Here is a 56933-nt window from a genome sequence, read left to right as displayed (position 1 = left end):
TCTCGGTCTTGACCTCGTCCTTGGTCCCGATCACATCCTTGACATTGCGTACGATCATCGACGGTTACCTCCAAACTTCAATACACGGGCGCCTTCGCCCTGTTCGGCCAGCACTTCGGCCACGCTGCGCTCGATGACGTCCAGGCCGCGCGTGAGCAGCTCGTCCTCGATGGTCAGGGCCGGCAGCAGCTTGAGCACCTCGTCCTGGGCGCCCGAGGTTTCGATCACCAGGCCATGCGAGAAGGCCTTCTGGGCGATCTTGTTGGCCAGCGAGGGATCGGCCTGGGTCACCAGGCCCTGGATCAGGCCGCGGCCGCGCGCGCCCAGGCCCGCGGCCGGATAGCTGTGCACCAGGTTTTCCAGCCAGTCGCGCACCAGGCGCTCCTTGCGCTGGATCTCGGTGGAGAAGGCATCGCTGGTCCAGTAGTGGTCCAGGGCGGCCGTGGCGGTCACGAAGGCCAGGTTGTTGCCCCGGAAGGTGCCGCTGTGGGCGCCGGGCTTCCAGATGTCCAGCTCGGGCTTCATCAGCACCAGCGACATGGGCAGGCCAAAGCCCGAGAGCGACTTGGACAGCGTGACGATGTCCGGGCGGATGCCGGCCGACTCGAAGCTGAAGAAGCTGCCGGTTCGCCCGCAGCCGACCTGGATGTCGTCCACGATGAGCAGCATGTCGTGCCGCTGGCACAGCTTTTCCAGCTCCTTGAGCCAGCGCAGGGTGGCCACGTTGACGCCGCCCTCGCCCTGCACGGTTTCCACGATCACCGCAGCCGGCTTGTCCATGCCGCTGCTGGGGTCATCGAGCATGCGCTCCAGATAGGCGATGGTGTCCACGTCGGGACCGAAATAGCCGTCATAGGGCATGAAGGTGGTGTTGCCCAGCGCCACGCCGGCCGCGTCGCGGAACTTGGCGTTGGCCGTGGCCGCCAGCGAACCGCCGCTCACGCCGTGAAAGCCGTGCGTGAACGAAACGACGTTCGGGCGGCCCTTGACCTGGCGCGCGATCTTGAGTGCGGCCTCGACGGCGTTGGTGCCGGTCGGCCCGGTGAACTGCAGCGTGTATTGCCACTTGCGCGGCTTGAGCAGCACCCGGTCCACGGTTTCCAGAAACTGCTTCTTGGCGCTGGTGGCCATGTCCAGGCCATGCACCACGCCGTCGGCGTGCAGGTACTCGACCAGTTTTTCCTTGAACAGCGGGTTATTGTGGCCGTAGTTCAGCGTGCCCGCGCCGCTGAAGAAGTCGATGTATTCGGAGCGGTTCTCGTCGATCAGCAAGGAGCCTTTCGCCTGGTTGAAGATCACCGGAAACGACCGGATGTATCCTCGGACTTCGGACTCCATGCGGTCAAAGATTTTCAGGTCCATATCTTTCTCCCTCTCTCTGTTTGTGGAACTGGCGTTCCGTGGGCCCGGCGTGGAAGGGGCCGCATCCGCGCGGGCAGCGTGCGGCGGCCGGACCCGGTTCGTGGTCAGGTCCGCGCCGCGCCGCCCGGTGGGCCGGCCTTGAACGGACCTATCCGTAAAAGCATTTCGTCCTCGTGCGCCGGCCCTTCGCCGAACAGGCTGGCCGGAAACAAGGGGGATTCTTCGATGCCCGCCTGGCGCTGGCGGGCCAGCGCGGCGAACATGCCGCGCGAGGCCTGGTTGTCCGGGCCGACGGTGGTTTCCACGAAACGCACCGCCGCGCAGGCGGGCCGGCCCAGGATCTCGGCCAGCATGCGCTGGCCCAGGCCATGCCCCCTTGCCCTTTCATGCACCGCCACCTGCCAGACGAACAGCACGTCCGGGCGGCCTGGCGGCACGTAGGCGGAAATGAAGCCGTCGATGCGCCCCTCGCGCTCGGCCACCACGCCGGTCTGCGCGAAATGCTCGCATTGCAGCAGGTAGGCATAGACCGAGTTCAGGTCCAGCGGGGGGCAGGCAGCGATCAGCGCGTGGATGGCCGCGCCGTCCGTCCTGCGCGGCTGGCGCAGGCCATACGGCGCGCCGAGCGCATTTGCCTGCGCGTCGCCCTCGGCTTGCACGCTCATACCACCAGCCCCGATTCAGGCGGCGTGCCGTGCGTGGGCACGTCCAGGATGGGTGAATGCAGGTCGCCCAGCGGCTCGCCGGCGGGCTGGCCGCCCGCTTCCATCAGGTCGACGATGCGTTCGAGCGAAAGCGTGATGGTGGCCTGCTCGAGCTCGGGCAGCGCATTGAGCGCGTCGGCCAGCTTCTTTTGCAGCGGCGAAGGCGCTTCGCTGGCCAGCACGGCGCCAGCCTCGGTGGCGCTGACGAAGACGATGCGGCGGTCTTCGCGGCCGCGCTCGCGGCGGATCAGGCCCTTGTCTTCCAGACGGTCGAGGATGCCCACGACGGTGCTGGGACTGACGTGCATCTCGCGGCTGATGGCGGTGGCCGTCAGCGGCGCCTGGGCGGCCAGGATGGTGCGCAGGCAGATCAGCTGCGGCGCGGTGATGTGGCTGCAGGCCGCCAGCTGGCGCGAATGCAGCGCGATCGAGCGCGTGATGCGGCGCAGGGCGCGCAGGATGCGCAGGTCGTACTGCTGGGGCGAGGATTGTGTCGTAACAGTATTATTCATAACAAAACGAATTCAATGCAATTGATTCGTGCACGAATGATTTGAGTGCCATGGTACGGGCGGCATAGCGGGATGTCAACCTTGTACCCGGGCATAAAGCGCCTATCCTGCCGTTATTTGGCGGCAAAATCGCCGATTTCCCTCGGAAGGAAAGCAATTGTTTTTTTGTGGGAATCTTTCTGCGGCGCCGTCTCCCGCGGCCACGATGCCCGGCACCGTCCTGCCGGTCGCGCTAAGCTAATGCGGCCCAGGCCACCCGCCCACCCGAAGGAGGCTCCGTCCATGCCTTGCCCGCGCCGTCCTCTTCCCCGTTCCGTTCCGGGCCGGATGCTGGCCGGCTGGGCGCTGGGCCTGTGCCTGGCCTGGCCGGCCGGCGCCTGGGCGCATTTCCTGAGCATCGGCACGGGCGACGCCGCCGGGGTCTACTACGCGGCCGGCGAGGCGATCTGCCGCCAGGTCAACCGCGAACGCGTGCAGCACGGGGTGCGCTGCACGGCCCAAGCCAGCGGCGGCTCGGTATACAACGCGCGCGCCTTGGGCGCCGGGGACCTGGACCTGGGCATGGTGCAGTCGGACGTGGGCCACCACGCCTACCGGGGCAGCGCCCCTTACCAGGATGCCCCTTTGCGCAAGCTGCGCACGGTGCTGTCCCTGCATGCGGAACCCTTGACGCTGGTGGCCCGTGCCGATGCGGGCATCAATGCGCTGGACGACCTGCGCGGCAAGCGTGTGAACGCGGGCAACCCGGGTTCGGGCTCGCGCGCCACGCTGCAGGCCCTGCTGCAGGCCAAGGACTGGACGCTGCGCACCTTTTCGCAGACCACGGCGCTGCGGCCCGACGAACACGGCGCGGCCCTGTGCGAAGGCCGCATCGACGGCCTGTTCTACGCCGTCGGCCACCCTTCGCGCAGCGTGGCCGACGCCATCGCGCAATGCGGCGCCCGGCTGCTCGATATCGACGGCCCGGCCGTGGAGCGCCTGCTGGCGCGCCACCCGTACTATGCGCGCGCGCAAATCCCGGGCGGCCTGTATGCGGGCAACCCCCGGGACACCCGCTCTTTCGGGACGACCGCGACCTTGATGAGCGCCAGCGACGTGCCCGACGAGCTGGTCTACCTGGTGGTCAAGGCGATCTTCGAGAACCTGGACGCCATCAGGCGCGCGCATCCGGCGCTGGCCGCCCTGCGGCCCGAGCAGATGGCAGGCCAGGCGCTGCCCGCGCCCCTGCATCCGGGCGCGGAAAAATACTATCGCGAGCAGGGCTGGCTGCCGCGGCCCGGGCAAGGCGCAGCCGCGCCTGCCGGGCCGACCGGGCCGGCCGGAGGCTGACAAGGCCTTCGGCTGGGCCGAGCCGGCGGCCCGCGCTAGGCCGGCAGCACGGGCGAGAGCACGGGCTGCTTGGGCTTGGCCTCGAGCTGGCGGCCCTTGCGCGCCCGCTTGCCCTCGTAGGCGGACAGCGCCGCCCCGGCCAGCACTTCTTCGGTTTCGCGGTTGCGATATACGCCGCGCACCCGCAGCCCCTGCGGGCCGACGGGCACCACCTGGGCCAGGCTGTCCGCCGCGTCCACGCCCATGAGTATGGTGCCGCGTCCGCCGCCGGTCAGCTGCTTGACCTCGTCCAGGCCAAAGACCAGGAACTTGCCCTTGGCTGTCAACAGGGCCAGCTGCCCGGCCCCTTCGAACCAGGGCACGGGCCGCAGCAATGCGTCATTCGCGTCCAGGGTGATGAATTGCTTGCCGCCGCGCTGGCGCGTGCTCATGTCGGCCAGCCGGGTGGCAAAGCCATAGCCGCGGCGGGTGGCCAGCAGCCAGCGGCTATCGGGCGCGGCCGCGATCATGTGCAGGATGCGCGAGCCGCTTTCCAGCTCGATCATGCTGGTGACCGGAGCGCCGTCGCCGCGCGCCGACGGCAGCCCGGCGACCGCGATCGAGTACACCCGCCCGTTATCGGCAATGGCGATCAGCGTGTCGGTGGTGCGGCATTCGAAGGCGCCGTACAGCGCGTCGCCCGACTTGAAATTGAACTGGCTGGCATCGTGGCCGTGGCCCTGGCGCGCCCGCAGCCAGCCCTTTTGCGAGACGATGACCGTGACCGGCTCGTCCACCACCTTGGTCTCCATCACGGCCCGCTCGGCCGGCTCGATCAGGGTGCGGCGCTCATCGCCGTATTGCTTGGCGTCGGCTTCGATTTCCTTGATCATCAGCCGCTTGAGCGCCGCCGGATCGTCCAGCAGGCCCTGCAGGTGCTGCTGCTCCTGGCGCTTGTCGGCCAGCTCCTGCTCGATCTTGAAGCCTTCGAGCCGGGCCAGCTGGCGCAGCCGCATCTCCAGGATGTCCTCGGCCTGCCGCTCGGTCAGCGAGAAGCGCTGCATCAGCGCCGCGCGCGGCTCGTCCGATTCGCGGATGGTCTGGATCACCTCGTCCACGTTCAGGTAGACCACCATGCGCCCTTCCAGCACATGGATGCGGTCAGCGACCTTGCCCAGGCGGTGGCGGGTGCGGCGCACCAGGGTTTCGGTGCGAAACGCCAGCCATTCGGTCAGGATCTCGCGCAGGCCCTTCTGCCTGGGCCGGCCATCGGTGCCGATGCACACCAGGTTGACCGGCACGCTGTTTTCCATGCTGGTCTGCGCCAGCAGCGCGGTGACGAACTCGTCGCGATCCACGCGCGAGGTCTTGGGCTCGAACACCAGCCGCACCGCGTCGTCCTTGCCCGACTCGTCGCGCACGGCATCGAGCAGCCCCAGCATGACGGCCTTGGCCTGCTGCTGCTCGGGCGTGAGCGCCTTCTTGCCGGCCTTGACCTTGGGATTGGTGATTTCTTCGATCTCTTCGAGCACCTTCTGGCCCGAGGTGCCGGGCGGCAGTTCGTAGACCACCAGCTGCCATTGCCCGCGCGCCAGCTCCTCGAAGCGCCAGCGCGCCCGCGCCTTGAGCGAGCCGCGCCCGCCCCGGTAGAGCTGGGCGATGTCGGCCGCCGGCGTGATGATCTGGCCGCCGCCGGCAAAGTCCGGCCCCGGGATCCGCTGGGCCAGTTCGTCGTCGGACAGCTTGGGATTGCGCAGCAGCGCCACGCAGGCCTGGGCGAGCTCGCGCAGATTGTGCGAAGGGATCTCGGTGGCCATGCCCACGGCGATGCCCGAGGCGCCGTTGAGCAGCATGACGGGCAGGCGCGCCGGCAGCATGGCCGGCTCCTGCTGGCTGCCGTCGTAGTTGGGCCCGAAATCGACCGTGCCCTCGTCCAGCTCGTCCAGCAGCAGGCGCGCGAAGGGCGTCAGCCGCGCTTCGGTATAGCGCATGGCCGCCGCGTTGTCGCCATCGCGCGAGCCGAAATTGCCATGCCCGTCGATCAGGGGATAGCGCAGCGTGAAATCCTGCGCCATGCGCACCAGCGCGTCATAGGCGGCCTGGTCGCCGTGCGGATGGTATTTGCCCAGCACGTCGCCGACCACGCGGGCCGACTTGACCGGCTTGCTGCCGGCCGACAGGCCCATGGACTGCATGGCGTAGAGGATGCGGCGCTGCACCGGCTTCTGCCCATCGCCCACGTCCGGCAGCGCGCGTCCGCGCACCACCGAGACGGCGTAGTCCAGGTAGGCCTGCTCGGCGTAGCGGGCCAGGGTGATCGCGGCTTCCTGGCCTTCGGCGTCGAAAAGTCCTGCTTGGTTATCGTTACTCATCTACTTTTTCCATGTTGCTTTGCCGCCGCCTTGCCGGCCGGCCTATATATCCAGTTCGGCGAGGTTGCCCTTTTCCTCGAGCCAGGCGCGGCGCTGGGCCGATTCGCCCTTGCCCATCAGCATCTCGAACATGCGGGTGGTGTCCTGCCTGTCCATCTCGCCATAGCCTACCGGCAGCAGGCGCCGGGTGTCCGGGTTCATGGTGGTTTCCCACAGCTGCGTGGGGCTCATCTCGCCCAGGCCCTTGAAGCGGCTGATGCTCCAGGCGCCTTCGCGCACGCCTTCCTTGCGCAGCTTGTCCTCGACGGCCTCCAGCTCCCCGTCGTCCAGGCAATAGAGCTTGCGCGGCGGCTTCTTGCCCTGGGCCGGCACGTCCACCCGGTACAGCGGCGGGCGCGCCACGTAGACGTGGCCTTGCTCGACCAGCCGCGGAAAGTGCTTGTAGAACAGGGTCAGCAGCAGCACCTGGATATGCGAGCCGTCCACGTCGGCGTCAGACAGGATGCACACGCGCCCGTAGCGCAGGCCCGAGAGGTCCACGCTGTCCTCGGGGCCGTGCGGGTCCACGCCGATGGCCACGGCGATGTCGTGGATCTCGTTGTTGGCGAACAGGCGGTCGCGATCGACCTCCCAGGCATTGAGCACCTTGCCGCGCAAGGGCAGGATGGCCTGGAACTCCTTGTCGCGGCCCATCTTGGCCGAGCCGCCGGCCGAGTCGCCTTCGACCAGGAAGATCTCGGTGCGCGAGGCATCGCTCGATTCGCAGTCGGTCAGCTTGCCCGGCAGCACCGCCACGCCGGAGCTCTTGCGTTTTTCCACCTTCTGCGCCGAACGGGCGCGCGCCTGGGCCTGGCGGATGGCCAGCTCGGCCAGCTTGCGGCCGTAGTCCACGTGCTGGTTCAGCCACAAGTCCAGCGCGGTGCGGGCAAAGCCGCTGACCAGGCGCACGGCATCGCGGCTGTTGAGCTTCTCCTTGATCTGCCCCTGGAATTGCGGATCGAGCACCTTGGCCGAGAGCACGAAACTGGCGCGGGCAAAGACGTCCTCGGGCAGCAGCTTCACTCCCTTGGGCAGCAGGCCGTGCAGCTCGGCAAAGGCCTTGACGGCGCCGAACAGGCCGTCGCGCAGCCCCGCCTCGTGCGTGCCCCCGGCCGGGGTGGGGATCAGGTTGACGTAGGACTCGCGCACCACGTTGCCTTCGTCGGACCAGGCCACCACCCACTGGGCGCCCTCGCCTTCGGCGAAGGTCTCGTGGTCGGGGCCGGCGTACTGCTCGCCCTCGAACAGCGGGATCATCAGCTCGGCGCCGGCCAGCGCCTCGGTCAGGTAGCCGCGCAGGCCCTGCTCGTAGAGCCAGGTGCGCGACTCGCCGCTTTTCTCGTTGCGCAGCACCACCTTCACGCCGGGCAGCAGCACGGCCTTGCTGCGCAGCAGGTGGGCCAGCTCGGCCTGTGGAATGGCGGGGCTGTCGAAATACCGGGCGTCGGGCCAGACCCGCACGCGCGTGCCCGATTTCTTGCGCCCGCCCTCGGGATAGGGGGCCAGCGGTTCGGCCACGTCGCCGCCGGCGAACACGATGCGGTGCGTGCCGCCGTCGCGCCAGACCACCACTTCCAGGCGGCTGGCCAGCGCGTTGGTCACCGACACGCCCACCCCGTGCAGCCCGCCCGAGAAGGCATAGGCGCCGCCGCCCTGCTTGTCGAACTTGCCGCCGGCGTGCAGGCGCGTGAAGACCAGCTCGACGACCGGCGCGTTCTCTTCGGGATGCATGCCGACCGGAATGCCCCGGCCGTCGTCCTCGACCGAGACGCTGCCGTCGCCGTGCTGGGTGACCAGGATCTGCCGGCCGTTGCCGCCCAGGGCCTCGTCGGCGGCGTTGTCGATGACTTCCTGCAGGATGTGCAGGGGATTTTCGGTGCGGGTGTACATCCCCGGACGCTGGCGCACGGGCTCCAGGCCCTTGAGCACCCGGATGGAGGATTCGGTGTATCGCGAAGTGGCCAAGTTATCCCCAAGTGCTGTGGAAAAAAACCTACATTCTACGGATAGCGCGTGACGTGGTGCGGCCCGGGCTGGCCGGCGCAGAAAATGCGCAACTTGTTTCCCTCTGTAAGCGGCCCTGGATGGACACCGGCGGCGGCGGTGGTATGCTGTTCTTCTTGGTAAACCTGCGGCAAGCAGCGGCCCTCGCCCTGGCCCAGGTCCTGTCAGATTCTGCGAGATCACTATGAGCGAAAACATCAAGAATGTCAGCGACGCCAGCTTCGAGGCCGACGTCATTCAATCGGGCCAGCCCGTGCTGGTGGACTACTGGGCGGCCTGGTGCGGCCCCTGCAAGATGATCGCCCCCATCCTCGAAGAGGTGGCCGGCGAATACGCGGGCCGCGTCACCGTGGCCAAGCTCAACGTCGACGAAAACCAGGAAACCGCGGCCAAGTTCGGCATACGCGGCATCCCCACGCTGATGCTGTTCAAGGACGGCCAGGTGGCCGCCACCAAGGTCGGCGCGCTGTCCAAGTCCCAACTGACTGCTTTCCTGGACAGTTCGTTGTAATATTCAGCTGTTTTTCAACGTTTCTTCGCGCGGGCCCGTCCGGGGCCCGCCGGCACTCCCCTCTCCTTTCCCCCTCAAGCAATGCACCTCAATGAACTGAAGGCGCTGCACGTATCGCAGCTGCTGGAAATGGCCGCAGGCCTGGAAATCGAAAACGCCAACCGCCTGCGCAAGCAGGAGCTGATGTTCGCCATCATGAAGCGGCGCGCCAAGCAGGGCGAGCAGATCTTCGGCGACGGCGTGCTCGAGGTCCTGCCCGACGGCTTCGGGTTCCTGCGCTCGCCAGAGACCTCCTACCTGGCCAGCACCGACGATATCTACATCTCGCCTTCGCAGATCCGCCGCTTCAACCTGCATACCGGCGATTCGATCGAAGGCGAGGTCCGCACGCCCAAGGACGGCGAGCGCTACTTCGCCCTGGTCAAGGTGGACAAGGTCAACGGCGTGCCGCCCGAGTCCATCAAGCACCGGATCATGTTCGAGAACCTGACGCCGCTGCATCCGAACGAACCGATGCGGCTCGAGCGCGACATCAAGAGCGAGGAGAACCTGACCGGCCGCATCATGGACATCTTCGCCCCCATCGGCAAGGGCCAGCGCGGCCTGGTGGTGGCCAGTCCCAAGTCCGGCAAGACGGTGATGATGCAGCACATCGCGCACGCGATCACCACCAACTATCCCGACGCCGTGATGATCGTGCTGCTGGTGGACGAGCGCCCCGAGGAAGTCACCGAAATGCAGCGCACCGTGCGCGGCGAAGTGGTGGCCTCGACCTTCGACGAGCCGGCCACGCGCCACGTGCAGGTGGCCGAGATGGTCATCGAGAAGGCCAAGCGCCTGGTCGAGATGAAGAAGGACGTGGTCATCCTGCTGGACTCCATCACCCGCCTGGCGCGCGCCTACAACACGGTGGTGCCGGCCTCGGGCAAGGTGCTGACCGGGGGCGTGGACGCCAATGCCCTGCAGCGGCCCAAGCGCTTTTTCGGCGCGGCGCGCAACCTCGAGGAAGGCGGCTCGCTGACCATCATCGGCACCGCGCTGATCGAGACCGGCAGCCGCATGGACGAAGTGATCTACGAAGAGTTCAAGGGCACCGGCAACTCCGAAGTGCACCTGGAGCGCCGCCTGGCCGAAAAGCGCGTCTACCCGGCCATGAACCTGAACAAGTCGGGCACGCGCCGCGAAGAGCTGCTGATCAAGCCCGACCTTTTGCAGAAGGTGTGGGTGCTGCGCAAGTTCATCCACGACATGGACGAGGTCGAGGCCATGGAATTCATCCTGGACAAGATGCGCTCGACGAAGAACAACAACGAGTTCTTCGACATGATGAAGAAGAAGTAAGACCGCCCTCAGGGCTGCGGCTGGGCCGGCGGCGGCTTGGCCGCGTTCTGGATTTCCCGCACCTTGGGGTCGTCCCAGGTGCCCGACACGGCGTACTGCACGGTCATGGCGCGCGCCAGCGGTTCGCGCAGCAGCCACTGCGTCAGGAAAGCGCCCACGCCCAGCACCGGATTGATGGCGATGCCCGCGGCGATCGCCGCCCCGCCCGCATCCAGGTTGGGCACCACCACCGCATGCATGGCCAGGGTCTCGCGCTGCAGGTCGGTCGAGCCGTCGAGCACGATGGTGGCCGCCGGTCCGTCCACCTTCAGGCCCGGGGTGCTGAGCTGCCCGCCGCCCACCCTCAGGGCGCCGCGCAGGGTATCGAAACTGAAGCCGCGCGACAGCGCCGCGCCCGGCGCAAAATCCAGCCGGGCCAGCCGCTGCGCCGATTGCAGCGCCAGCAGCTCCAGCAGGCGCGCGCTGCGCGAGTTGACGCTGACGAAACGCCCGGCATCCAGGCTGACTCCCCCCTTGCCCTGCAGCATGCCGTAGTCGCGCTGCCACGGAAAGCCGCGCCAGTCCAGCTCGGCCTGCACGCGGCCCTTGCCGCCGCCGACCAGGTCGTCGTGGCCCAGCGATTTCAGCAGTTCGCCCAGGTTGGACACGTCCAGCCGGGCGTTCACGCTCATCCCGCGCTGCGCGCCGCTGGTGCGCCACACGCCCGAGGCCTGCAGCCGGCCCGAGGGCTGCGCCAGCGCAAGCGTGTCCAGATGCCATAGCCGGCCGCGCTCGCGGTTGCTGCCTTGAAGAACCAGCGCGCCGGCGGGCCGGCCGTACAAAAGCAGCTGGTCGGCGCGCAGGTCCACGTCGGGCAGGTCGGCAAAGGCGTCGTCCTCGATCTGCACCGGCTCCTGCGGCCCGGCCTGGTCCGGCTCGCGGCCGCGCTCGCGGCCCAGCGCCAGGTGGCTCAGACGCGCCTGCAGCCGGCCGGGCGCCTGCCCCGGCGCCTGCCAGTCCAGGGTGCCGGCCGCCTGGCGCGAGGCCAGCGTGGCTTGCCAGCGGCCCGGCTCGCTGCTGCGGGCCTGCAGCTGCAGGTCTTCGAGGCTCGCCTTGCCCAGCAGCAGCGTCTCGGTGCGCAGGTCCACACTGCTCAGGCGGGGCAGCAGCGCGCCGGCCTGCAGCCCGCCGGCGCGTGGCTGGGCGGCGGGACGGTGCGTGGACGCGCCGCAGGCGGCGGGCGCGCCGGGCGGGCATTTGCCGGCCGGCGCCGCGCCGGATGCCTGCTCGGCCACGGCCCGCCAGGCGTCCAGGTCCAGGCGCGGCAGCCGGGCCTGGATGCGCAGCCCCGAGCCAGGCAGCTCGGCCGGACTGTCGATGCCCAGCGCGCCGCGCTGGAAATAGGACTGGCCGCCGGCGCCGGCATCGCGCTCCAGGCGCAAGGCCAGCGACTGGCCCAGGCCGGCCGTGAGCCGCTGCGTCCCGCCCGGCCCGCGGACCTGCCCGGCTTCATAGCGCACCGACAGCGGCAGCGTCGCCGCGGCGGCCTTGTCCAGCGGCGCGGGAAAATCCAGCGCCATGCCGCGCAAATCGGATTCGGCCGTCAGGACGATGCCCCGGTCCGCCCCCATCAGCAGGCTGCCGCGATAGGCCGTGCGGCCCGACATCCGCCCGAGCAGGCCGGGGGCGCCCAGCTGCTGCAGGCCGGCGCTGCTCAAGGTGCCCGAGAACGCCAGGCCCGGCGCACCGGGGGCCAGCGTGCCGGACAGCGTATAGGGGCCGCCCAGGAATTGGCCGCGCAGGCCCTCGCTGGAGACGCCCTGCTCGGTAAAGCCCAGCGTGCCCTGGATGCGGCGAAACGGCGGCACGCCGGGCCCGAGCACGAAATCGCCCCCGTTGAAGGCGACGCTGCCGCGCACCTGCGTGTCATCGACCGCGGTCAGCGGTATGTCCAAGGCCAGCGGCACCTGCCAATGGCCGCTGGCCTGCGCCCGGTCGAGCACGCCGCCCAGCAGCCCGCCCAGCGGCGAACGCGGCACCATCGCCAGGTAGGCCGGCGCGGGGCCTTCGGTGGTGCCCTGCACGTGCAGCCGGGCGCCGCGGGACATGTGGGGAATGCTGGCCTGGGCCTGCAGCAGGGCCACCGAATGCTCGGCGCTGGTGCGCACGATGCCGCCCGAGGCTTGCAGGGACAAGGCATCGCGGTCGATGGCGAACGAGCCGCTCAAGCCCTGCAGCATGGGCCAGGGCAACCGCCCCGGACGCGCGGGCGCATAGTCGACGTCGGCGCCGCTGATGCGGCCCTGGACGCGGAACTGGCCGACCTCGCCGGGATGCTCGTAGGGAAAGTCGGCCAGGTCGCCGCTGACGGCATAACTGCCCGCCGTCACCTGCCCCTGCGGCAGGCCGCGGGCCAGCCATTGGCGGGCGTGCTCGGACACCGTCAAGGGCAGGTAGCGATGGATGGCGTTCATGGCGGCGCGCTCTATCTGGCCGCCGAAATCGGCCGTGCCGGCGGCGGTGCGCCCCTGGCCGCGCCAGCTGCCTTGCAGCGTGGCCGACAGGTCGCCGTTGCGGATCAGCGCCTGGCTGACGTGCACCGACCACGGCTGGCCGGCGGCGTGGCGCAGCGAGAACGAGGCCTGCAGCGCATCGATGCCGGGCAAGGGCTGCTCGAAGAACCGGGGAAGCTCGACGTCGATGCCGCCGGCCTGCAGCGTCACCTGCAGGCCGTCCTGCGCCGGCGAGCTTGCCAGCCAGGCCGGCGCCCGCCCCGCGAGCAAGTCCCCCGGCGCGCCTTGCAGGCCCAGGCGCAAGGTTTGCACGCCGGCGCGCCAGGCCGGCTGGGCCCGCGCGCCGCCCAGGTCGCGGGCGGCCAGGTCCAGCATCACGTGCGCCAGCCTGCCGTCATGGATCTGGCCCCAGCCGCGCATGGCCATGCGCCCGCGCGCATCGTCGGGCACGTCCAGCCACGGCCGCCAGGCCAGCGGCTCGGCATCGTCCAGGCGCAAGTACACCTGCCCGCCGCGCCGGGCCGGCTGCCGCAAGAAACCGCGCTCGGTTTCGGCCTGGACCTCCAGGCCCGCAGCCAGTGCGGCGGGCGGGCGCGCCCGCAAGACGAACTGGTGGCGCAACAGGCTGTTGTGCAGGCGCAGGCTCACGCCCTCGAAAGTCAGCCCGGGCGCGCCGCGCAACTCGTCCTGCCAGTGCAGCCGGGCATCGCGCACCACCAGGTCGCCCTGCCGGGCCAGCCATCGCGTCAGCGGCGTGTCCAGGGAAAGGTCCTGGCCCGGCTCGCCCAAGGCAAAGGAGCGGTTGGCCACCCAGATGCGGTTGCGGGCATCGCGGCGCAGGGTCAGCTCCACCTCGTCCAGGGCCAGCGATAGAAACCGCGGCGACAGGCCCAGCACGCTGCGCCAGGACAGCACGGCCTGCACGCGCGGCAGGCGCAGCAGCGCCTGGCCCTGGTCGTCGACGATGCGGACCCCGGTCAGCGTAAAGCGCGGATGCAGGCCGCTCCAGCGGGCGGCCACGTGATCGATGCGCACCTGCGCATCCAGCGCGCGGCCGGCCATCTGTTCGATGTGCACACGCCACTGGTCGGCCTGCGGCAGCACGGCATAGCGCAGCACCAGCACGGCAGCGACCCCCAGCAGGTAGAGGCCCAGCGCGGTCCAGAACAGCCTGCAGAGAACCTTGTTGGATGACGGCACGGGGCGATGGATGGGCGGCTCGGCGTGGATTGCAGTATCGTGCGCAAACCACCACTTATACCCGAAACGCCCGCGCGGCGTCTCTTGCAGCCCGAAACGCATGCCTACCGATCCGCTCGCCCCCGCCCTGCAATGGTCCGGCCATCTGCGCCGCAGGCTCGACGCCCGGCCGGACCTGCGGCACTGGCTGCACGAAGCCGCCGCCCACGCGCTGGACGAACAGGCGCTGCAGCGCTGGTTTGCCGAGCTGGCCGGAGCGCCGGCCGCCGGCCATCGCCTGCCGGTGGCGCAGTGCCGCGCGGTACTGCGCAAGCTGCGCGAGCGGGTGTTCTGCTGCGCCATGGCGCGCGACATGGCCGGCCTGGCGCCGCTGGAGGAAGTCGTGGGGGCCATGACCGCGCTGGCCGACCTGGCCGTGGCCCAGGCCTACCGCAGCGTGGCGACCGAGCTGGCCGCCGTGCACGGCGTGCCCAGGGATGCGCACGGCGCCCCGCAGGAAATGCTGATCCTGGGCATGGGCAAGCTGGGCGGGCGCGAGCTGAACGTGTCCTCGGACATCGACCTCATCATGCTCTATGGCGAGGAAGGCGAGACCGACGGGCGGCGCAGGCTTTCGCACCACGAGTTCTACGGCCGCCTGACCCAGCGCATGATGCCCGTGATCTCCGAAGCCGACGCCGACGGGCAGGTCTTTCGCACCGACCTGCGCCTGCGCCCGGACGGCGATGCCGGTCCGCTGGCCTGGAGCCTGGATGCGCTGGAGTTGTACCTGGTGGCGCAAGGACGCGAATGGGAACGCTATGCCTGGCTCAAGGCGCGGCCCATGCCGGCGCACGCCTTCGAGGGCAGCCAGCCCGAGCCGCAGCTGCGCCAGCTCGAAAGCCTGCGCGTGCCCTTCGTCTACCGGAAATACCTGGATTTCGACGCGCTGGCGGCCCTGCGCGGCCTGCGCGAGCGCATCCGGCTGGACTGGCAGCGCCGGGCGCTGGCCCGCAACGGCGTGGACACGGTGCACAACATCAAGCTGGGCGAAGGCGGCATCCGCGAGATCGAGTTCGTGGTGCAGCTGTCCCAGCTGATCCGCGGCGGCCGGACCCCGGCGCTGCAGACCCGCGGCCTGATCGAGGCCCTGCGCGTGCAGGCGCAGGCCGGGCTGCTGCCCGCGCAAGACGCGGCAAGACTGGAAGCCGCCTATCGCTTCCTGCGCCGCACCGAGCACATGCTGCAATACCGCGAGGACGAACAGACGCACCTGCTGCCCAGCGACCCCGAACGCCGGGCCGCGCTGGCGCAGGCCATGGGCATGGCGCCGCAGGACTTCGAACAGACCCTGGCGCAGCACCGCGAGTTCGTCGCCCATACCTTCCATGATGCCTTCCGCCTGGCCGGCCTGGGCGGCGGCACGCACGGCGCGGGCGGCGCGGGCGGTGAGCCGGCTGGCGGGGCGGACGAGTCGGACAGCGAAAGCCGGCTGGCCAGCCGGATCCATGCCCGCTTCGGCGAGCAGGCCGAACCGCTGCTGGCCCGCGCCGAGGCCCTGCTCAGCAGCCACCGCGTGCGCAGCCTGCCCGAGACCAGCCGGCGCCGGGTCGAGACGCTGCTGCCGGCCGCCATCGACGCGGCAAGCCAGACCGCCGAGCCGCTGGCCGCGGCCACGCGGCTGCTGGACCTGATCGAGCAGATCGCCCAGCGCAGCGCCTACCTGGCCCTGCTGGCGGAGTATCCCGACACCCTGGCCCGTGTGGCCCGCATCGTGGCCGCCAGCCCGTGGGCGGCGCAGTACCTGACCAAGCATCCCCTGCTGCTGGACGGCCTGATCGACTGGCGCACGCTGTTCGAGCCGCTGGACTTCCCGCAGGTCTCGCAGCAGCTGCGCCGGGACCTGGACGCCTGCCGCCTGCCCGACGGCCAGCCCGACATCGAGCGCCAGATGAACCTGATGCGCGACGTGCAGCGCCAGGCCAGCTTCCAGCTGCTGGCCCAGGACCTGGAAGGCGAGCTCAGCGTGGAAAAGCTGGCCGACCAGCTTTCGGCCCTGGCCGACCTGCTGCTGGAAGAAACCCTGCGCCGCTGCTGGCCCCTGGTCGCCAAGGATCCGCAGGCCGGCGCGCCGCGCTTTGCGGTCATCGCCTATGGCAAGCTGGGCGGCAAGGAACTGGGCTACGTCTCGGACCTGGACCTGGTCTTCCTGTTCGAGGATCCCGCCGAGGACGCGCCCGAGCGCTACGCCAAGCTGGGACGGCGCATGAGCTCCTGGCTTTCGACGCTGACTTCCTCCGGCCGGCTCTACGAAGTGGACTTGCGCCTGCGCCCGGACGGCGAAGCCGGCCTGCTGGCCGTCTCGGTCGAGGCCTTCGCCCAATACCAGCGCGGGCATGCCTGGCTGTGGGAGCACCAGGCGCTCACGCGCGCGCGTTATGCCGCGGGCGACCCCCAGGTGGGCGCGCGCTTCGAGCAGATCCGCCGCGAGATCCTGCTGACGCCGCGCGAGAACGACACCCTGGCCGGCGAGGTGCTGGCCATGCGCGAACGCATCCGCGCCGGCCACCCCAACACGGGCCCGGACTTCGACCTGAAGCACGACCGCGGCGGCATGGTGGACGTGGAGTTCGTCACCCAGTACCTGGTGCTGCGCCATGCGCCGCAGCACCCCGAGCTGGCCGACAACCTGGGCAACATCGCCCTGCTCAAGCTGGCCGCGGCAGCCGGCCTGGTAGGCCAGGACCTGGCGCTGCAGGCCGGCGACGCCTATCGCACCCTGCGCCGGCGCCAGCACGCCCTGCGCCTGAAGGGCCTGGAAAAGGCCCGCGTGCCCGGCAGCGAACTGCAGGCCGAACGCAAGGCGGTGCAGGCGCTGTGGGACGCCGTGCTGGGCCAGGCCACCCCGGCCAGCCCCGCCAGCCTGGGGACGGGGCGCGGGGTGATGAAGGTGTAGGGGCAGGCCAAGATGCCCGAACGCCAGCCCGCATAGGAATGGCCGGCAAGGGCGCGTAAAATAAAGGTTTTCCAGAATTGAAGCGCCGCCGCCCGCACGGGCGGCCGCCATCGTCCAGCCATGACCGACTCCGCCACCACGCCCGCCCGTCCCAAGCTCGCCCTGCCCCAAGGCCGCGACACGGTGCTGCTGCATTCGTGCTGCGCGCCCTGCTCGGGCGAAGTCATGGAGGCCATGCTGGCCTCGGGCATCCGCTACGCGGTGTTCTTCTACAACCCCAACATCCATCCGGTGCGCGAGTACGAGATCCGCAAGAACGAGAACATCCGCTTCTGCGAGCAGCACGGCATCGAGTTCATCGACGCCGACTACGACGTGGACAACTGGTTCGAGCGCGTCAAGGGCATGGAGAACGAGCCCGAGCGCGGCATCCGCTGCACCGCCTGCTTCGACATGCGCTTCGAGCGCACCGCGCTGTATGCCCACGAACACGGCTATGACACCTTCACCAGTTCGCTGGGCATCTCGCGCTGGAAGGACATGAACCAGATCAACGGCTGCGGCGAGCGCGCGGCCGCCCGCTATCCGGGCATGATCTACTGGACCTACAACTGGCGCAAGGGCGGCGGCTCGGCGCGCATGATCGAGATCAGCAAGCGCGAAGGCTTCTACCAGCAGGAATACTGCGGCTGCGTGTATTCGCTGCGCGACACCAACCGCCACCGCCGCGCGCAGGGACGCGAGCGGATCAAGATCGGCGTGAAATACTACGGGCAGGAAGAGACGCTGGGCTGATCAAGGCCGGCCCGGCGCTTGAACCCGCCGGTCAGGCCGGCAGGCTCCAGGCGCCTGCCTGGGAGTAGATCGCGTCGCGCAGCTGCCTGAGCTGCGTGTTCAGCTCGGCCAGCTCGGGGGGCGTGCGTCCGGATGCCGCGAGCAGCATGTCGCCCAGGCAACCAGCCTGGCTGCGCAGATCCCGTCCCGGCCCGGTCAGTGCGACGAGCACCTGCCGCTCGTTGGCCGGGTTGCGCGTGCGTTGCACCAGCCCGGCCGCCTCCAGGCGCTTGAGCAAGGGCGTCAAGGTGCTGGGTTCGAGCGCCAGCTTCTCGGCGATAGCCCCGACCGTCTGCCCGTCCCCGGCCCACAGGACATTGAGCACCAGGTACTGCGGATACGTCAGCCCCAGCCGGTCGAGCAAGGGCTTGTATATCCGCTGGACGGCAATGCCCGCCGAATAAATGGCATAACAAAGCTGGGCGTCCAGCGGTACAGGTGGGTTTGCCTTTTGCTTGGTCATGGCGGCTCCTTCTAGTTCCCGCCAGTCTAGCAAACAGCGATAACTTATATCGAGATAAAAATTTGGCTTGACAGGCTTCGCGGCCGTGCCCCAGAATTTAATTATCGCGATAACAATTATCGCGATTAAACCAATCAAGGACTTGACCATGAAGATGAAGAACCTGCTGGCCGCCATGGCCGCTGCCGCCGGCATGACCGCCGCCCATCTCGCGCACTCTTCCGACCGCATCCCCGACAGCCAGGCCGTCAGGAACGTCGTGCTGGTGCACGGCGCCTTCGCCGACGGTTCGGGCTGGCGCGGCGTGTACGACCAGTTGACCGGGCGCGGCTACCGGGTCACGATCGTGCAGAACCCGCTTACCTCGCTGGCCGACGACGTGGCCGCCACACGGCGGGTCCTGGACCGGCAGCACGGTCCGACCCTGCTGGTGGGGCATTCCTACGGCGGCACGGTCATCACCGAAGCGGGCATCGACCCGAAGGTGGCCGGCCTGGTCTACGTCAGTGCGCTGGCCCCCGACGTCGGGGAGTCCACCGGTTCGCAGTTCGCCGACATCCCGCCTCCGCCGGAATTCGTCATCGAGACGCAAGCCGACGGCTATGGCTTCGTCAGCCTGGAAAAATTCAAGACCGGCTTTGCCGGCGATACCAGCGATGCGGACGCCGCCTTCCTGCGGGATTCGCAGGTTCCGATCAACATGTCCATCTTCGAGACCAAGGTCGGCCACGCCGCCTGGCGCAGCAAGCCGAGCTGGGCCATCATCGCCACGCAGGACAAGGCGATTGATCCCAAGCTCCTGCGCCATACGGCCGAACGCATCGGCGCAAGCATCGAGCAGGTGCAGGCCAGCCACGTGCCGTTCCTGAGCCAGCCCAAGGCCGTGGCCGATGCCATCGACCGCGCGGCCCGGGGCGCCTCGCGCTAAGGCGCGATGGCCGCCGCGCTCACTGGACTACCTTCGTGCGGCGCACGCCGGTATTCGCCCTTGGGACGGCCCGGCGGGCTCATACCGTCGGTACGGTGCCGCCGTCGATCACGTACTCTGCGCCGTTGATCGTCGCGGCCCGCTCCGACGCCAGGAATGCGATCAGGTTGGCGACCTCCTCGGGCCTGGACGGACGCCCGATCGGAATACCGCCCAACGATGCCATGATCATCTGCCTGCCGCCCTCGATATCGGTGCCTGCCTGGCGGGCAAGCCGCTCGGCCAGGCCGATGGAAGCCTCGGTCTCTATCCAGCCCGGCGAGACACTGACTACGCGTACGCCCTTGGGCGACACTTCCTTCGACAGGCTCTTGCTATACGTGGACAAGGCGGCCTTCGCGGCAGCGTAGGCGGTCGTCGCCTCGGGCAGGGGCAGCATCCTTTGGATGGAGGACACGTGGATCACCACGCCGCTGCCCTGGGCCACCATGTCCGGGACCAGCGCCCTGTCCAGGCGCACGGCCGGAAACAGGTTCAGAGCGAGTTCCTGCTGCCATGCGTCGTCGCCGAGCGCCGCAAAACCGCCCGCCGGCGCCGACGAGCCGCCAAGCATATGCACGATGATGTCCAGGCCGCCCAGCCGCTCGCGCGCAGCCTGCGCCACGCTCGCGCAGCCCGCGACAGTGGTCAGATCGGCGGCCACGAAGCTTTCCGGGGGCAGGGCCTGCGGGCGCGACCGGGCCACCGCCAGCACCTGCGCCCCCAGGGCCCGGAATAGCCTGACGGTCGCGGCACCCGTGCCTTGGCTGCCGGCGGTGACCAGCGCACGCTTTCCCTTCAACGCAAGGAATCCGTCCATCAGCCGATCTCCAGCCGGGCGATCCTGCCGCCTTCCAGCGTAAAGACGAAATCCAGCATGGCCGGGCTGCCGGGAAAACGTCCCGTCACCCTGGCGCGGATATGGATCTTGCCATGGGCGCTGCGGCTCTCTTGCGGCTCGGCGACGTGGCCGTATTTTTCCTTGGCAGCCAGCCACCACGCGCGTATGGCCGCTGCGCCCTCATGCGGTATCCCTTCGTCCCGGACCACGGCGTCGGCGGCGAACGCCTGGGCCAGGGCCTGATCGTCGCTGCCTTTGTCCGCCTGGAAGTAGGCCTGTACAACAGGGGGCATTTCCATGCTTGCGCTCCTTTTCTGCTTGCATTGGCGCTCAGTCTAGGCTTGACGATAGTCCGGATAAATAGGATAAATTTTGATGTCTCGATGAAAGAAACAGGATAATGGAACGCGCTGGCCTGGACGACCTCAATGCCGTACTGGCGATTGCCCGCCTGGGCACCTTCCGCGCCGCGGCCATCGAACTGGGCCTGTCCACCAGCGCGCTGAGCCACGCCATCGGCAAGCTCGAAACCAGCCTGGGGGTGCGCCTGTTTCATCGCACCACCCGCAGCGTCTCGCTCACCGAGGCCGGCCGGCTCTTCGTCGAACGGGTCGGCCCTGCCGTGCAGGATGTCCACCTCGCCCTGGAGGCGGTGCGCTCGCAGCGTCAAAAGCCGTCGGGAACGCTGCGCATCAATGCCGCTCCGTTTGCGGCGCGCGCAATCATGGCGCCGCTGGTGCTGGAATTCCTGCGCCGATATCCGGAGACCAGCGTGGACCTGGTCAGCGAAGGACGGCTGGTGGACATCGTCGCGGGCGGCTTCGACCTGGGCGTGCGGGTGGCCGACCTGGTGCCCAGCGACATGATCGCCGTGTCTCTGGGCCAGCCCCAATGCTACGCAGTCGTGGCCACTGCGGCCTATTTGCAGGCCCGGGGCACGCCGCGTCTGCCGCCCGACCTGCTGCAGCACGATTGCGTGCGCGTGCGCCTGCCCGATGGCGCGCTGTACCGGTGGCGCTTCGAGAAAGGCGCCCGGGCGATACAGGTCGACGTGCGCGGCCGGGTGACGCTGGACGAAGCCAGCCTGGCGCGGGCCGCCGTCCTGGAGAACTTCGGCCTGGGCTATTTCATGGAGCAGGACGTGCGTGACGACATCGCCGCGGGACGGCTCGTGCGCGTGCTGCAGGACTGGACACCGCCCCAGCCGGGCCTGTGCCTTTACTACTCCGGCCGGCGCAACCTGTCTGCCGCGATGAAGGCCTTTCTCGCCCTGGCCCGCGAGGCGGCGGCGCGGGGAGCCTGACAAGCCTTGGCGGCCCGGCGGCGATGAAATCGTGAAACAAAAAAAAACCGCCCCCAAAAGGGGCGGTTTCGTGTTCCCAAAAGCGCAACGCAATCACTGCAAGGTCCGCTCGAACACCAGCTGGCCGTCCTTGAAGTCCACCGGCACCACGTCGCGCGGGCCAAACCGGCCTTGCAGGATCAGCCTGGCGACCGGGTTCTCGATCATCTGCTGGATGGCGCGCTTCAAGGGGCGCGCCCCGAACACCGGATCGAAGCCTGTGCGGGCAATCTCGGCCAGGGCCGCGTCCGAGACCTCCAGGCGCATTTCCTGCTGTTCCAGGCGCTTGGCCAGGCGCTGCACCTGGATGCGCGCGATCGACTCGATGTGCGCGTTGTCCAGGCCGTGGAACACCACCACCTCGTCGATGCGGTTCAGGAATTCCGGCCGGAAGTGCTGCTTGAGCTCGTCCCAGACCACCTCCTTGACCGCCTCGTAAGGCTGGCCCGCCAGGTTCTGGATGTGCTGCGAACCAAGGTTGGAGGTCATCACGATGACGGTGTTGCGAAAATCCACCGTGCGCCCCTGCCCGTCGGTCAGGCGGCCGTCGTCCAGCACCTGCAGCAGCACGTTGAAGACGTCCGGGTGGGCCTTCTCGACCTCGTCCAGCAGCACCACGCTGTAGGGCTTGCGGCGCACCGCCTCGGTCAGGTAGCCGCCCTCTTCGTAGCCGACGTAGCCCGGCGGCGCGCCGATCAGCCGGGCCACCGAGTGCTTCTCCATGAACTCGCTCATATCGATGCGGATCATGTGTTCTTCGGAATCGAACAGGAAGTCGGCCAGCGCGCGCGTCAGCTCGGTCTTGCCCACGCCGGTGGGCCCCAGGAACAGGAAGGAGCCGTAGGGGCGCGAGGGGTCGGCCAGCCCGGCACGCGAGCGCCGGATGGCGTCGGAGACCAGGCGCACGGCCTCGTCCTGTCCCACCACGCGCTTGTGCAGGAAGTCCTCCATGTGCAGCAGCTTGTCGCGCTCGCCCTGCATCATCTTGGAAACCGGAATGCCCGTGGCGCGCGAGACCACCTCGGCGATTTCTTCTGCGCCGACCTGCGTGCGCAGCAGCTTGGGCTTGTCGCCCGAGCCGCCCTGCCCGGCCTGCCCGTCGCTGGCCTCGGCCGCCTTCAGGCGCGCCTCCAGCTCGGGCAGCTTGCCGTACTGCAACTCGGCCAGCTTGTCGTACTGGCCCTTGCGCTGCAGTTCGGCCATCTCGGCGCGGGCGCGGTCGATCTCTTCCTTGATCGCCTGCGTGCCCTGCACGGCGGCCTTCTCGGCCTTCCAGATTTCCTCGTAGTCGTTGTACTCGCGCTGCAGCTTTTCCAGTTCCTCCTCGATGGCTTGCAGGCGGCGGCGCGACGCATCGTCGGTTTCCTTCTTGACCGCCTCGCGCTCGATCTTGAGCTGGATGATGCGCCGGTCCAGCCGGTCCATGACCTCGGGCTTGGAGTCGATCTCCATGCGGATGCGGGCCGCGGCCTCGTCGATCAGGTCGATGGCCTTGTCCGGCAGGAAGCGGTCGGTGATGTAGCGGTGGGACAGCTCGGCCGCGGCCACGATGGCCGGGTCGGTGATGTCCACGCCGTGGTGCAGTTCGTAGCGTTCCTGCAGGCCGCGCAGGATGGCGATGGTCGATTCCACGTCCGGCTCGTCCACCAGCACCTTCTGGAAGCGGCGCTCGAGCGCGGCGTCCTTCTCGATGTACTTGCGGTATTCGTCCAGCGTGGTCGCGCCGATGCAGTGCAGCTCGCCGCGCGCCAGCGCCGGCTTGAGCATGTTGCCCGCGTCCATGGCCCCTTCGGCCTTGCCCGCGCCCACCATGGTGTGCAGCTCGTCGATGAACACGATGTTGCTGCCGTCGTCCTGGGCCAGCTCCTTGAGCACGGCCTTCAGGCGCTCCTCGAATTCGCCGCGGAACTTGGCGCCGGCCAGCAGCGCGGCCATGTCCAGCGACAGCACGCGCTTGCCGCGCAGCGTCTCGGGCACCTCGTCGTTGACGATGCGCTGGGCCAGGCCTTCGACGATGGCGGTCTTGCCCACGCCGGGCTCGCCGATCAGCACGGGGTTGTTCTTGGTGCGGCGCTGCAGGATCTGGATGGTGCGGCGGATCTCGTCGTCGCGCCCGATCACCGGGTCGAGCTTGCCCTGGCGGGCCCGCTCGGTCAGGTCCAGGGTGTACTTGGACAGCGCCTGGCGGTTGGATTCGCCGGCCGCGTCGTCCACGGAAGCGCCGCCGCGCACCGCGTCGATGGCCGCTTCCAGGGCTTTTTTCTGCAGGCCGGCCTCGCGCAGGATGCGGCCGGCATCGCCCTTGTCGTCGGCCAGCGCCAGCAGGAACAGCTCGCTGGCGATGTAGGCGTCGCCGCGGCGGGCCGCTTCCTTGTCGGTGCGCGTCAGCACGCCCTGCAGCTCGCGGCCGACCTGGACGTTGCCGTCCTCGGTCTGAACCTGCGGCAGTGCCTTGAGCGCGTTCTCCAGCGCCGGGCCGACGCGGTTGACCGCCACGCCGGCGCGCGCCAGCAGGGCCGCCGCGCCGCTGTCGGCGTCGGCCAGCAAGGCCGCGAGCACGTGCGCCGGCTCGATATAGGGATTGTCGTTGCGCGCGGCCAGGCTCTGCGCATCGGCCAGCGCCTGTTGAAACTTCGTCGTGAGTTTGTCGAATCGCATGGCGTCGTAGGTGGGAAAAAGGGGGGACAGGACGTCCCGATGCCATCAAGATGCGGGCGCAAGGCCGGATTTCAATGGGCGAACGACAGCGCCTCCTTAAAATACGACGGCCTAGTCCACCGCGTCGCCCTTCGTCTCGTTGCAAGATGTTTCCACGCCCGCCCCACGCTTTCAGCGCCGCCCACGCTGCGGGACTGCGCCCGGTTTTTGTCTATGGCTCGCTGCGCGCCGGCGAAGTCAACGATCTGTCGCAGGCCGCCCGCCGCCACGGCTGCGCGCCACCCCGCTGGCATGGCGTGGGCTGGGTGGCGGGCACCCTCTATGACCTGGGCGACTACCCGGCCCTGCTGGCCACGGGGCCGCATCGCGTGCGCGGCGACGTCTACCTGGTCGATGACGCCCTGCTCGCGGTCATGGACGAGATCGAGGAATATGTGCCGGGCACCGATTGCATGTACCAGCGCCAGCCCGTGGAGGTCGAGATGGACGGCCGGACGCTGCGCTGCGAGTACTACCCGGTGGCGGCACGATACCTGCAAGGGCTCGCGCCGCTGGACGCGCAGGACTGGGTGGCCTACCGGCGCGCCCGCGACGCGCGCCGGTAGGCAACGGACCGGACAATGCGGGCCGTCAGGCGCCGATGAAGCGCGCGATGGCCTGCGCCACCGCCGCCGGCGCTTCCCGGTGCGGGAAGTGTCCCACGCCTTCGAGCAGCTGGCGCTCGTAGCGCCCCGAGAAGAAATGCTCGCGGCCGGCGGAGGTGTCCGGGTGATTGCAGGCGTCGGCCGCGCCATGCAGCACCAGCGTGGGCACGGCCAGCACGGGCGCGGGGTGCAGCGCCGCCTCGTCCTGCGCGTAGGCCGGATCGCCCGGGGCGCCGTCCCAGCGATGGCGGTATGAGTGCAGCACCACGTCGGGCCAGTCCGGATGGTCGAAAGCCCTTGCCGCTTCCTCGAAATCGTCCTGGCCATACCAGCCGGGCGGCGACCAGCTGTCCCACATGTAGCGGGCAAAGGCCTTGCCCTGCTCGCGTACGGTCCGCTCGCCGCGCGGCGTGGCCATGAACCAGTGATACCAGTAGCGGCGCGCCTGGTCCAGCGACAGCGATTGCTTGGGATCGTTGGTGCCGTAGCCCACCGACATGATCACCAGGTGGGAAGCGGCATCGGCCTGCAGCCCGCAGGCATTGGCGACCGCCCGCGCGCCCCAGTCGTGCCCCACCAGCACCGGCTGGCGCAGGCCCAGCGCCTGGCAGAAGTCCAGCAGGTCGCGCCCCAGGGCGGACAGCTGTCCGCTGCGCGGGGTGGCCGGGTCGCGAAAGCGCGTGGGCGCAAATCCGCGCAATGCCGGGGCCAGCACGCGCAGGCCGGCCTGGGCCAGTACCTGCGCCACGGGCCGCCAGCCCCCCGGGCTGTCCGGCCAGCCATGCAGCAGCACGGCGGTGCGCCCGCCCTGCGGATTCCATTCGAGATAAGCGACGTCCAGCTTCGGCGTGCTGGCGTAGCGGTAGCCGGTCATGAAAACCTCCTTTGCTCTGCAGGAACCCGCGCGGGCGTTGCGCTCAGCCCTGCGCCGCCTTGCACTCCAGGCGGAACTTGTGCAGCAGCGGCTCGGTGTAGCCGTTGGGCTGGGTCAGGCCCTCGAAGACCAGCGCCGTGGCCGCACGGAAGGCAAAGGACTCCTCGAAGCGGCCGGCCATGGGCGTGTAGGCCGGGTCGCCGGCGTTCTGCTTGTCGACCACTGCGGCCATGCGCTCGAAGGTTTCGCGCACCTGGGCCTGGCTGACCACGCCGTGGCGCAGCCAGTTGGCGATGTGCTGGCTGGAGATGCGCAGCGTGGCGCGGTCCTCCATCAGGCCCACGTTATGGATGTCGGGCACCTTGGAGCAACCCACGCTCTGCTCGATCCAGCGCACCACGTAGCCCAGGATGCCCTGCACGTTGTTGTCCAGCTCGCTGCGGATCTCCTCGGCCGACCAGGGCTTGCCGGCGGACACCGGGATGGTCAGCAGGCCTTCCAGCAGTTCCTCGCGCACGTCGGCCAAGCGGGTCTGCTCGAGCTGCTTCTGGATCTGGACCACGTCGACCTGGTGATAGTGCAGCGCATGCAAGGTGGCGGCGGTGGGCGAAGGCACCCAGGCGGTGTTGGCGCCGGCCTTGGGATGGGCGATCTTCTGCTCCAGCATGGCCGCCATCAGGTCGGGCATGGCCCACATGCCCTTGCCGATCTGAGCGCGCCCGCGCAGGCCGGCGTCCAGGCCCACCAGCACGTTGCTGCGCTCGTAGGCGCCGATCCACGGCGTGCTCTTCATGTCGCCCTTGCGCAGCACGGGGCCGGCTTCCATGACCGAATGCATCTCGTCGCCGGTGCGGTCCAGGAAGCCCGTGTTGATGAAGGCCACGCGCTGGGCCGCGGCGGCGATGCAGGCCTTGAGGTTGACGCTGGTGCGGCGCTCCTCGTCCATGATGCCCATCTTGATGGTGTTGCGCGGCAGGCCCAGCAGGTCTTCCACGCGCGAGAACAGCTGGTCCGAGAAGGCGACTTCGTCCGGGCCGTGCATCTTGGGCTTGACGATGTAGACCGAGCCGGCGCGCGAGTTGCAGCCGCTGGCGCCCTTGCGCCTGAGATCGTGCATGGCCGCCAGGGTGGTGACCACGGCGTCCATGATGCCCTCGGGGATCTCGTTGCCGTCGCGGTCCAGGATGGCCGGGTTGGTCATCAGGTGGCCGACGTTGCGCACGAACATCAGCGAGCGGCCATGCAGCGTCAGCGGCTGGCCGTCGGCGCCGGTGTACTGGCGGTCGGGGTTGAGCGCGCGCGTGAAGGTCTTGCCGCCCTTGCTGACCTGCTCGGTCAGGTCGCCCTTCATCAGGCCCAGCCAGTTGCGGTAGACGTGGGTCTTGTCCTGGGCGTCGACCGCCGCCACCGAATCCTCGCAATCCATGATGGTGGAGATCGCCGCCTCCAGCAGCACGTCCTTGACGTGCGCGGCATCGGTCTTGCCGATGGGATGCTGCGCGTCGACCTGGATCTCGAAGTGCAGGCCGTGGTTGACCAGCAGCACGGCCGAGGGCGCCTCGGGCTGGCCCTGGTAGCCCTTGAACTGCTCGGGCCGGGCCAGGCCGGTCTGGCCTTGGGCGGTCTTGACGACCAGCTTGCCGCCTTGCACGGCATAGCCGGTGGCGTCCTTGTGCGAGCCCTGCGCCAGCGGCGCGGCCTCGTCCAGGAAGGCGCGCGCGCGCGCGATCACGGCCTGGCCGCGCTTGGGGTTGTAGTCGCCGCCGCGCTCGGCGCCGCCGTCCTCGGGGATGGCGTCGGTGCCGTACAGCGCGTCGTACAGGCTGCCCCAGCGCGCGTTGGCGGCGTTCAGCGCATAGCGCTGGTTCGAGACCGGCACCACCAGCTGCGGGCCGGCCTGCTGCGAGATCTCCGGATCGACCTGCTCGCTGCCGGCCCGCACCGTCTCGGGCTGCTCGCGCAGGTAGCCGATCTCGGCCAGGAACCGGCGATAGGCCGCCATGTCGCGGATCGGCCCGGGGTGGGCCCCATGCCACTTGTCCAGCTCGGCCTGCAGGCGGTCGCGCTCGGCCAGCAGCTCGCGGTTGCGCGGGGCCAGCTCGTGGACCAGCTCGGAAAAGCCCTTCCAGAACGCGGCGCTGTCCACGCCGGTGCCCGGCAGGGCCTCCTGCTCGATGAAGCGGTCCAGGATGTCGGCTACTTGCAGGCCATGGCGGTCGGTGCGTGCTTGCATGGGGTCTCCTTGTGGCAATGTGCGGGGGTGGGCGTGCGGGATGCGCCGCCCGTCTTCAGGATCAGTGTACGGGTTGGGAATGCAGATAAAAAGGTTATAAAAATAGCTTCATTTTTTACTAGAAAGAAAAAATGGACCGTTTCAAGCAAATGGAGAGCTTCGTGGCCGTGGCCACGCTGGGCAGCCTGTCGGCGGCGGCGCGCGCCGAAGGCGTGGCGCCGGCCATGATCGGGCGGCGCATCGACGCGCTGGAGGCGCGCCTGGGCGTCAAGCTGCTGGTGCGCTCCACCCGCAAGCTCTCGCTGACCGCCGAGGGGCGCACCTTCCTGGAGGAGGCCCAGCGCATCCTGCGCGACCTGGAAGATACCGAGGGCCTGGTTTCGCAAGGCAGCCGCCGTCCCAGCGGGCCCTTGCGCGTGAGCGCGCCGGCCGGTTTCGGGCGGCGCCACGTGGCGCCGCTGCTGCCCGAGTTCATCCGCGCGCATCCCGAACTGCAGGTCACCCTGGACCTGAGCGACCGGCTGGTGGACCTGATCCAGGAACGCTTCGACTGCGCGGTGCGCATCGGCGACCTGGTCGATTCGGGCCTGGTCGGCATGCGCCTGGCCGACAACCGGCGCGTGGTGGTGGCCTCGCCCGCCTATCTGCAGGTCCACGGCAAGCCGCGCCAGCCCGCCGACCTGGCGCGGCACAACTGCCTGTCCTTCGGCACGCGGGGCAACCAGGCGCGCGGCTGGCTCTTTCGCGTCAAGGGGCAAACCGTGGCGCAGAAGGTCAGCGGCACGCTCGAATGCAGCGACGGCAGCGTGCTGCACGAATGGACGCTGCAGGGCCACGGCCTGTCCTGGCGCTCGCTGTGGGAGGTCCGCCAGGACCTGGACAGCGGCCGGCTGGTCACCGTGCTGGACGACTACGCGGCCCCGCCCAACGGCATCTTTGCCATCGTGCCCGAGCGCAAGCACCTGCCCTTGCGCGTCAAGGTCTTCGTGCAATGGCTGCGCAAGGCCTATGCCCGCGAGGATCACTGGGCCTGAGGCGGCATTGCCGCCGGGCGGCGGCGCATGGCCGCGGCCGCTGCCACTACAATGCCAGTCGGCGGCCCGGCCCATTCCGGCCGGCGCCGCGTCGCTACCGGAAATCATCATGCAAACCAGGGTTCCCGTCGCACCCGATGCGCCCCATTGTTCCACCTGCATGCTCAGCCACCTGTGCCTGCCCATCGGCATGGCCGCCGCCGACGTGGCCAGGCTGGACGAGCTGGTCAGTGAACGCGTGCGTGTGGGCAAGGGCAAAAACCTTTATCTGACCGGCGATCCCGTCGATGCCGTCTACGCGGTGCGCTTCGGCTCGCTGCGCACGCAACTCGAACCGGCCGACGGTCAGGTGCAGATCACCGGCTTTCACCTGCCGGGCGAACTGGTGGGCATGGATGCCATGGGCCAGCCGCGCCACGTCTCCAGCGCCATCGCGCTCGAGGATTCCGAGGTCTGCGTCATCCGCCTGGCCGAACTGGACCGCATCGCCCTGCACCTGCCCGCGCTGCAGGCGCAGATGCGCAAGCTCATGAGCCAGGAGATCAACCGCTCGCAGCAGATGCTGCTGGCCCTGGGCAACATGCGCTCGGAACAGCGCGTGGCCGGCTTCCTGCTCAATCTTTCGCAGCGGCTGGCCGGCCTGGGCTATTCGCCCAGCGAGTTCATCCTGCGCATGAGCCGCGAGGAGATCGGCAACTATCTCGGGCTGACCCTGGAGACCGTCAGCCGGCTGCTGTCGCGCTTTGCGCGCGAGGGCTTGATCGCGGTGCATCTGCGCGAAGTCCGTATCCTGGATGGCGAGGCATTGAAGCAGGTGTTCGGCCAGGAGTGCTGAAGCGGGCCGCGCCGGCAAGCGCGGCCCCGCGCTTGCCGGCGCGGACAAAGCGGGCGGGCGCCAGGCCCGCCCGGCCTCATCAAGCCGTGGCCGGCTCGTCCTGGAACTGCGCCTCTTCGGTCGAACCGGTCAGCGCCGTGGTCGAGGACTTGCCGCCCTCGATCACCTGGGTGACGGCATCGAAATAGCCCGTGCCGACCTCGCGCTGGTGCTTGACGGCCGTAAAGCCCAGTTCGGCCGCCGCGAATTCCTTTTGCTGCAATTCGACGAAGGCGCTCATCTGGCGGCGGGCATAGCCGTGCGCCAGCTCGAACATGCCGTAGTTCAGCGCATGAAAACCCGCCAGCGTGATGAACTGGAACTTGTAGCCCATGGCCCCGAGCTCGCGCTGGAAGCGGGCGATGGTGTCGTCGTCCAGGTTCTTTTTCCAGTTGAAGGACGGCGAGCAGTTGTAGGCCAGCAGCTTGCCGGGATGGGCGCGATGGATGGCCTCGGCAAAGCGGCGCGCATAGGCCAGGTCGGGCGTGGCGGTCTCGCACCACACCAGGTCGGCATAGGGCGCGTAGGCCAGGCCGCGCGAGATGGCCTGCTCGATGCCCGCGCGGCTGCGGAAGAACCCCTCGGCCGTGCGCTCGCCGGTCAGGAAGGGCCGGTCGTTCTCGTCCACGTCGCTGGTCACCAGGTCGGCCGCATCGGCATCGGTGCGGGCCAGCAGCACGGTGGGCACGCCCATGACGTCGGCGGCCAGCCGCGCGGCGGCCAGCTTGGCGATCGCATCGCGGGTAGGCACCAGCACCTTGCCGCCCATGTGGCCGCACTTCTTGACCGACGCCAGCTGGTCCTCGAAATGCACGCCGGCCGCGCCCGCGTCGATCATGGCCTTCATCAGCTCGTAGGCATTGAGCACGCCGCCGAAGCCGGCCTCGGCATCGGCCACGATGGGGGCGAAATAATCCACATAGCCCTCGTCGCCGGGTTCCTTGCCCTCCATCCACTGGATCTGGTCGCAGCGCTGCAGGGCATTGTTGATGCGGCGCACCACCTGCGGCACCGAATTGGCCGGATACAGCGACTGGTCCGGGTACATCTCGCCGGCCAGGTTGGCATCGCCCGCCACCTGCCAGCCCGAGAGGTAAATGGCCTTCAGGCCGGCCTTGACCTGCTGCATGGCCTGGTTGCCCGTGAGCGCGCCCAGGGAATTGACGAAGGGTTTTTCATGCATCAGCGTCCACAGCCGCTCGGCGCCCCGGCGCGCCAGCGTATGCTCGATGGGCAGCGAACCGCGCAGCCGCACCACGTCGGCGGCGCTGTAGTCGCGCCGCACGCCTTGCCAGCGCGGGTTGTCGGTCCATTGCTTCTGCAGGTTGCGGATCTGGCTCTCGCGAGCATTCATGGCATATCTCCTGGATGAGTGAAGGGAATAACAAGGCAACACAGCGTTTGCGCCAGGCCGGGCTGGATACCGCGATGCCGGACCGGCGCCTGGGAAAAAGTCTATGCCCGTGCTGCACCGCGCAAAGCTGCTTTTCCGCTCCTTTTGGAGATTATTTTTTCCTTTAAAATCAATTTACTGCAAACATCATTCCGCAATACGGAATTCATCACGATGCCGTGAAACGCCGCTCGCGCTGCACCGCAACAGCCGCTTTCATATCCCGCCGCCGGCATTTCACGATACAAAAAATCGCCCCCTTGGACCGGACTACAATGGCCGGTCTACCGACACGCCCGCCATGACGCCTCTTGCACATGCCCCCCTGGGCCAGACCGTGGCCTATCCCAGCCAGTACGATCCCGGCCTGCTGTTTCCCATTGAACGGGCGCCGGCGCGCGCCGAGCTGGGCCTGCCGGCCGGCGCCGCTTTGCCTTTCGACGGCGTGGACATCTGGAACGCCTACGAACTGTCGTGGCTGGATCCGCGAGGCAAGCCGCGCGTTGCGCTGGCGCGGTTCCAGGTGCCCGCCGCCAGTGCCTGCCTGATCGAATCCAAATCGCTCAAGCTCTATCTGAACTCCTACAACCAGACGCCGATGGCCGATGCGCAAGCGGTGCGCGACCGGATCGCCGCCGACCTGGCGCGCGCGGCTGGCGCGGCGGTGGGCGTCGAGCTGATCCTGCCGCAGGACTATGCCGGGCTGTCCCTGGGCGAACCGGCGGGCCGCGTCATCGACGAACTGGACGTGGACATCGACGCCTATGCCCCGGATGCGGGACTGCTGGGCATGGACACGGCGCGCGGCACGGTGCAGGAAAGCCTGGTTTCGCGCCTGCTCAAGTCCAATTGCCCGGTCACCGGCCAGCCCGACTGGGCCACCGTCCAGGTGTCCTATCGCGGTCCGGCCATCGACGCGGCCGGCCTGCTGCGCTATATCGTGTCGTTTCGCCAGCACAGCGGCTTTCACGAGCAATGCGTCGAGCGCATGTTCCTGGACATCCAGGCCCGCTGCCGCCCCGAGCGCCTGAGCGTGTACGCGCGCTACACCCGCCGGGGCGGGCTGGACATCAACCCGTGGCGCGGCACGCCGGGCCTGCCGCCGCCCGCCGAGCAGCGCACCCCCAGCCAATAGGCCGGGGGTTTCCGGCTACGCGGCCTTGGACCAAGCCTGGCTCGGCGCCCGCGCCGCGCGCGCGATGAGCGAGGCCAGCAAGGCGCCGACGGCAAAGGCCGCGCCCGCCGCCAGCCAGGGACCGTGCCCCAGCCCGGCATCGAGCATGATGCCAAAGGCCAGCGGGCCCAGCGCGGCGCCCACGTCCATGCCCGAATACACCAGCCCGTAGACCGAGCCCAGGGCGCCCTTGGGCGTGACGCTGCGGATGAGCATGTCGCGCGAAGGGCCGGACATGCCCGAGCACAGGCCGGCCAGGCCCACCATGGGCGCGGCCAGCCAGGCGGGAATCCAGCCCAGCGCCAGGACCACCAGCACCAGCCCGGCCATGCACAGCGAGGCGCCGACTACTCTTTCGGTGCGCGGCGTGGCCGAGACCAGGAAGCCGCCGATGATCATGCCCAGGGCCGAGCACACCATGTAGCCGGACAGGGCCGTGCTGGCCGTCACCGCCGACAGGCCGTAGAGCTTGCCCAGCAGCGGGATCGTATAGTTCTGCACCGCGGACAGGGCAACCGAGGTCATGCCGAAGAAAAGGAACGCGCCCCAGAGCGCCGGACGCGCGGCCAGCGCCCCGATCGTGGCCAGCACGCCCGTGGGCAAGGCGGCCTGGGCCGGGTCGGGACGGCCCGGCGCGCGGCCGCCCGGCTTGTCCTGGCCGGCGCCCGCCGCGCCCTGCCGGCCGCCCGCCTCGTGGATGTCGCCAGCCAGCAGGCGTCTGGCCAGCACCGTCATCAGCAGCACGGTCGCCACCAGCGCGGCCGCCCCGAAGGCGGCCACCCGCCAGTTGAACAGCAAGGTCAGCGTGGTGATGAATACCGGCGTCAAGGCCCAGCCCAGGCTGCCCGTCAGGCCGTGCGTGCTGAAGGCGTGCCCCAGCCGGGCCTGGCTGACTCGCTTGTTCAGGATGGAGAAGTCGGCCGGATGAAAGACCGAGTTGCCCACGCCGGCCACCACGGCAGCGGTAAACAGCATGGCATAGCCGTTGGCCAGGCCGATCAGCACGCCCGAGGCGACGAAGCACGACAGGCCGAACCACAGCACGGGCCGCGCACCCACCCTGTCCACCACGAAGCCCGATGAGGCCTGCCCCAAGCCGGACGTCACGAAGAAGGCCGAGACCAGCAGCCCCAGCCGCGCGTAGTCCAGGCCGAACTCGGCCCCCAGCGAGGCGTAGAGCGAGGGGATGACCAGCTGGAAGAAATGCGATGCCGCATGCGCGATGCCCACCACCAGGATGGTGAGCCAATCGCGTCGCTTGAGCAGCGCATCCGAGGCCTGGAAGGAAGCGGCCGAGGGCGCAGGCATAACGTAACTCTCTGTCTCTTGCGGCGGGGTCGGGCCGGCTGCCCCGCTCTGTTGCATGATGCCGGTCAGCGCGACCGTTCGCGGATCGCCGGCCAGGCGCGTTGAAGGTAGTACAGCATGGACCAGACGGTCAGGACCGCGGCCACGTAGATCAGCACAGTGCCCACGCCGTCCAGGTCCACGCCCGCCACCGGGTGGTCGTACAGCAGGCAGGGAATGGCGATCATCTGCGCGGCCGTCTTGAACTTGCCCAGCCTGTGCACGGCCACGCTGGCGCTGGCCCCGATCTGGGCCATCCATTCGCGCAGGGCCGAGATGGTGATCTCGCGGCCGATGATGATCAGAGCCACGAAGGCGTCGACCCGCCCCAGGTTCAGCAGCACGAGCAGCGCCGCGCAGACCATCAGCTTGTCGGCCACCGGGTCGAGAAAGGCGCCGAAAGCCGAAGTCTGGTTCCAGCGCCGCGCCAGCCAGCCGTCGAACCAGTCGGTCAGGGCCGCCACGATGAAGGCCACCGCCGCCAGCAGGTCGCGGGTGGGCAAGGCCAGCCAGCCCTCGGGCAAGTAGAACAGCGCGACCACCATGGGGATCATGGCGATGCGCAACCAGGTGAGGACTATCGGTAGATTCAGCGGCATAGTGAAGCGTATGCTACCTCAGTCCAGGCTGGCGCATGGCGACAGGCCGTTTCAATGCAGGGCATCGTAGATGCGCTGGGCCAGCTCCCACGAGATGCCCTCGACCGAAGCCAGGTCGTCCACGCCGGCCCGCGCCACGCCCGCGAACCCGCCAAAACGCGTCAGCAGCCGCTGGCGCCGGCGCGCGCCCACGCCCTCGATCTCTTCCAGGCGCGAGACGGTACGGGCCTTGGCACGGCGGGCGCGCATGCCCGTGATGGCGAAGCGGTGCGCCTCGTCGCGGATCTGCGCGATCAGCATCAAGGCGGCCGACTCGCCGCCCAGCGCCTTGGGCGGGCGGCCATCGGCAAAAACCAGGGTCTCCAGGCCCACCTTGCGGCCCTCGCCCTTGGCCACCCCCACCAGCGTGCCGATGTCCAGGCCCAGCTCGGCGAATACCTGGCGGGCCACCTCGACCTGCCCTCGCCCGCCGTCGATCAGCACCAGCCCCGGCATGGGCGCCTCGCCGTCGGCAACCTTGCCGAAGCGGCGGGTCAGCACCTGGCGCATGGCGGCATAGTCGTCCCCGGGGGTGATGCCCGCGATGTTGTAGCGCCGGTATAGCGAAGGCTGCATGTCGTGATGCTCGAACACCACGCACGAGGCCTGGGTGGCCTCGCCGGCGGTATGGCTGATGTCGAAGCACTCGATGCGCAGCGCATCGAGCGCGGCCTCGTCGGCATCGAGTTCGAGCACCTCGGCCAGCGCGGCGGTGCGGGCCGCGCGCGCGCCGGACTCGGACAGCGCGCGCGCCAGGGCCATCTGCGCGTTGGCGGCGGCCTGCTCCAGCCAGGCGCGCCGCACGCCTTGCGGGCGCGCCAGCACGCGGGTGCGCACGCCGGTATGTTCGGCCAGCAGCGCGAGCAGCTCGGGATCGGGCAAGGCATGGCTGCACACCAGCACCGGCGGCAAGGCATTGTCCAGGTAATGCTGCGCCACGAAGGCCGCCAGCACCTCGGCCGGCGGCTCGCCTTCGGCGTGGGCGGGAAAGAACGCCTTGTCGCCCAGGTGGCGCCCGCCGCGCACCATGGCCAGGTTCACGCAGATCCTGCCGCCGGCGCCGGCCACCGCGATCACGTCGGTGTCCTCGCCGCCGGTCTCCTCCATGGTCTGCTGGTGCAGCACGCGGGCCAGCGCGCCCATCTGGTCGCGCAGCGCGGCCGCCTCTTCGAAGCGCAACTCGCCCGAGGCCTGCATCATGCGCGCCTCGATGTCGTCCAGCACCTCGCGGGTGTGGCCGTTCAAAAAACGCGAGGCGCGCTCGACGTCGCGGGCGTAGGCCTGGGCCTGGATCTCGCCCACGCAGGGCGCCGAACATCGGCCGATCTGGAACAGCAGGCAGGGCCGCGAACGATTGGCAAAGACGGTGTCCTCGCAAGTGCGCAGGCGAAACACCTTCTGCAGCACCTGGATGGTCTCGCGCACGGCCCAGGCGTTGGGATAGGGGCCGAAATACTGGCCCGGCCGGCTGGTCGAGCCGCGGTAATAGGCGATGCGCGGGTAGTCGTGCGCGGTGATCTGCAGATAGGGATAGGACTTGTCGTCGCGAAACAGGATGTTGTAGCGCGGCTTCAGGCTCTTGATCAGGTTGTTTTCCAGGATCAGCGCCTCGGCCTCCGAGCGCGTGACCGTCACCTCCAGGCGCGCCACGCGCGCCACCATGTGCGCGATGCGCGGGCTGCTGGAAGTCTTCTGGAAATACGAGGACACGCGCTTCTTGAGGTCGCGCGCCTTGCCCACGTAGAGCACCTCGTCCTGGGCATCGATGTGCCGGTACACGCCCGGCAGGTTCGGCAGCCGGGCGAGAAAATCCTTCAGGTCGAAATCCGATTCTGCCATGCCGCCAGTTTAGCGGGATGCGAGCCGGCCCGGCTCAGCCCGCTGGCCGCAGCGCCGCCAGCGAAGCCTGCGCGCGGCGATAGCGCTCGCTGGCCTGCAGGGATTTCCAGCCCGGGGCCGGGCGCTGCGGCCGCAGGCCGCGGATGCGGGCCAGCGAGGCCGCCGTGGGTGCGGCATCGAGCCCGGCCAGCAGTTCGTCGGCCAGGTCCGGCCGGTTGCACACCAGCACCATGTCGCAGCCCGCGCCCAGCGCGGCCCGCGCCCGGGCATGGATATCGCCGGCCACCGCCGCGCCTTCCATGGTCAGGTCATCGGAGAACACCACGCCCTGGTAATCCAGGCGCCCGCGCAGGATGACCTCGATCCAGCGCGAGGAAAACCCGGCCGGCTTGTCGTCGACCTTGGGATAGATCACGTGCGCAGGCATGACCGCCTGCAGCACGGCATCGCCCAGCCAGGCATAGGGCGCGGCATCCTCGGCCAGGATCTGGTCCAGGCTGCGCTCGTCCACCGGCACCGCGTGATGGGAGTCGGCCTGGACATGGCCGTGGCCTGGGAAATGCTTGCCGCAGGCCGCCATGCCGGCCTGCGCCAGCCCCTGGGCCAGCGCCCGCGCCAGCATGGCCACCACGCGGGGATCGCGGTGCAGCGCGCGCGTGCCGATAACCTGGCTCTGGCCGTAGTCCAGGTCCAGCACCGGCGTGAAGCTCATGTCCACGCCGCAGGCGCGCAGCTCGGCAGCCAGCACATAGCCGAAGTCGGTGGCCAGCCGCATCGCGGCCAGCGGATCCTGGTCCCAGGCCCGGCCCAGCGCCTGCATGGGCGGCAGGTGCGTGAAGCCGTCCTCGCGAAAGCGCTGCACGCGGCCGCCCTCGTGGTCCACGGCGATCAGCAGCGGCTCGTCGCGCACTTCGTGGATCTGCCTGCACAGCGCGGCCAGCGCCTTGCGGCTTTCGAAATTGCGGGCGAACAGGATCACCCCGCCCACGGCGGGATGGCGCAAGCGGCGGCGTTCGGTCTTGCTCAGCTCGATGCCCTGCACGTCGACCATGACGGGCCCGGGCGGCTGCCGGCCGTCGGGCTCGGCATGCGGGTGTTTTTTCTTGGACATGATGGGGTCCGGTTCCAGTATGTGCTAGCGGCCGGCCGACGGAGGCCGGGCTGCGCCGGCCTCGACCACCACGTAGGCGGCGGCCAGGTCCGACTCGTCGGTAAGCGAGACATGGGCGGGACCGAAGCGGGCCTCGAACCAGCCCTTGAGCGGTTCGGCCAGGACCACCACCGGCCGTCCGCCCGGCGCGTTCAGGGTTTGCATGCGCGTCCACCACATGGGCTGGTGCATGCCCAGCCCGATGGCCTTGGAAAACGCTTCCTTGGCGCAAAAGCGCGTGGCCAGGTAGCGGATGCCGCGCGCCGGATCGCGGCGGCGGCGCGCCTCGAACACGCGCAGCTCGTCCTCGCCCAGGATCTTGGCGGCAAAACGGTCGCCGTGGCGTGCCAGCGCGCGGGCGATGCGCTCGGTGCGCAGCAGGTCCATGCCGATGCCGGCAATGGCCCCTTGCGGCAGCGCGGGCGCAGGCGTGGCCATGGCCGCTAGCCCGCCGTGGCGCCGGCGCGCTGCGCCGGCAGGCGGGCCGCGACCATCAGCGCCTTCATGTTGCGTACGGCCGCCTCCCAGCCGTCGAAGATGGCCTGGGCCACGATGGCATGGCCGATGTTCAGCTCGGCGATGCCCGGCAGCGCCGCGATGGCCTGCACGTTGCCATAGTGCAGGCCGTGCCCGGCGTTCACGCGCAGCCCCTGGAGCGCGGCGTGCGCGATGGCCGCGCGCAGGCGCTCGATCTCGGCGGCCTGGGAGCGGGGATCCGCCGCCTCGGCATAGGCGCCGGTATGCAGTTCGATCACCGGTGCGCCAGCCTGCACGGCCGCGTCGATCTGGGCGCGGTCCGGGTCGATGAACAGCGATACCCGGATGCCCGCATCGCTTAGCCGCGCCACGGCATCCTTGACATCGGGCAAGGCCCCGGCCACGTCCAGCCCGCCCTCGGTGGTCAGCTCGGTGCGCTTTTCAGGCACCAGGCAGACATCGTGCGGGCGCACCGCGCAGGCGATCTGCAGCATCTCGGCGGTGATGGCGCATTCGAGGTTCATGCGGGTGCGCAGCAAGGGGCGCAGCGCATGCACGTCGGCATCCTGGATGTGCCGGCGGTCCTCGCGCAGGTGCAGGGTGATGAGGTCGGCCCCGGCCTCTTCGGCGCGCAGCGCCGCGGCCACAGGGTCGGGATAGGCGGTGTGGCGCTGCTGGCGCAGCGTCGCCACGTGATCGATGTTTACACCCAGGTCCAGCATGCGAAACAAACGGTTAGCGCGCGGCCGGGGACACGCCGGCGGCCGCCTCCGGCTGCGGGCCGCCGTCCTGCGGCCCGGTTCCGGACTGTACCGTGTTTTCGACCCAGCCGCCGCCCAGCGCCTTGTACAGCTCGGTCCGGTTGATCAGCGAATCCAGGCCCGCCTGGACCAGCTGCTGCTGCGCGCTGTAGTACGAGATCTGGGCGGTCTGCACCTGCAGGAAGTCGTCGATGCCGCCTTCGTAGCGCAGGTTGGACAGTTCCAGCGTGCGGGCCGAGGCCGCTTCCAGGGCGCGCAGCGAAGTCAGCTGCGATTCGTAGGTGGCCTCGCCCGCCAGCGCGTCGGCCACTTCGCGAAACGCCTGCTGGATGGCTTGCTCGTACTGCGCCACCGCGATGTTGTCGCGCGCGCGCGCCAGGTCCACGCCGGCCCGCAGGCTGCCGCCGGCGAACAGCGGGATGGCGATCTGCGGCGCGAAGCTCCAGGCGCCGGTGCCCGACTCGAACAAGCCGCCCAGCGTGGGGCTGGCCGTGCCGATATTGCCGGTCAGCGAGATGGTCGGGAAGAACGCCGCGCGCGCCGCGCCGATGTTGGCATTGGCCGCGCGCAGGGCGTTCTCGGCGGCCAGGATGTCGGGCCGGCGCGTGAGCAGGTCCGAAGGCAGGCCCGCGGGGACGCTGGCCACCAGCTGCTCGCTGCCGAAGGGCAGCGGCTCGGGCAGTTCGTCGGGCAGGGGCTGGCCGATCAGCTGCACCAGGGCGTTGGTCGCTTGGGAACGCTGGCGGGCGAACGCCGCCAGGTCGGACCTGGCCGTATCGAGCAGCGTGCGCGACTGGTTGAGCTCCAGCTCGGAGGCCACGCCGGCCTCGTAGCGCTGGCTGACCAGGTCGAAGGACGCCTGGCGCGAACCGAGCGTCTGCTGCACCAGGTTCAGCTGGGTTTCGGCCGCACGCAAGGCGAAGTAGGCCTGGGCCACCTGCCCCACCAGGTTGATGTGCACGGTACGGCGCGCCTGCTCGGTCGCCAGGTATTGCTGGCGCGCGGCCTCGGACAGGTTGCGCAGGCGCCCGAACAGGTCGATCTCGAAGGCGGTCAGGGCCAGGCCGGCCTGGTACTGGCTGGAGATGGCCGGCGCGTCGGCGCCGCCGAAACGCAGGTCTTCGGGCGTGCGCTGGCGGGTGCCGCTGGCGCCCACGCCGATGCTGGGAAACTGCTCGCCGCGCTGCACGCCGTACTGCGCCCGCGCTTCCTCGATACGCTGCACGGCGATGCGCATGTCGCGGTTGTTGACCAGCGCCAGCTCGATCAGCGCCTGCAGGCGCGGATCGCGGAAGAACTGGCGCCAGCCGATGTCGCTGGCGGCCACGCCCTGCTCGGGCGCGACCCGGTCGGCGGGCTGCACGCCGCGGCCGTCGCCGCGCATGTCCGGCTGCGCGGGCCAGGCCTGCGCAACCGGGGCCTCGGGCCGCTGGTATTCGGGAGCCAGCGAGCAGCCGGCCAGGGTGGCCGCCGCCAGCAGGGGCAGCCAGGGTTTATAAGCGCTCAGGCCTTTCATGCCTTGCCCTCGTCTTCAACTGGGTTGCGGCCGGCCGCTTGCTGGCCGCCCTCTTGCTCTTTGGCCTTCTTTTCGGCCTGCTCGCGCTCGAAAGCCTTGGCCTCGGCGCCCAGCAGCCTGGGGCGGGTCTTGAACAGGCCCAGCACCACCACGAAGAAGACCGGCACAAAAATTACGGAGAACGGCGTGGCCGCGAGCATGCCGCCCATCACGCCGATGCCCACCGCCTTCTGGCTGGCGGCGCCCGCGCCCGTGGCCAGGGCCAGCGGCACCACGCCCAGGATGAAGGCCATCGAGGTCATCAGGATGGGCCGCAGGCGCAGCCGGGCCGCCTCGACCGCCGCCTCTTTCAGGCCGGCGCCCCGCGCATAGGCGTCCTTGGCGAACTCCACGATCAGGATGGCGTTCTTGGCCGCCAGGCCGATCACCGTCACCATGCCGACCTGGAAGTACACGTCGTTCTCCATGCCCATGAGCGTGACCAGCCCGACCGCGCCCAGCATGCCCAGCGGCACCACCAGCAGCACCGACAGCGGGATGGCCCAGCTTTCGTACAGGGCGGCCAGCACCATGAACACGACCAGCAGCGCCAGGCCCATCAGGATCAGCGCCTGGGCGCCGGCCTGCTGCTCCTGGTAGGACAGGCCGGTCCACTCATAGCCCAGGCTGGAGGGCAGCTGCGCCATCAGGCTTTCCATGGCGGCCATGGCGTCGCCGCTGGAGTAGCCCGGCGCGGCCGAGCCTTCCAGGCGCATGGCCGGATAGCTGTTGTAGCGCACCACCTGCGTGGGCCCCTGCGTCCATTCGTAGGTGACGAAGGACGAGAGCGGCACCATGCTGCCCTGGTTGTTGCGCGCGTTCAGGCGCAGCACGTCCTCCAGGGTCATGCGGTGCGGCGCGTCGGCCTGGACCCAGACGTTCTGCATCCATCCCAGGTTGGGGAACTTGCCGATGTAGGCCGAGCCCAGGGCGGTCGACAGCAGGTTGGCCGCCTCGGTGAAGTCCACGCCCAGCGAGGCCGCCTTTTCGCGGTCGATGGTCAGCCGCAGCTGCTGGCCCGGCCCCAGGCCCGTGATGCGCACCTGGGACAAGACCGGATTCTGCATGGCCAGGCCGATGAGCTGGCTGGTGGCCGCCGCCAGGTTCTCGCCGTCGCCGCTGCCCGAGCGGTCCTGCAGCCGGAAGTCGAAGCCCGCCGCGTTGCCCAGCGAGGAAATCGCCGGCGGCACCACGGAGATGACCATGGCGTCGCGGATGCCGAACATCAGCTGGCCCATGGCCGCGCCGGCCACCGCCTGCGCGGAGTTCTCGGCGCCCTTGCGTTCGGAGAAGTCCTTCATGGGCGCGAAGATGATGGCCGCGTTCAGGCCGTTGCCGTTGAAGCTGAAGCCCTGCACCGAAATGACGTTCTGCGTGGTCGGCAGGTTCAGGAAGTATTGCTCGACGGTCTCGATCACCTCCATGGAGCGGCTGGACGAAGCACCCGTGGGCAGCTCGATGTTCGAGACCGTATAGCCCTGGTCCTCGATGGGCAGAAAGCCCGTGGGCATGCGGAAGTACAGAAAGCCCAGCGCCACCACCAGCAACAGGTAGACGAGCATCACCCGCCCGGTGCGATGCACCAGGCGCGCGACGCCGCGCTGGTAGCGGTCGGTGCCCGCGTCGAACTTGCGGTTGAACCAGCCGAAGAAGCCGCGCTTTTCCTGGTGGTGGCCCTTGGGGATGGGCTTGAGCAAGGTGGCGCACAGGGCCGGGGTGAACGACAGCGCCAGAAAGCCCGAGAACATGATGGACACGGCCATGGCCACGGCGAACTGGCGGTAGATGATGCCCACCGAGCCGCTCATGAAGGCCAGCGGCAGGAACACCGCGCTGAGCACCAGTGTGATGCCCACGATGGCCCCGCTGATCTGCGGCATGGCCTTGCGGGTGGCCTCCTTGGGCGGCAGGCCCTCCTCGGCCATGATGCGCTCGACGTTCTCGACCACGACGATGGCGTCATCGACCAGGATGCCGATGGCCAGCACCATGGCGAACATGGTCAGCACGTTGATAGAAAAGCCCAGCGCCAGCATCACCCCCAGCGCGCCCAGCAGCGCCACCGGCACCACCAGGGTGGGGATGATGGTATAGCGCACGTTCTGCAGGAACAGGAACATCACCAGGAACACCAGCACCATGGCTTCGAGCAGCGTATGGAAAACCTGCTCGATCGATGTCTGCACGTACGGCGCCGTGTTGTACGGTATGTCGTATTCCATGCCCGGCGGGAAGAACTCGGACAGTTCTTCCAGGCGCGCGCGCACGCCCTCGGCCGTGTCCAGCGCATTGGCCCCGGGCGCCAGGACGATGGCGAAGGCGGCAGTGGGGTTGCCGTTCAAGCGGGCGCCGAACTGGTAGTTGTCCGCGCCCACCTCGATGCGCGCCACATCGCGCAGCCGCACCATGGAGCCGTCCGGATTGGCGCGCAGCACCACCGCGCCGAAGGCCTCGACGGTCGCCAGCTGGCCGTTGACCATGACAGTGGCCGTCGTGCGCTGCGAGGCAGGGTTGGGCGGGCCGCCCAGCGTGCCCGCGGAGATCAGCGCGTTCTGCTGCGCAAGCGCCTGGTTCACCTCGCTGATGCTCATGTTGTAGGCCACCAGCTTGGCCGGATCCACCCACACGCGCATGGCGCGCGGCGCGGCGAACAGCTGGAAGCGGCCCACGCCCGGCACCCGCGACAGCGGGTTCTGGATGTTGCGGCGGATGTAGTCGGCCAGCGCGATCTGCGAATGCGTGCCGTCGGGCGAGGACAGCGTGCCCACCAGCAGGAAGCCCGTGCTGGTCTGCTCGAAGCGCAGGCCCTGCTGGATCACGGCCGAGGGCAGCTGCGCGGTGACGTTGGACACGCGGTTCTGCACGTCCACCTGCGCCAGGTCCGGATCGGTGCCCGGCGCGAAGGTGACGGTGATCTGCGTCTGGCCGTTGGAGTCGCTGACCGACTCGTAATACAGCAGGCCCTTGGCGCCGTTGAGCTCGTTCTCGATGATGCTGGTGACTTGCTCGGCGACGTCCTCGGCCGACGCGCCGGGATAGTTGGCCTGGATCTGGATGGCGGGCGGCGCCACATCCGGATACTGGCTGATGGGCATGTTCGGGATGGCGAACAGGCCCACTAGCGTGATGAACAGGGCGACCACCCAGGCGAAGATTGGTCTGTCGATGAAAAATTGGGGCATGAGTGCTGACTCTGGTAGCGGGGCTCACGGTGGCCGCGCGGCGGCGCCGCGCCGCCGACGTTACGACTGCTGTTCGGACTTGGGGGCCGCCGCGGGCTGGCCCTGCTGCCCGGCCTCCTGCTGCGCCCCGCCTGCCGCCGGGCCTTGCTGCTGGCCGGGCGGGGACCACTCCGTGGCCTGGACCGGCGCGCCCGGCTGGATCTTCTGGAAGCCTTCGACCACCACCTGGTCCCCGGCCGACAGGCCCTGCGTGACGATGGTGCGCCCGCCCACCACGGGGCCGGTAAGCACCGGCACCTGGGCGACCTTGCCCTCGCGCACCACCAGCACGCTGGAGCGGCCGTCGGGCGTGCGCTGCAAGGCCTGCTGCGGCACCATCAGGGCCTGCTCGTTGTAGCCCTGCTCCAGGCGCACGCGCACGAACATGCCCGGCAGCAGGACAAAGTCGGGATTGTCGATCTCGGCGCGCAGGTTGACCTGGCCGGTGCCCGGGTCCACCGACGCGCCGGTAAACAGCAGGCGGCCCTGGTGGGCGTATTCGGAACCGTCGTCCAGCAGCACCTGCACGCGGGCGGCGTCCTGGCCGACCTTTTGCAGCTGCCCCTGGGCGAAGGCGCTGCGCAGCCTGGCCAGGTCGCTGGTGGACTGGTTGAAATCGACGTAGACCGGATCGAGCTGCTGGACCAGCGCCATCTGGGTGGCGCTGGTCGCCTCGACCAGGGCTCCCTCGGTCACCAGCGGCTTGCCGATGCGCCCGTCGATGGGCGACTCGACATCGGTATAGCCCAGGTTGATGCGGGCGTTCTCCAGCGCGGCGCGCGCGGCCGCGACCGCGGCCTCGGCCTGGCGCGAGGCGCCCACGGCATTGTCGTATTCCTGCTTGCTGATGGCATTGGCCTTGACCAGCGGCGCATAGCGCTGGGCCAGCTGGCGCGCGCGGAACTCGTCGGCCTGCGCCTGCTTGAGCTGCGCGGCGGCCTGGTTGTAGGCGGCCTGCAAGGGCGCCGGATCGATCTTGAACAGGCGCTGCCCCTGCTTGACGTCGCTGCCCTGCTCGAACTCGATCTTCTGCACGATGCCGGTCACCCGGGCGCGGACCTGGGCGTTGCGCACCGCGTCGACGCGGCCGGGAAACTCGGTCACGATCGGCGCGCGCTCGGGCTGCACCGTGACGACGCTGACCGGCGTGGGCGGCATCTGCTGCTGCTGGGACTGTTCTTGTCCGCAAGCGGCCAGCACCAGCAAGGAGGCCAGCGCGGCGGCAGTGGTAAAGCGCAGGGAAAGGTCAGATTGAAAGCGCATGGATACTCTCTGGAGGGGGCGCACGGCGCCTGGTCATTGCGCCCGCGCCGGGCTGGCCGGCGCCGAAGGCGAGCGTATGATCGGGAACCGCGAAAGTATAGAAGAACGAAATGGCAAACCGCGGGAAGCCCCTGGCCTGCCAGGGAGATTCCGCATAGGGACGCGCGCCTTGCGGCGCGCCGGCATGGCGAGGCGCTAACGCGCCGAAGACGGGGAAGCGGCCGGGCCGGCAGCGCCGGGCTGGGACGGGCCATGCGGGGATAGCGGCTGCCCGCTGCCGGCAACGAAGGGATACCGCGAGAAGATCGCAGACACCAGCTGGGCCACGGCCGTCTCGCTGTTGAGCTGCTCGGCGTTGCGCACGCGCGAGACCGCCACGCCTTCCCAGACCATCTGCTTGCGGCGCGCATCGACCAGGTCGATGTTGATCGTGCCTTCCTGGTATTGGTAGACCTCGTTGCCCCAGCCCCAGCCGGCCCAGGGGCCGTAGAACCCCATGCGGTAGCCGTAGTACGGCATGGGCGGCGCGGGCACGACCTCGGTGCGCGTATCCACGCGTGCGCCGAAGTTGACCAGCAGGTCGGGCGACTTCTCGGAATAGGTGTAGCCGCGCATCTCCATCTGGGTGCGGGTGGCGGACTTCAGGCGCTCGGTGAGCAGGCTGCTGTAGCCGGCCTTGTCCGTGCCCAGGGGCTGCACGTAGGCATAGGTGCGGTACCGCGAGAAGTCGGCCGCCGGATCGTAGTCGCTGCGCAACGCCGGACCGGTGGCGCAGCCGGCCAGCGCGGCGGTTGCCGCCAAGGCCAGCATGGGCTTGCGGAAATTCATGAGCCTCCTGATCGGTCGCGCTACGGACTCGTAGCATCATGCACCGCCCTTGTGTAACTTGCAAGACGCCCGGCCGGGCGCCGAAAGTGGCACATGATGCACTGCAGTTATTAATCTGGCATTAAATGGGTCCGGACCGGATACATCGGTCCACTTGGCCGCCAGTTGTCCGCTGTTGGCGGGCGGTTGCCGGCCGAAGCGGGCAAAAGGCGGCCGCGCCCGGCGGCGGGGGCCATGGTGCAGCGCGGCAGCCCCGCCCTGCCCTAGCCGAGCAGCAACGCGTCGTCGGCCAGCGTCTCGCCGCGCACCTTCTCGAACAGCGCAAGCAGGTCCGGCACGTCCATGCCCTGGCGCTGCGGCCCCGAAACGTCCAGCACCACCTGCCCCTGGTGCAGCATCACGGTGCGCTCGCCCACGTCCAGCGCCTGCCGCATGCTGTGCGTGACCATCATCGTGGTCAGTCCGTGGTCGGCCACGATGCGCGCGGTCAGCTGCAGCACGAAGTCGGCCGTGCGCGGATCCAGGGCCGCCGTGTGCTCGTCCAGCAGCAGGATGCGGGAAGGCTGCAGCGCCGCCATCAGCAGGCTGACCGCCTGGCGCTGCCCGCCCGAGAGCAGGCCGATGCGGTCGCCCAGGCGGTTTTCCAGGCCCAGGCCAAGCGTGGCCAGCCGTTCGCGCCATTGCTCGCGCAGCGCCGGCCTGACCGCCCGGCCCAGGCCGCGCCGCGACCCGCGCGCCTGCGCCAGCGCCATGTTCTCTTCGATGGTCAGGTCTTCGCAGGTGCCGGCCATCGGGTCCTGGAATACGCGGGCCACCCGGTCGGCGCGCTGCCAGGCCGGCATCCGGGTGACCTCTACCCCGTCGATATGCAGGGTGCCCGTATCCACCGCCAGGTCGCCCGAGACCGCGTTCAGGAAGGTCGATTTGCCCGCGCCGTTCGAACCGATCACGGTGACGAACTGCCCGCTGGGAATCTCCAGCGACAGGCCGCGCAGGGCGCGCGTCTCGATGGGCGTGCCGGCGTTGAAGGTGATGTGCAGGTCCTTGGCCGCGAGCATCAGCGTCCTCCTTGGGCTTTGCGGCGCCCGCGCAGCCGCGGCAGCACCAGGGCGAAGGTGACCAGCACCGCCGTCACCAGGTTCAGGTCCTGCGCCTGCAGGCCGATGAATTCGGTATTGAGCGCCAGGGCGATGAAGAGCCGGTACACCAGCGCGCCCAGGATCACGCCCAGGGTCAGCCATACCAGCTTGCGCGTGGGCAGCAGGCTTTCGCCGACGATGACCGCGGCCAGGCCGATCACGATGGTGCCGATGCCCATGGAGATGTCCGCGCCGCCCTGGGTCTGGGCGAACAGGGCGCCGGCCAGGCCCACCAGCGCGTTGGACAGCGCCATGCCGCCCAGCACCATGGCGCCGGTGTTGACGCCCTGCGCGCGCGACATGCGCGGATTCGAGCCGGTGGCGCGCATCGCCAGCCCCGTCCCGGTGCCGAAAAACCAATCCAGCGCGAACTTGGCCGCCAGCACCACGCCCACCAGCAGCAAGGGACGCATCACGTAGTCGGCCACGCCCGGCGCCTGCAGCACGGTGAAGAAGGTGGGCTCCATGATCAGCGGCACGTTGGGCCGGCCCATGATGCGCAGGTTGATCGAATAGAGCGCGATCATCACCAGGATGCTGGCCAGCAGGTCCATGATGCGCAGCTTGACGTTGAGCCAGCCGGTCAGCAGCCCGGCCAGCGCCCCGGCGGCCGTGGCCGCCAGCGTGGCCGTGAACGGGTCTGTGCCGGCCGAGATCAGGGTGGCGGCCACCGCGCCGCCCAGCGGAAAGCTGCCGTCCACGGTCAGGTCGGGAAAGCGCAGGATGCGAAAGGAGATCAGCACCCCCAGCGCGACCAGGCTGAAGATCAGGCCGATTTCCAGGGCGCCGAGCAATGAGAACAGGGACATGGCGAGCTTCGCCCTTGCAGGAGGGCGGGTTGGGATAAGGAATGGACGCCGGCCCGGGCCACGGGCCCAGGCCGCATGCGCGGGCCCGCGGCGCCCCGGCGCCCCGGGCGCGTGCCTACTCGATAACCTGCGCGGCCGACTTGAGCAGCGCGTCCGACAGGGTCACGCCCTGGCGCTGCGCCGCCGTGCGGTTCACGAAAAGCTCCAGCTTGCTGCTGGTCTCGGAGGCGATGGCGCCGGGCTGCTCGCCCTTGAGGATGCGCGCGACCACCTGGCCGGTCTGCACGCCCAGGTCGCGGTAGTTCACGCCCAGCGCCGCGATGGCGCCGCGCTTGACGCTGTCGGTATCCGACGCCACCAGCGGGATCTTGGCGTCGTTGCCGACCTTGACCAGCGCCTCGTAGGCCGAGACCACGTTGTTGTCGGTATTGGTATAGATCACGTCGACCTTGCCGATCAGGCTGCGCGCGGCCGAGCCGACGTCGACGGTGCGCGGCGCGGCGGCCTCGACCAGCGTCATGCCGGACTTGGGCAGCAGCGCCTGCAGCTGCTTGACCACCACGGCCGAATTGGCCTCGCCAGGGTTGTAGACCATGCCCACGCGCTTGGCATCGGGCACCACCTGCCGGATCAGCTCGACCTGCTTGTCCAGCGCCAGCATGTCCGATACGCCGGTGACGTTGGTGCCCGAGGGCTCCCAGGAAGGCACCAGCTGGGCCGCGACGGGATCGGTGACGGCGGTGTAGACCAGCGGCACCTGCTTGGTGGCCGCAGCCACGGCCTGGGCGGCCGGCGTGGCGATGGCCACGATCACGTCGGGGCGGTCGCCCACGAACTTGCGCGCAATCTGGGCGGCGGTGCCCGTATTGCCCTGCGCACTCTGGTATTGCCAGCGCAGGTTCTGCCCTTCCTTGAAGCCGGCGGCCGCCAGCGCCTCGCGCACGCCGTCGCGCGCGGCGTCCAGGGCCGGATGCTCGACGATGGCCACCACGGCCACCGATTTCTGCTGCGCGGCGGCAGGCGCGGCAATCGCGGCGGCGGCCAGCACGGCCCCCAGCGCCGCGGCAACGGGTCGGAAACGGTTCATGGGCAAACTCCTAGGTATGGTGTGGGCCATCCCTGTCCGCGCCGACCGGCGGCCCTGGATGTCGGCCGGGTCGCAAGGCCCGCCCGGTATCGCGGTGTGGCGAGACGGGGGCGCAGCGGCGAGGGGCGAAGCGCAAGAGCCAGATAGTAACCGAGGGAAACGGGGGCGTGGCGATGCCGGGCGGGGGGCTTGGTTGGCGGCCAGTTTTGGGAGGTATCCGGACCGCTGGCCTGACGGCCGTCGTGGCCGGTGGCAGCGGCGGGCTCATGGTCGCCCGCCACTGCCCCCGGCCCCGACGGCCTTCGGAGTCGTCGATCGCGCCACCGCCGGGGGCTTGGCCGTTCTTGCATGCTTCTGCCCCGCCGGCTTGGGAGAGGAAGATCTTGCGGGGCCGTTCACGAGGTGTTGCGCAGGCAACCCCTCGTGAACATTCGACCGCCGCTTTTGAGGGGGAGGGGCGGCGGGGCAGGCCCGAAGATTTCAGGGCTGCCGCGCATGCGTCGGGTGTGGGGCCGCTTGCAAGCTTCAGGGCGGGCGTGGCACTGGCGGCCGTGTGCAGGGCTGAAGCGTCCAATCACGCCACGCCAGCCCGGCCATAGCGCCGCAGCCCACAATGCCCCGCCATCCGTGGTCGTCCGCCCCTGAAGTCTTCGGGCCTGCCCCGCTGCCCTGCCTCTCATAAGCGGCGGTCGAATGTTCAAGAGGGGTTGCCTGCGCAACCCCTCTTGAACGGCCCCGCAAGATCTTTCTCTTTTCAAGCGACGTGGGGCAAGCAGGCAAGAACGACTCCGTCTCCAGCGCCGGACCAAGCCCAGACTACGCAGTCCGTCGAGGCCGGGCGGGGTGGCGGGCGATTTCTGGCGCCGGGCGCGGCGCGAACGTGCCGCACGGCGACGGCATCGCCCGACGCCCCGACCGGCCTCGGCGGACGTGTCCAAACGGACACCCCGCCCCGGCCAACGTGTCCAATCCCCCCGACCGTCAGTTCAACGTCACCCCCGCGTCCTTGACCACCTTCCCCCACCGCGCAATCTCCGCATCGACGAATTCGCCGAATTGCGCGCCGGTCAGGTTGGGGATTTCCGAACCGTTGCTTTGCCACAGCTCCTTGATCTTGGGCGTGGCCAGGGCTTGCTGGATCGCGGCGGTCATCTTCTGCACCGCCTCGTCGGGCGTGCCGGCCGGCGCCCACATGGCGTACCAGGTGGAAACCACGTAGTCGGGGTAGCCGGCCTCGGCCGCCGTCGGCACGTCCGGCAAGGTCTTGGAGCGTTCCTTGGCAGCCACGGCCAGCGGCTTGATGGTGCCCGAGCGGATGTGCCCGGCCGAGGAGCCCAGCCCGTCGAAGGCCAGGTCCACCTGCCCGCCGATCAGCGCCGTCAGCATGGGGCCGGCTCCCTGGAAGGGCACGGCCACCAGCTCCGTGCCGCTTTGCATGGCGAACAGCTCGCCGGCCAGGTGATGCGTGCTGCCCATGCCGGCGTTGCCGTAGTTGAGCTTGCCGGGGTTCTTCTTGGCATGCTCGACCAGCTCCTTCAGGTCCTTGACCGGCAGGTTCTTGGGGTTGACCACCACCACCTGCGGCGGCTGGGCCAGCAAGGCCACCGGCACGAAGCTCTTCTGGATGTCGTAGTTCAGGTTCTTGTACAGCGAAGGCGCCACCGCATGGTGCGCGCCGCCCATGAAGAAGGTGTAGCCATCGGGCTGCGCCTTGGCCGCCACGCCGGCGCCCAGCGTGCCGCCGGCCCCGCCCTTGTTCTCGATGACCACGCTCTGGCCCAGCGCCATGGTCAGCTGCTGCGCCAGGGGGCGCGCGTAGGTGTCGGTGCCGCCGCCCGCCGGGAACGGCACGATGAGGGTGATGGGCCGCTGGGGCCAGGCCGCCTGCGCGGATGCAGCGCCCGTCAGGGCTGCCGTGAGGACGATGACCGAACCAAGAAAAACGCCTGCCTTCATTATTGTCTCCTCGTTTTGGGGTGGTGCATGAAGTTTTTGCTGCGGATTCCAGCCTGTTGCATCGCTCGCGCACGCAGGCACGAGTAAAACGGTGGTAAGCCTCCTTCCTTCTTCTGCCTGCCGGACCTGCGCCGGACCGGGTTGATCGGAAACCTACAGGCGGCCGTAGGCCTGCCTGAGGACGTTCTTTTGCACCTTGCCCATCGCGTTGCGCGGCAGCGCATCGATGACGTGCACGCGCTTGGGCACCTTGAAGTTGGCGATGCGCTGCTTGAGCGCGGCGATCATCGCCGCTTCGTCCAGCACGCAGCCGTGGCGGGGCACGACCACCGCCACCACGGCCTCGCCGAAGTCCGGATGCGGCACGCCGACGACGGCCGACTCGTCCACGCCATCGAGCTCGTCGATCAGGCTCTCGATCTCCTTGGGATAGACGTTAAAGCCGCCCGAGATGATCAGGTCCTTGCTGCGCCCCACGATGGACAGGTAGTCGTCCGGCACCCTGCCGTCCTGGCCGGGACTGCCGAACATGCCCATGTCGCCGGTGCGGAACCAGCCGTCGGCGGTGAACTCCTCGTGGGTCTTCTCGGGCATGCGCCAATAGCCGCAGAACACGTTGGGCCCGCGCACCTGCACGTGCCCGACCTGGCCCGGCGCGGCGGGCTGGCCGGCTTCGTCCACCACGCGCACGGACACGCCGGGCAAGGCCCGGCCGACCGTGCCGGGCAGGCGCGCCGATTCAGGCCGGTAGGGGTTGGAGGTGAGCATGACGGTCTCGCTCATGCCGTAGCGCTCCAGGATGGTGTGCCCGGTGCGGCGCCGGAACTGCTCGAAGGTCTCGGTCAGCAGCGGCGCCGAGCCGGAGACGAACAGGCGCATCGAGGCGCAATGCGCCCTGCCGAAACGCGGGTCGGCCAGCAGCCGCACGTAATACGTGGGCACGCCCATCATGACCGTGCTGTGCGGCAGCCAGGCCAGCGCCTGCTCGATATCCAGCCGCGGCAGCCAGATCATGCGCGCCCCCGCCATCAGCGCGCCGTGGGCGGCCACGAACAGGCCATGCACGTGGAAGATGGGCAGCATGTGCAGCAGCACGTCGGTGTCGCGCCAGCCCCAGTATTCGTGCAGTACCTGCGCGTTGGACACCAGGTTGCCGTGGCTGAGCATGGCGCCCTTGCTGCGGCCCGTGGTGCCCGAGGTGTACAGGATGGCGGCCAGGTCGTCCGGGCCGCGCTCGACGGTCTGGAACACCTGGGGCAAGGCGCCGGCGGCCTGCAGCAGGCTGCCGCTGCGGTCGTCGTTCAGCGTATGCACGTGGCTGGTGCCCGCATGGCGCGCCGCGCGGCTCATCCATTCGAGGTTTTCCTCGGTACAGACCACCAGCGCCGGCTCGGCATTGCGCAGGAAATACTCCACCTCGGCCTCGCGATAGGCCGTGTTCAGCGGCAGGTAGACCAGGCCGGCGCGCAGCGTGGCCAGGTACAGCAGCAGCGCCTCGGGCGATTTCTCGACCTGCACCGCCACGCGCGCGCCGATCGGCAGCTCCAGCGAGGCCAGCAGGTTGGCCAGGCAGGCGCTGGCGCGGTCGATGTCATCCCAGCTGTAGCAAAGCGTGGGCGTCTGGATGGCGATACGGCTGCGATCCGGCGGAAAACCCTGCTCCAGCACAGCATAGAGATTGTGGTTGCGCACTGCGTCAGGCTCCTTTGAATACCGGCTCCTCGCCGGCCAGGAAGGCGCGCACGCCTTCCTTGTGATCGTGGGTATCGGCGTAATCGAAGCAGGCCCGCAGCTGCGCCGGATCCAGGTCCACGCCATGCCGGTCCAGCAGGTTGGCGGTGCGCTTGTTCAGGCGTGCGGCGATGGGCGAGCCGCGCAGGATGCGCTCGACGCTCTGGCGCACCGCGCCGGCCACATCGGCATCGGCGACCACGCGGTTGAGCAGGCCCTTGCCTTGCGCCTCGGCCGCGCCGAAGACCCGCCCTTCGTAGAGAATCTCCAGCGTCACGGCCTTTCCCGCCAGCGCCAGCAAGCCCTGCATCTCGTGCGGCGCCATGGAAAAGCCCAGCCGGGTGATGGGCACGCCGAAACGCGCCGATTCGCCCGCGATGCGCATGTCGCACTGGCTGGCGACCTCAAGCCCGCCCCCCACGCACACGCCCTCGATCTGCGCCAGCACGGGATGCGGGCACTGGCCGATGGCGCGCAGCGCCGGCGCGATCATGCCCACGTGGTAATCGTAGACACCGTCGAAATCGGCCCGCGCCTGCGGGAACTCGCTGATGTCGGCGCCGGCCGCGAAGTTGCCGTTCTCGCCGCGCAGCACCACGCAGCCCACGCCGTCATCGGCGGCAAGCGCTTCGAAGATGCGCTGCAAGGCGCGCCACATGGCCACGCTCAGGGCATTGAGCTTGCCCGGGTTGCTCAGCGTGACCCAGGCGATGCGGCCTTCGCGCTCGCATCGCACCTGGCCGGTGCCTGGGGGAGGATTCATGGGACGTCTCCTTCAGTGGATCGCAGGCGCGCCCGCGCCTTGCGGCCCGGCCTGCGCCTCGGCCTGGGCCGCCTCGCGCAGCGCCAGGAGCTGGTTCATCAGGTGTTCGCGCGCGCAGGCCTCGGCGCGCGCCGGATCGCGGTCCTTCAGGGCCTGGAAAATGGCCAGGTGCTCGGCGCACGAGCGCGCCACCCGGCCCGGGACGGTCAGGCTCTGGTAGCGCGACAAGCCGATCACCTTGCGCAGCCGGTCGACCGAGTCGGACAGCCAGCGGTTGTCGGCCAGCTCCTGGATCGCGGCATGGATGCGGTAGTTGGTGTCGTAGTAGGCGTCGATGCGGCCCGCCTCGGCATGCGTGCGCAATTGCGCGTGCAGCGCCTCGAGCGGCGCGATGTCCTGCTCGCGGATCTTGCGCGCGGCCTCGTGGGCGCACAGGCCCTCGAGATTGGCGATCAGGGGAAAGATGTCCTCGATATCGCGCCAGGACAGCTCGCTGACGAAACAGCCGCGCCGCGGTTCGAGCCGCACCAGCCCTTCGGTGGCCAGCACCTTGAGCGCCTCGCGCAGCGGCGTGCGAGAGATGCCCAGCTGTTGCGTCAGCCGCGCCTCGTCGATCCAGGCGCCGGCCGTGAGCTGGCGCACGCGGATCATGTGGCGCAATCGGCTTGCCACTTCCTGGTAAAGCGCCTGCTGGACGATCGGAGCGGACATGGCCATGGCCGCCGGGGCGGCATGAGTTACCGATAATTCATAATTATGGCGATCCGTCCCCGCCCGGGCAATGCCGCCCCGGCCTTGCGGCGCCTAGTGCTTTCCCGGCTCGGATTAACCCTTGGAAGCGCCGCAACAAGGCCTGGGCCGGCCCGCCAGGAACCTGGGCTCAGAAATCCAGCAGGCCTTGGCCGCGCTGCGCGCCGATCAGCGAGCGCGCCCAGCGCCGCGCCGGCAGGCCATAGCGGGCCTCGACCTGCGCCGCCCTCTCGAGCAAGGCCTCGGCCGACACCTGCAGCGGCGGCCCCGAGAACGCCAGCACGATCTGGTTGCCTGCGTCGATGGGCGGCAGCAAGGCCAGGCGGCCGTCGAAGGCCTCGCGCAGATTGGCCAGGTTGCGCGGAAAGCTATCGTGGTTGCCGAACAGGTTGACGGTCATCACGCCGACCTCGCCCAGCACGCGGCGGCAATGGGCATAGAACTGCACCGAGTCGCGCACCGGCCCCTGGGCCTGGGCATCGTAAAGATCCACCATCAGCACCGGGCATTGCCCCTGGCGCGCCGGGTCGGCCACCCAGACGGCGGCATCCTCGTGGTCGATGACCAGGCGGCTTGCGGCCGGCAGCTTCATATGCCATTGGCACACCAGGGTGACTTGCGGGTTCCACTCCACCACCTGCAGGGGGCTGTCGGTGTGCTTGAGGCAAAAACGCGTGAGCGAGCCGGCGCCCAGTCCCAGCTGGCCGATGGCGGCTTCGCGCGGGGGGTCGAGAAACAGCAGCCACGCCATCATCTGGCGGGTGTACTCCAGGACCAGTTCGGCCGGCTTGTCGATCCGCATCGCCCCCTGCACCCACTCGGTGGCGAAATGCAGGTAGCGGATGCCGTCGTGCTCGGACAGGGTGACTTCGTCGTGCTGGGAGGCGGGCTTGTTGCGCATGATGGCCGCGATTGTAGGGCGGCGCGGCCTTGCCCGCACGGCGGCCGCGGCGCGCCAAGCGGACCGGCCGCCGCGGCGCCGCTAGATGCGCTCGAAAATGGCGGCGATGCCCTGCCCGCCGCCGATGCACATGGTCACCAGCGCATAGCGGCCTTCGATGCGCTGCAATTCGTACAGTGCCTTGACCGTGATGATGGCGCCGGTCGCGCCGATCGGATGGCCCAGCGAAATGCCGCTGCCGTTGGGGTTGACCTTTTCCGGGTCCAGGCCCAGCTCGCGCGAGACCGCGCAGGCCTGGGCGGCAAAGGCTTCGTTGGCCTCGATCACGTCCATCTGCTCGAGCTTGAGGCCGGCGCGCTCGAGCGCCTTGCGCGTGGCCGGCACAGGCCCGATGCCCATGTAGCGGGGCTCGACCCCGGCATGGGCATAGGCCACCAGCCGCGCCAAGGGCTTGGCGCCGCGCCGCTGGGCGGCCTGCGCGCTCATCAGCAGCACCGCGCCCGCGCCATCGTTGATGCCCGACGCATTGCCCGCGGTGACCGTGCCGTTCTCCTTCTGGAATACGGTCTTCAGGCCCGCCAGCCCTTCGAGGCTGACATCCCGCCGCACGTGCTCGTCGGTATCGAACTCGACCGTGCCCTTGCGGCTCTTGACCGGCACCGGCACGATCTGGGCCTTGAACCTGCCCTCGTCGATGGCCCGCGCGGCACGCCGGTGCGACTCGACCGCCAGGGCGTCCTGGTCGGCCCGGCTGATCCCATAGCGCGCGGCCACGTTCTCGGCCGTCACGCCCATGTGGAAGCGCTCGAAGGGATCGGACAGCGCGCCGGTCATCATGTCCAGCATCACCGAATCGCCCATGCGCGCGCCCCAGCGCTGCGCGGGGGCCAGGTACGGCGCGCGGCTCATGCTTTCCGCGCCGGCGCCGATGGCGATTTCGGCATCGCCCAGCAGGATGGTCTGGGCAGCCGACACGATGGCCTGCAGGCCCGACCCGCACAGGCGGTTGACGTTGAAGGCCGGCGTCTCCTTGGCGATGCCGGCGTCCAGCGCGGCCACGCGCGACAGGTACATGTCGCGCGGTTCGGTATTGATGACGTGCCCGAAAACCACGTGGCCGATGTCCTCGCCGCCCACCCCGGCCCGCTCGAGCACGGCGCGCACCACCGTCGCGCCCAGATCGCAAGGCGCGACATCCTTCAGTGCGCCGCCGAAGTCGCCCACGGCGGTGCGCACGGCGCTGACTACGACTACGTCGTTCATGGCTTATCTCCTGGTTGTCCGGAATCTGGCCGGCATGGGTATGCCGCAGCGCACCATGATACCAACCGCGACCCGCCGGCGCGGCCCTACGGCCGGTGCGGTCTTGCCGGCCGGCCCCAGGGGGCCTGCCTATAATCGTCCGGGTTTCCATCGCATCAGAGCCTCCCATGTCCCCGCCCGTCCTGTCGGTCCTGGATCTTTCCCCCATCGTCCTGGGCAGCAACGCCGCCACCGCCTTCCAGAACTCGCGCGAGCTGGCCCAGCACGCCGAACGCCTGGGCTACCAGCGCTACTGGCTGGCCGAGCACCACAACATGACCGGCATCGCCAGCGCCGCCACCGCCGTGGTCATCGGCCACGTCGCGGCCGCCACGCGCACCATCCGCGTGGGCGCGGGCGGCATCATGCTGCCCAATCATTCGCCCTTGGTCATCGCCGAACAATTCGGCACCCTCGAATCGCTCTTTCCCGGCCGCATCGACCTGGGCCTGGGCCGCGCGCCCGGCACCGACCAACTGACGGCCCGCGCGCTGCGCCGCGAACGCATGGAAAGCGCCGACGAATTCCCGCAGGACGTTCTCGAGCTGCAGCGCTATTTCCAGCCGGAAATCGAGAACCCGCCGGTCAAGGCCGTTCCCGGCATGGGGCTGGACATCCCGATCTGGATCCTGGGCTCGAGCCTGTTCGGCGCGCAGCTGGCCGCGCACCTGGGCCTGCCCTATGCCTTTGCCTCGCATTTCGCGCCGGACCACCTGCTGACCGCGATCCAGATGTACCGCGCCCAGTTCCGGCCCTCGCGCAGCCTGCAGCGCCCTTATGTCATGGCCGGCCTGAACGTGGTCGCCGCGGGCACCGACCGCGAAGCCCAGGTGCTGTTCACTTCGCTGCAGCAGCAGTTCCTGAACATGCGGCGCAACCGCCGCGGCCAGCTGCCGCCGCCCGTGCCCAACATGGACGACCTGTGGGCGCCGCACGAGAAGGCCAGCGTCGAGCAATCGCTGTCCTGTTCCGTGGTGGGCGGGCCGGACACCGTACGGGAAGGGCTGCGGGCCTTCCTGCAGCGCACCGGCGTCGACGAGATCATGGTCGCGGCGCAGATCTACGATCATGCGGCGCGGATACGGTCTTACGAGATCGCGGCCGAGGCGCGGGATGCCTTGGGGTCGGCGGGGGTGTGACAGTGGACGGGGTTGCTTGATGGGGGTTGGACCGCTGGCTTGGGAGAGAAATGCAAGAACGACTCCGGCCGCAGCGCCGGAACACTTCCAGACTACGCAGTCCGCCGAGGCCGGGCGGGGTGGCGGGCGATTTCTGGCGCCGGGCGCGGCGCGAACGCGCCGCACG

45 protein-coding genes (1 of these 45 running past the window's edge) are annotated in these 56933 nt (G+C 69.2%); 12 read left to right on the top strand and 33 right to left on the bottom strand.

Annotated features, from left to right (window positions below; translation table 11 throughout):
* The 4 genes from V8Z80_RS07905 to V8Z80_RS07890 form a co-directional block, all read right to left on the bottom strand.
* Positions 1-58, bottom strand: the 5' portion of a protein-coding gene (locus V8Z80_RS07905; protein ID WP_155195292.1) for an ectoine synthase. The gene continues 341 nt to the left of window position 1, outside the view; 58 of the gene's 399 nt are visible here — the first part of the coding sequence; the start codon lies at positions 56-58; the stop codon falls past the left edge of the window.
* On the bottom strand, positions 55-1362 hold the full coding sequence (ectB, locus tag V8Z80_RS07900) for a diaminobutyrate--2-oxoglutarate transaminase (protein WP_336061618.1): 1308 nt from the start codon (positions 1360-1362) through the stop codon (positions 55-57). The genes V8Z80_RS07905 and ectB overlap by 4 nt, the downstream gene beginning before the upstream one ends.
* Positions 1363-1466: 104 nt before the next feature.
* A complete protein-coding gene (gene ectA / locus V8Z80_RS07895; RefSeq protein ID WP_336061617.1) occupies positions 1467-2027 on the bottom strand; it encodes a diaminobutyrate acetyltransferase in 561 nt (186 codons plus the stop codon).
* Positions 2024-2578 carry a MarR family winged helix-turn-helix transcriptional regulator gene (locus V8Z80_RS07890; RefSeq protein WP_336061616.1) on the bottom strand — a complete coding sequence of 185 codons (555 nt, stop codon included), beginning with the start codon at positions 2576-2578 and terminating at the stop codon, positions 2024-2026. Before V8Z80_RS07890 ends, ectA begins: the two co-directional genes overlap by 4 nt.
* 282 nt (positions 2579-2860) lie before the next feature.
* Here V8Z80_RS07890 and V8Z80_RS07885 point away from each other — a divergent pair, with 282 nt between their 5' ends.
* Positions 2861-3907, top strand: a complete 1047-nt coding sequence (locus V8Z80_RS07885; RefSeq protein WP_336061615.1) for a TAXI family TRAP transporter solute-binding subunit — start codon at positions 2861-2863, stop codon at positions 3905-3907.
* Positions 3908-3942: 35 nt separating this feature from the next.
* On the opposite strand, the gene parC is transcribed toward V8Z80_RS07885, so the two are convergent.
* Positions 3943-6258 (bottom strand): DNA topoisomerase IV subunit A, encoded by a 2316-nt coding sequence (gene parC, locus V8Z80_RS07880; protein WP_336061614.1) that lies wholly within the window; start codon positions 6256-6258, stop codon positions 3943-3945.
* Between the two features lie 42 nt (positions 6259-6300).
* Positions 6301-8262, bottom strand: a complete 1962-nt coding sequence (locus V8Z80_RS07875) for a DNA topoisomerase IV subunit B (RefSeq protein WP_336061613.1) — start codon at positions 8260-8262, stop codon at positions 6301-6303.
* A gap of 223 nt (positions 8263-8485) precedes the next feature.
* On the opposite strand from V8Z80_RS07875, the gene trxA reads away from it, so the two are divergent.
* Positions 8486-8812 (top strand): thioredoxin TrxA, encoded by a 327-nt coding sequence (trxA, locus tag V8Z80_RS07870; RefSeq protein WP_155197007.1) that lies wholly within the window; start codon positions 8486-8488, stop codon positions 8810-8812.
* An 81-nt stretch (positions 8813-8893) separates the two neighbouring features.
* A complete protein-coding gene (rho, locus tag V8Z80_RS07865) occupies positions 8894-10153 on the top strand; it encodes a transcription termination factor Rho (protein WP_155197006.1) in 1260 nt (419 codons plus the stop codon).
* 8 nt (positions 10154-10161) lie between these two features.
* Here rho and V8Z80_RS07860 read toward each other — a convergent pair whose 3' ends face one another.
* Complete coding sequence (locus V8Z80_RS07860; protein ID WP_336061612.1) at positions 10162-13845, bottom strand: YhdP family protein; 3684 nt, start codon at positions 13843-13845, stop codon at positions 10162-10164.
* 100 nt (positions 13846-13945) lie between these two features.
* Between V8Z80_RS07860 and glnE the strand changes: the two genes are divergently transcribed.
* On the top strand, positions 13946-16780 hold the full coding sequence (gene glnE / locus V8Z80_RS07855) for a bifunctional [glutamate--ammonia ligase]-adenylyl-L-tyrosine phosphorylase/[glutamate--ammonia-ligase] adenylyltransferase (RefSeq protein ID WP_336061611.1): 2835 nt from the start codon (positions 13946-13948) through the stop codon (positions 16778-16780).
* Between the two features lie 120 nt (positions 16781-16900).
* A complete protein-coding gene (locus tag V8Z80_RS07850; protein WP_155197003.1) occupies positions 16901-17575 on the top strand; it encodes an epoxyqueuosine reductase QueH in 675 nt (224 codons plus the stop codon).
* 31 nt (positions 17576-17606) lie between these two features.
* Here V8Z80_RS07850 and V8Z80_RS07845 read toward each other — a convergent pair whose 3' ends face one another.
* Positions 17607-18077 (bottom strand): MarR family winged helix-turn-helix transcriptional regulator, encoded by a 471-nt coding sequence (locus V8Z80_RS07845; protein ID WP_155197002.1) that lies wholly within the window; start codon positions 18075-18077, stop codon positions 17607-17609.
* A gap of 148 nt (positions 18078-18225) precedes the next feature.
* Here V8Z80_RS07845 and V8Z80_RS07840 point away from each other — a divergent pair, with 148 nt between their 5' ends.
* Entirely contained in the window at positions 18226-19005 is a 780-nt protein-coding gene (locus tag V8Z80_RS07840; RefSeq protein ID WP_336061610.1) for an alpha/beta fold hydrolase, read from the top strand.
* A gap of 79 nt (positions 19006-19084) precedes the next feature.
* Here V8Z80_RS07840 and V8Z80_RS07835 read toward each other — a convergent pair whose 3' ends face one another.
* Both V8Z80_RS07835 and V8Z80_RS07830 read right to left on the bottom strand, forming a co-directional pair.
* Positions 19085-19864: an SDR family oxidoreductase gene (locus tag V8Z80_RS07835; RefSeq protein ID WP_155197000.1), complete on the bottom strand. Its 780-nt coding sequence runs from the start codon at positions 19862-19864 to the stop codon at positions 19085-19087.
* A complete protein-coding gene (locus tag V8Z80_RS07830; protein WP_336061609.1) occupies positions 19864-20184 on the bottom strand; it encodes a nuclear transport factor 2 family protein in 321 nt (106 codons plus the stop codon). The genes V8Z80_RS07835 and V8Z80_RS07830 overlap by 1 nt, the downstream gene beginning before the upstream one ends.
* Positions 20185-20285: 101 nt before the next feature.
* Between V8Z80_RS07830 and V8Z80_RS07825 the strand changes: the two genes are divergently transcribed.
* On the top strand, positions 20286-21188 hold the full coding sequence (locus V8Z80_RS07825) for a LysR family transcriptional regulator (RefSeq protein ID WP_155196998.1): 903 nt from the start codon (positions 20286-20288) through the stop codon (positions 21186-21188).
* A 93-nt stretch (positions 21189-21281) separates the two neighbouring features.
* Here the strand turns inward: V8Z80_RS07825 and clpB are convergent, their stop codons facing one another.
* Positions 21282-23885: an ATP-dependent chaperone ClpB gene (gene clpB, locus V8Z80_RS07820; protein ID WP_155196997.1), complete on the bottom strand. Its 2604-nt coding sequence runs from the start codon at positions 23883-23885 to the stop codon at positions 21282-21284.
* A 194-nt stretch (positions 23886-24079) separates the two neighbouring features.
* Here clpB and V8Z80_RS07815 point away from each other — a divergent pair, with 194 nt between their 5' ends.
* Positions 24080-24490, top strand: coding sequence for a gamma-glutamylcyclotransferase family protein (locus V8Z80_RS07815; RefSeq protein WP_155195241.1), 411 nt, complete (start codon positions 24080-24082; stop codon positions 24488-24490).
* A 25-nt stretch (positions 24491-24515) separates the two neighbouring features.
* Here V8Z80_RS07815 and V8Z80_RS07810 read toward each other — a convergent pair whose 3' ends face one another.
* Both V8Z80_RS07810 and V8Z80_RS07805 read right to left on the bottom strand, forming a co-directional pair.
* On the bottom strand, positions 24516-25403 hold the full coding sequence (locus V8Z80_RS07810) for an alpha/beta fold hydrolase (RefSeq protein ID WP_336061608.1): 888 nt from the start codon (positions 25401-25403) through the stop codon (positions 24516-24518).
* 43 nt (positions 25404-25446) lie between these two features.
* Positions 25447-27636, bottom strand: coding sequence for a malate synthase G (locus V8Z80_RS07805; RefSeq protein WP_336061607.1), 2190 nt, complete (start codon positions 27634-27636; stop codon positions 25447-25449).
* 131 nt (positions 27637-27767) lie between these two features.
* On the opposite strand from V8Z80_RS07805, the gene V8Z80_RS07800 reads away from it, so the two are divergent.
* Positions 27768-28670, top strand: a complete 903-nt coding sequence (locus V8Z80_RS07800; RefSeq protein ID WP_155195191.1) for a LysR family transcriptional regulator — start codon at positions 27768-27770, stop codon at positions 28668-28670.
* A 109-nt stretch (positions 28671-28779) separates the two neighbouring features.
* Positions 28780-29505 carry a fumarate/nitrate reduction transcriptional regulator Fnr gene (gene fnr, locus V8Z80_RS07795; RefSeq protein WP_155195192.1) on the top strand — a complete coding sequence of 242 codons (726 nt, stop codon included), beginning with the start codon at positions 28780-28782 and terminating at the stop codon, positions 29503-29505.
* Positions 29506-29584: 79 nt separating this feature from the next.
* On the opposite strand, the gene aceA is transcribed toward fnr, so the two are convergent.
* The gene (gene aceA, locus V8Z80_RS07790) at positions 29585-30898 is read right to left on the bottom strand and encodes an isocitrate lyase (protein ID WP_155195193.1); all 1314 of its coding nucleotides are present in this window, start codon (positions 30896-30898) and stop codon (positions 29585-29587) included.
* A gap of 340 nt (positions 30899-31238) precedes the next feature.
* Here aceA and queF point away from each other — a divergent pair, with 340 nt between their 5' ends.
* Positions 31239-32072, top strand: coding sequence for an NADPH-dependent 7-cyano-7-deazaguanine reductase QueF (gene queF / locus V8Z80_RS07785; RefSeq protein ID WP_155195194.1), 834 nt, complete (start codon positions 31239-31241; stop codon positions 32070-32072).
* Between the two features lie 15 nt (positions 32073-32087).
* Here the strand turns inward: queF and V8Z80_RS07780 are convergent, their stop codons facing one another.
* From V8Z80_RS07780 to bktB, 19 genes are all read right to left on the bottom strand, one after another.
* The gene (locus V8Z80_RS07780; RefSeq protein WP_336061606.1) at positions 32088-33419 is read right to left on the bottom strand and encodes an MFS transporter; all 1332 of its coding nucleotides are present in this window, start codon (positions 33417-33419) and stop codon (positions 32088-32090) included.
* A gap of 65 nt (positions 33420-33484) precedes the next feature.
* Positions 33485-34057, bottom strand: coding sequence for a CDP-diacylglycerol--glycerol-3-phosphate 3-phosphatidyltransferase (pgsA, locus tag V8Z80_RS07775; protein WP_155195196.1), 573 nt, complete (start codon positions 34055-34057; stop codon positions 33485-33487).
* Between the two features lie 51 nt (positions 34058-34108).
* Positions 34109-35935, bottom strand: coding sequence for an excinuclease ABC subunit UvrC (gene uvrC / locus V8Z80_RS07770; protein WP_155195197.1), 1827 nt, complete (start codon positions 35933-35935; stop codon positions 34109-34111).
* Positions 35936-35969: 34 nt separating this feature from the next.
* Entirely contained in the window at positions 35970-37046 is a 1077-nt protein-coding gene (gene nagZ, locus V8Z80_RS07765; protein WP_336061605.1) for a beta-N-acetylhexosaminidase, read from the bottom strand.
* A 24-nt stretch (positions 37047-37070) separates the two neighbouring features.
* On the bottom strand, positions 37071-37523 hold the full coding sequence (acpS, locus tag V8Z80_RS07760) for a holo-ACP synthase (RefSeq protein WP_336061604.1): 453 nt from the start codon (positions 37521-37523) through the stop codon (positions 37071-37073).
* 5 nt (positions 37524-37528) lie between these two features.
* Positions 37529-38284 (bottom strand): pyridoxine 5'-phosphate synthase, encoded by a 756-nt coding sequence (pdxJ, locus tag V8Z80_RS07755; RefSeq protein ID WP_336061603.1) that lies wholly within the window; start codon positions 38282-38284, stop codon positions 37529-37531.
* Positions 38285-38297: 13 nt separating this feature from the next.
* A complete protein-coding gene (locus tag V8Z80_RS07750; protein WP_336061602.1) occupies positions 38298-39839 on the bottom strand; it encodes an efflux transporter outer membrane subunit in 1542 nt (513 codons plus the stop codon).
* Positions 39836-43060: a multidrug efflux RND transporter permease subunit gene (locus V8Z80_RS07745; RefSeq protein WP_155195202.1), complete on the bottom strand. Its 3225-nt coding sequence runs from the start codon at positions 43058-43060 to the stop codon at positions 39836-39838. Before V8Z80_RS07745 ends, V8Z80_RS07750 begins: the two co-directional genes overlap by 4 nt.
* 60 nt (positions 43061-43120) lie before the next feature.
* On the bottom strand, positions 43121-44362 hold the full coding sequence (locus tag V8Z80_RS07740) for an efflux RND transporter periplasmic adaptor subunit (protein ID WP_155195203.1): 1242 nt from the start codon (positions 44360-44362) through the stop codon (positions 43121-43123).
* A 195-nt stretch (positions 44363-44557) separates the two neighbouring features.
* The gene (locus V8Z80_RS07735) at positions 44558-45190 is read right to left on the bottom strand and encodes a DUF4136 domain-containing protein (protein ID WP_155195204.1); all 633 of its coding nucleotides are present in this window, start codon (positions 45188-45190) and stop codon (positions 44558-44560) included.
* A gap of 263 nt (positions 45191-45453) precedes the next feature.
* The gene (locus V8Z80_RS07730) at positions 45454-46248 is read right to left on the bottom strand and encodes an ABC transporter ATP-binding protein (protein ID WP_336061601.1); all 795 of its coding nucleotides are present in this window, start codon (positions 46246-46248) and stop codon (positions 45454-45456) included.
* Positions 46248-47138, bottom strand: a complete 891-nt coding sequence (locus V8Z80_RS07725) for an ABC transporter permease (RefSeq protein ID WP_155195206.1) — start codon at positions 47136-47138, stop codon at positions 46248-46250. The genes V8Z80_RS07730 and V8Z80_RS07725 overlap by 1 nt, the downstream gene beginning before the upstream one ends.
* Positions 47139-47253: 115 nt before the next feature.
* Positions 47254-48225 carry an ABC transporter substrate binding protein gene (locus V8Z80_RS07720; protein ID WP_155195207.1) on the bottom strand — a complete coding sequence of 324 codons (972 nt, stop codon included), beginning with the start codon at positions 48223-48225 and terminating at the stop codon, positions 47254-47256.
* Between the two features lie 981 nt (positions 48226-49206).
* Positions 49207-50181 (bottom strand): Bug family tripartite tricarboxylate transporter substrate binding protein, encoded by a 975-nt coding sequence (locus tag V8Z80_RS07715; RefSeq protein WP_336061600.1) that lies wholly within the window; start codon positions 50179-50181, stop codon positions 49207-49209.
* A gap of 153 nt (positions 50182-50334) precedes the next feature.
* The gene (locus V8Z80_RS07710) at positions 50335-51873 is read right to left on the bottom strand and encodes a malonate--CoA ligase (RefSeq protein WP_336061599.1); all 1539 of its coding nucleotides are present in this window, start codon (positions 51871-51873) and stop codon (positions 50335-50337) included.
* A 4-nt stretch (positions 51874-51877) separates the two neighbouring features.
* The gene (locus V8Z80_RS07705; protein ID WP_336061598.1) at positions 51878-52675 is read right to left on the bottom strand and encodes an enoyl-CoA hydratase/isomerase family protein; all 798 of its coding nucleotides are present in this window, start codon (positions 52673-52675) and stop codon (positions 51878-51880) included.
* Between the two features lie 12 nt (positions 52676-52687).
* Positions 52688-53386, bottom strand: coding sequence for a GntR family transcriptional regulator (locus V8Z80_RS07700; protein WP_155195211.1), 699 nt, complete (start codon positions 53384-53386; stop codon positions 52688-52690).
* A gap of 169 nt (positions 53387-53555) precedes the next feature.
* Positions 53556-54326, bottom strand: a complete 771-nt coding sequence (locus tag V8Z80_RS07695; protein WP_336061597.1) for a spermidine synthase — start codon at positions 54324-54326, stop codon at positions 53556-53558.
* Between the two features lie 81 nt (positions 54327-54407).
* Complete coding sequence (gene bktB, locus V8Z80_RS07690) at positions 54408-55589, bottom strand: beta-ketothiolase BktB (RefSeq protein ID WP_336061596.1); 1182 nt, start codon at positions 55587-55589, stop codon at positions 54408-54410.
* 167 nt (positions 55590-55756) lie between these two features.
* Between bktB and V8Z80_RS07685 the strand changes: the two genes are divergently transcribed.
* Positions 55757-56767, top strand: a complete 1011-nt coding sequence (locus V8Z80_RS07685; protein ID WP_336061595.1) for an LLM class flavin-dependent oxidoreductase — start codon at positions 55757-55759, stop codon at positions 56765-56767.
* Positions 56768-56933: the final 166 nt, after the last annotated feature.

This window comes from Orrella sp. JC864 (genome assembly GCF_037026685.1).
Classification (GTDB): Bacteria; Pseudomonadota; Gammaproteobacteria; order Burkholderiales; family Burkholderiaceae_B; genus Orrella.
The sequence above is the reverse complement of the archived record's forward strand: the minus strand, read 5'-3'. Positions and strand labels throughout refer to the sequence as shown.

Excerpts from the sequence above, each read along its gene's own strand:
- V8Z80_RS07720 (WP_155195207.1), bottom strand. The coding sequence starts at position 48,225 with ATGAACCGTTTCCGACCCGTTGCCGCGGCGCTGGGGGCCGTGCTGGCC.
- V8Z80_RS07695 (WP_336061597.1), bottom strand. The coding sequence starts at position 54,326 with ATGCGCAACAAGCCCGCCTCCCAGCACGACGAAGTCACCCTGTCCGAG.
- clpB (WP_155196997.1), bottom strand. The coding sequence starts at position 23,885 with ATGCGATTCGACAAACTCACGACGAAGTTTCAACAGGCGCTGGCCGAT.
- aceA (WP_155195193.1), bottom strand. The coding sequence starts at position 30,898 with ATGAATGCTCGCGAGAGCCAGATCCGCAACCTGCAGAAGCAATGGACC.
- ectB (WP_336061618.1), bottom strand. The coding sequence starts at position 1,362 with ATGGACCTGAAAATCTTTGACCGCATGGAGTCCGAAGTCCGAGGATAC.
- V8Z80_RS07705 (WP_336061598.1), bottom strand. The coding sequence starts at position 52,675 with ATGAATCCTCCCCCAGGCACCGGCCAGGTGCGATGCGAGCGCGAAGGC.
- fnr (WP_155195192.1), top strand. The coding sequence starts at position 28,780 with ATGCAAACCAGGGTTCCCGTCGCACCCGATGCGCCCCATTGTTCCACC.
- V8Z80_RS07885 (WP_336061615.1), top strand. The coding sequence starts at position 2,861 with ATGCCTTGCCCGCGCCGTCCTCTTCCCCGTTCCGTTCCGGGCCGGATG.
- V8Z80_RS07730 (WP_336061601.1), bottom strand. The coding sequence starts at position 46,248 with ATGCTCGCGGCCAAGGACCTGCACATCACCTTCAACGCCGGCACGCCC.
- V8Z80_RS07835 (WP_155197000.1), bottom strand. The coding sequence starts at position 19,864 with ATGGACGGATTCCTTGCGTTGAAGGGAAAGCGTGCGCTGGTCACCGCC.
- V8Z80_RS07780 (WP_336061606.1), bottom strand. The coding sequence starts at position 33,419 with ATGCCTGCGCCCTCGGCCGCTTCCTTCCAGGCCTCGGATGCGCTGCTC.
- V8Z80_RS07715 (WP_336061600.1), bottom strand. The coding sequence starts at position 50,181 with ATGAAGGCAGGCGTTTTTCTTGGTTCGGTCATCGTCCTCACGGCAGCC.
- acpS (WP_336061604.1), bottom strand. The coding sequence starts at position 37,523 with ATGGCCACGCCTGCGCCCGCGCTGCCGCAAGGGGCCATTGCCGGCATC.
- pgsA (WP_155195196.1), bottom strand. The coding sequence starts at position 34,057 with ATGCCGCTGAATCTACCGATAGTCCTCACCTGGTTGCGCATCGCCATG.
- V8Z80_RS07825 (WP_155196998.1), top strand. The coding sequence starts at position 20,286 with ATGGAACGCGCTGGCCTGGACGACCTCAATGCCGTACTGGCGATTGCC.
- pdxJ (WP_336061603.1), bottom strand. The coding sequence starts at position 38,284 with ATGCTGGACCTGGGTGTAAACATCGATCACGTGGCGACGCTGCGCCAG.
- V8Z80_RS07845 (WP_155197002.1), bottom strand. The coding sequence starts at position 18,077 with ATGACCAAGCAAAAGGCAAACCCACCTGTACCGCTGGACGCCCAGCTT.
- V8Z80_RS07890 (WP_336061616.1), bottom strand. The coding sequence starts at position 2,578 with ATGAATAATACTGTTACGACACAATCCTCGCCCCAGCAGTACGACCTG.
- V8Z80_RS07850 (WP_155197003.1), top strand. The coding sequence starts at position 16,901 with ATGACCGACTCCGCCACCACGCCCGCCCGTCCCAAGCTCGCCCTGCCC.
- V8Z80_RS07805 (WP_336061607.1), bottom strand. The coding sequence starts at position 27,636 with ATGCAAGCACGCACCGACCGCCATGGCCTGCAAGTAGCCGACATCCTG.
- trxA (WP_155197007.1), top strand. The coding sequence starts at position 8,486 with ATGAGCGAAAACATCAAGAATGTCAGCGACGCCAGCTTCGAGGCCGAC.
- V8Z80_RS07800 (WP_155195191.1), top strand. The coding sequence starts at position 27,768 with ATGGACCGTTTCAAGCAAATGGAGAGCTTCGTGGCCGTGGCCACGCTG.
- parC (WP_336061614.1), bottom strand. The coding sequence starts at position 6,258 with ATGAGTAACGATAACCAAGCAGGACTTTTCGACGCCGAAGGCCAGGAA.
- glnE (WP_336061611.1), top strand. The coding sequence starts at position 13,946 with ATGCCTACCGATCCGCTCGCCCCCGCCCTGCAATGGTCCGGCCATCTG.
- queF (WP_155195194.1), top strand. The coding sequence starts at position 31,239 with ATGACGCCTCTTGCACATGCCCCCCTGGGCCAGACCGTGGCCTATCCC.
- V8Z80_RS07830 (WP_336061609.1), bottom strand. The coding sequence starts at position 20,184 with ATGGAAATGCCCCCTGTTGTACAGGCCTACTTCCAGGCGGACAAAGGC.
- V8Z80_RS07745 (WP_155195202.1), bottom strand. The coding sequence starts at position 43,060 with ATGCCCCAATTTTTCATCGACAGACCAATCTTCGCCTGGGTGGTCGCC.
- V8Z80_RS07840 (WP_336061610.1), top strand. The coding sequence starts at position 18,226 with ATGAAGATGAAGAACCTGCTGGCCGCCATGGCCGCTGCCGCCGGCATG.
- V8Z80_RS07740 (WP_155195203.1), bottom strand. The coding sequence starts at position 44,362 with ATGCGCTTTCAATCTGACCTTTCCCTGCGCTTTACCACTGCCGCCGCG.
- V8Z80_RS07725 (WP_155195206.1), bottom strand. The coding sequence starts at position 47,138 with ATGTCCCTGTTCTCATTGCTCGGCGCCCTGGAAATCGGCCTGATCTTC.
- bktB (WP_336061596.1), bottom strand. The coding sequence starts at position 55,589 with ATGAACGACGTAGTCGTAGTCAGCGCCGTGCGCACCGCCGTGGGCGAC.
- V8Z80_RS07735 (WP_155195204.1), bottom strand. The coding sequence starts at position 45,190 with ATGAATTTCCGCAAGCCCATGCTGGCCTTGGCGGCAACCGCCGCGCTG.
- rho (WP_155197006.1), top strand. The coding sequence starts at position 8,894 with ATGCACCTCAATGAACTGAAGGCGCTGCACGTATCGCAGCTGCTGGAA.
- V8Z80_RS07810 (WP_336061608.1), bottom strand. The coding sequence starts at position 25,403 with ATGACCGGCTACCGCTACGCCAGCACGCCGAAGCTGGACGTCGCTTAT.
- ectA (WP_336061617.1), bottom strand. The coding sequence starts at position 2,027 with ATGAGCGTGCAAGCCGAGGGCGACGCGCAGGCAAATGCGCTCGGCGCG.
- nagZ (WP_336061605.1), bottom strand. The coding sequence starts at position 37,046 with ATGTCCAAGAAAAAACACCCGCATGCCGAGCCCGACGGCCGGCAGCCG.
- V8Z80_RS07700 (WP_155195211.1), bottom strand. The coding sequence starts at position 53,386 with ATGTCCGCTCCGATCGTCCAGCAGGCGCTTTACCAGGAAGTGGCAAGC.
- V8Z80_RS07685 (WP_336061595.1), top strand. The coding sequence starts at position 55,757 with ATGTCCCCGCCCGTCCTGTCGGTCCTGGATCTTTCCCCCATCGTCCTG.
- uvrC (WP_155195197.1), bottom strand. The coding sequence starts at position 35,935 with ATGGCAGAATCGGATTTCGACCTGAAGGATTTTCTCGCCCGGCTGCCG.
- V8Z80_RS07750 (WP_336061602.1), bottom strand. The coding sequence starts at position 39,839 with ATGAAAGGCCTGAGCGCTTATAAACCCTGGCTGCCCCTGCTGGCGGCG.